General features: G+C 42.8%; 45 protein-coding genes, 1 tRNA gene and 1 riboswitch (1 of these 47 only partly in view). Of the genes, 42 read left to right on the top strand and 4 right to left on the bottom strand.

Annotated elements, in window-relative coordinates; translation table 11 throughout:
- On the bottom strand, positions 1 to 166 hold the beginning of the coding sequence (yfbR, locus tag OCV60_RS05920; protein WP_021944831.1) for a 5'-deoxynucleotidase. 431 nt of this gene lie to the left of the window's left edge; 166 of the gene's 597 nt are visible here — the first part of the coding sequence; the start codon lies at positions 164 to 166; its stop codon lies beyond the left edge, outside the window.
- A 358-nt stretch (positions 167 to 524) separates the two neighbouring features.
- Positions 525 to 2339: an excinuclease ABC subunit UvrC gene (gene uvrC, locus OCV60_RS05915; protein WP_262529708.1), complete on the bottom strand. Its 1815-nt coding sequence runs from the start codon at positions 2337 to 2339 to the stop codon at positions 525 to 527.
- A gap of 188 nt (positions 2340 to 2527) precedes the next feature.
- Here uvrC and hprK point away from each other — a divergent pair, with 188 nt between their 5' ends.
- The 29 genes from hprK to purB all read left to right on the top strand — a co-directional run bounded on the left by hprK (position 2528) and on the right by purB (position 39957).
- Positions 2528 to 3478 carry an HPr(Ser) kinase/phosphatase gene (gene hprK, locus OCV60_RS05910; protein WP_008401344.1) on the top strand — a complete coding sequence of 317 codons (951 nt, stop codon included), beginning with the start codon at positions 2528 to 2530 and terminating at the stop codon, positions 3476 to 3478.
- A gap of 4 nt (positions 3479 to 3482) precedes the next feature.
- The gene (locus tag OCV60_RS05905; RefSeq protein ID WP_021944834.1) at positions 3483 to 4424 is read left to right on the top strand and encodes an ROK family glucokinase; all 942 of its coding nucleotides are present in this window, start codon (positions 3483 to 3485) and stop codon (positions 4422 to 4424) included.
- A gap of 244 nt (positions 4425 to 4668) precedes the next feature.
- A complete protein-coding gene (murB, locus tag OCV60_RS05900) occupies positions 4669 to 5577 on the top strand; it encodes a UDP-N-acetylmuramate dehydrogenase (protein WP_021944835.1) in 909 nt (302 codons plus the stop codon).
- A gap of 1 nt (position 5578) precedes the next feature.
- Positions 5579 to 6457 (top strand): RNase adapter RapZ, encoded by an 879-nt coding sequence (gene rapZ / locus OCV60_RS05895; protein ID WP_117785122.1) that lies wholly within the window; start codon positions 5579 to 5581, stop codon positions 6455 to 6457.
- Between the two features lie 16 nt (positions 6458 to 6473).
- Positions 6474 to 7445: a DNA-binding protein WhiA gene (gene whiA / locus OCV60_RS05890; protein WP_021944837.1), complete on the top strand. Its 972-nt coding sequence runs from the start codon at positions 6474 to 6476 to the stop codon at positions 7443 to 7445.
- A 9-nt stretch (positions 7446 to 7454) separates the two neighbouring features.
- Positions 7455 to 7712 carry an HPr family phosphocarrier protein gene (locus tag OCV60_RS05885; protein ID WP_021944838.1) on the top strand — a complete coding sequence of 86 codons (258 nt, stop codon included), beginning with the start codon at positions 7455 to 7457 and terminating at the stop codon, positions 7710 to 7712.
- A 97-nt stretch (positions 7713 to 7809) separates the two neighbouring features.
- Positions 7810 to 10530, top strand: coding sequence for a tetratricopeptide repeat protein (locus tag OCV60_RS05880; RefSeq protein WP_021944839.1), 2721 nt, complete (start codon positions 7810 to 7812; stop codon positions 10528 to 10530).
- A 120-nt stretch (positions 10531 to 10650) separates the two neighbouring features.
- Positions 10651 to 11931, top strand: a complete 1281-nt coding sequence (locus tag OCV60_RS05875; protein ID WP_021944840.1) for a DUF4143 domain-containing protein — start codon at positions 10651 to 10653, stop codon at positions 11929 to 11931.
- 5 nt (positions 11932 to 11936) lie between these two features.
- Positions 11937 to 12009, top strand: a tRNA-Thr gene (locus tag OCV60_RS05870).
- 270 nt (positions 12010 to 12279) lie between these two features.
- A complete protein-coding gene (locus OCV60_RS05865) occupies positions 12280 to 12834 on the top strand; it encodes a DUF5662 family protein (protein WP_117785204.1) in 555 nt (184 codons plus the stop codon).
- Between the two features lie 82 nt (positions 12835 to 12916).
- Positions 12917 to 16468 (top strand): DNA polymerase III subunit alpha, encoded by a 3552-nt coding sequence (locus OCV60_RS05860; protein ID WP_021944842.1) that lies wholly within the window; start codon positions 12917 to 12919, stop codon positions 16466 to 16468.
- 83 nt (positions 16469 to 16551) lie between these two features.
- Positions 16552 to 17352 (top strand): 23S rRNA (guanosine(2251)-2'-O)-methyltransferase RlmB, encoded by an 801-nt coding sequence (rlmB, locus tag OCV60_RS05855; RefSeq protein ID WP_334299236.1) that lies wholly within the window; start codon positions 16552 to 16554, stop codon positions 17350 to 17352.
- A gap of 107 nt (positions 17353 to 17459) precedes the next feature.
- Positions 17460 to 18089: a single-stranded DNA-binding protein gene (locus OCV60_RS05850; RefSeq protein ID WP_021944844.1), complete on the top strand. Its 630-nt coding sequence runs from the start codon at positions 17460 to 17462 to the stop codon at positions 18087 to 18089.
- A gap of 107 nt (positions 18090 to 18196) precedes the next feature.
- A riboswitch (Lysine riboswitch) is annotated at positions 18197 to 18371 on the top strand.
- A 117-nt stretch (positions 18372 to 18488) separates the two neighbouring features.
- Complete coding sequence (gene dapA / locus OCV60_RS05845) at positions 18489 to 19373, top strand: 4-hydroxy-tetrahydrodipicolinate synthase (RefSeq protein ID WP_021944845.1); 885 nt, start codon at positions 18489 to 18491, stop codon at positions 19371 to 19373.
- Between the two features lie 226 nt (positions 19374 to 19599).
- Positions 19600 to 20355, top strand: a complete 756-nt coding sequence (dapB, locus tag OCV60_RS05840) for a 4-hydroxy-tetrahydrodipicolinate reductase (protein ID WP_021944846.1) — start codon at positions 19600 to 19602, stop codon at positions 20353 to 20355.
- Between the two features lie 8 nt (positions 20356 to 20363).
- Positions 20364 to 20690 carry a DUF6145 family protein gene (locus OCV60_RS05835; protein WP_008401359.1) on the top strand — a complete coding sequence of 109 codons (327 nt, stop codon included), beginning with the start codon at positions 20364 to 20366 and terminating at the stop codon, positions 20688 to 20690.
- A 9-nt stretch (positions 20691 to 20699) separates the two neighbouring features.
- A complete protein-coding gene (locus tag OCV60_RS05830; protein WP_021944847.1) occupies positions 20700 to 21473 on the top strand; it encodes a type III pantothenate kinase in 774 nt (257 codons plus the stop codon).
- A gap of 8 nt (positions 21474 to 21481) precedes the next feature.
- Positions 21482 to 22459 (top strand): tRNA dihydrouridine synthase DusB, encoded by a 978-nt coding sequence (gene dusB / locus OCV60_RS05825; RefSeq protein WP_173788955.1) that lies wholly within the window; start codon positions 21482 to 21484, stop codon positions 22457 to 22459.
- 438 nt (positions 22460 to 22897) lie between these two features.
- On the top strand, positions 22898 to 23866 hold the full coding sequence (locus OCV60_RS05820; protein ID WP_021944849.1) for a 3D domain-containing protein: 969 nt from the start codon (positions 22898 to 22900) through the stop codon (positions 23864 to 23866).
- 602 nt (positions 23867 to 24468) lie between these two features.
- On the top strand, positions 24469 to 29844 hold the full coding sequence (locus OCV60_RS05815) for a glycoside hydrolase family 9 protein (RefSeq protein ID WP_262529696.1): 5376 nt from the start codon (positions 24469 to 24471) through the stop codon (positions 29842 to 29844).
- Between the two features lie 233 nt (positions 29845 to 30077).
- Positions 30078 to 31565 carry a threonine synthase gene (gene thrC, locus OCV60_RS05810; protein ID WP_117785116.1) on the top strand — a complete coding sequence of 496 codons (1488 nt, stop codon included), beginning with the start codon at positions 30078 to 30080 and terminating at the stop codon, positions 31563 to 31565.
- Between the two features lie 383 nt (positions 31566 to 31948).
- Positions 31949 to 32368 carry a 6-carboxytetrahydropterin synthase QueD gene (gene queD / locus OCV60_RS05805; protein WP_021944851.1) on the top strand — a complete coding sequence of 140 codons (420 nt, stop codon included), beginning with the start codon at positions 31949 to 31951 and terminating at the stop codon, positions 32366 to 32368.
- 139 nt (positions 32369 to 32507) lie between these two features.
- Positions 32508 to 33176, top strand: coding sequence for a putative 7-carboxy-7-deazaguanine synthase QueE (gene queE / locus OCV60_RS05800; protein ID WP_262529694.1), 669 nt, complete (start codon positions 32508 to 32510; stop codon positions 33174 to 33176).
- A gap of 78 nt (positions 33177 to 33254) precedes the next feature.
- The gene (gene folE, locus OCV60_RS05795; RefSeq protein ID WP_008401371.1) at positions 33255 to 33836 is read left to right on the top strand and encodes a GTP cyclohydrolase I FolE; all 582 of its coding nucleotides are present in this window, start codon (positions 33255 to 33257) and stop codon (positions 33834 to 33836) included.
- Between the two features lie 13 nt (positions 33837 to 33849).
- Positions 33850 to 34530 (top strand): 7-cyano-7-deazaguanine synthase QueC, encoded by a 681-nt coding sequence (queC, locus tag OCV60_RS05790; protein WP_021944852.1) that lies wholly within the window; start codon positions 33850 to 33852, stop codon positions 34528 to 34530.
- A gap of 68 nt (positions 34531 to 34598) precedes the next feature.
- Positions 34599 to 35510 carry a diacylglycerol/lipid kinase family protein gene (locus tag OCV60_RS05785; RefSeq protein WP_021944853.1) on the top strand — a complete coding sequence of 304 codons (912 nt, stop codon included), beginning with the start codon at positions 34599 to 34601 and terminating at the stop codon, positions 35508 to 35510.
- A 34-nt stretch (positions 35511 to 35544) separates the two neighbouring features.
- Positions 35545 to 36897: a phosphoglucosamine mutase gene (glmM, locus tag OCV60_RS05780; RefSeq protein WP_021944854.1), complete on the top strand. Its 1353-nt coding sequence runs from the start codon at positions 35545 to 35547 to the stop codon at positions 36895 to 36897.
- 111 nt (positions 36898 to 37008) lie between these two features.
- Positions 37009 to 38484, top strand: a complete 1476-nt coding sequence (gene purF, locus OCV60_RS05775) for an amidophosphoribosyltransferase (protein ID WP_021944855.1) — start codon at positions 37009 to 37011, stop codon at positions 38482 to 38484.
- Between the two features lie 21 nt (positions 38485 to 38505).
- Positions 38506 to 39957, top strand: a complete 1452-nt coding sequence (purB, locus tag OCV60_RS05770) for an adenylosuccinate lyase (protein ID WP_021944856.1) — start codon at positions 38506 to 38508, stop codon at positions 39955 to 39957.
- Between the two features lie 296 nt (positions 39958 to 40253).
- On the opposite strand, the gene OCV60_RS05765 is transcribed toward purB, so the two are convergent.
- Entirely contained in the window at positions 40254 to 41132 is an 879-nt protein-coding gene (locus OCV60_RS05765) for a LysR family transcriptional regulator (RefSeq protein ID WP_021944857.1), read from the bottom strand.
- Positions 41133 to 41449: 317 nt separating this feature from the next.
- Here OCV60_RS05765 and OCV60_RS05760 point away from each other — a divergent pair, with 317 nt between their 5' ends.
- Positions 41450 to 42733 carry an adenylosuccinate synthase gene (locus OCV60_RS05760; RefSeq protein ID WP_021944858.1) on the top strand — a complete coding sequence of 428 codons (1284 nt, stop codon included), beginning with the start codon at positions 41450 to 41452 and terminating at the stop codon, positions 42731 to 42733.
- Positions 42734 to 42889: 156 nt separating this feature from the next.
- Here the strand turns inward: OCV60_RS05760 and OCV60_RS05755 are convergent, their stop codons facing one another.
- Entirely contained in the window at positions 42890 to 44236 is a 1347-nt protein-coding gene (locus OCV60_RS05755) for an MATE family efflux transporter (RefSeq protein WP_334307885.1), read from the bottom strand.
- A gap of 502 nt (positions 44237 to 44738) precedes the next feature.
- Here OCV60_RS05755 and OCV60_RS05750 point away from each other — a divergent pair.
- The 12 genes from OCV60_RS05750 to OCV60_RS05695 all read left to right on the top strand — a co-directional run bounded on the left by OCV60_RS05750 (position 44739) and on the right by OCV60_RS05695 (position 57415).
- Positions 44739 to 45209 carry a YdbT family protein gene (locus tag OCV60_RS05750; protein ID WP_117823388.1) on the top strand — a complete coding sequence of 157 codons (471 nt, stop codon included), beginning with the start codon at positions 44739 to 44741 and terminating at the stop codon, positions 45207 to 45209.
- Positions 45210 to 45212: 3 nt separating this feature from the next.
- On the top strand, positions 45213 to 46193 hold the full coding sequence (locus OCV60_RS05745) for a biotin--[acetyl-CoA-carboxylase] ligase (RefSeq protein ID WP_117808465.1): 981 nt from the start codon (positions 45213 to 45215) through the stop codon (positions 46191 to 46193).
- Between the two features lie 112 nt (positions 46194 to 46305).
- Complete coding sequence (locus OCV60_RS05740) at positions 46306 to 47514, top strand: NADP-dependent isocitrate dehydrogenase (protein WP_008401383.1); 1209 nt, start codon at positions 46306 to 46308, stop codon at positions 47512 to 47514.
- Between the two features lie 666 nt (positions 47515 to 48180).
- On the top strand, positions 48181 to 48468 hold the full coding sequence (gene gatC, locus OCV60_RS05735; protein WP_008401384.1) for an Asp-tRNA(Asn)/Glu-tRNA(Gln) amidotransferase subunit GatC: 288 nt from the start codon (positions 48181 to 48183) through the stop codon (positions 48466 to 48468).
- 22 nt (positions 48469 to 48490) lie between these two features.
- A complete protein-coding gene (gatA, locus tag OCV60_RS05730; protein WP_262529837.1) occupies positions 48491 to 49954 on the top strand; it encodes an Asp-tRNA(Asn)/Glu-tRNA(Gln) amidotransferase subunit GatA in 1464 nt (487 codons plus the stop codon).
- A gap of 1 nt (position 49955) precedes the next feature.
- Entirely contained in the window at positions 49956 to 51389 is a 1434-nt protein-coding gene (gatB, locus tag OCV60_RS05725; RefSeq protein WP_008401386.1) for an Asp-tRNA(Asn)/Glu-tRNA(Gln) amidotransferase subunit GatB, read from the top strand.
- An 83-nt stretch (positions 51390 to 51472) separates the two neighbouring features.
- Positions 51473 to 52933 carry an exopolysaccharide biosynthesis polyprenyl glycosylphosphotransferase gene (locus OCV60_RS05720; RefSeq protein WP_262529692.1) on the top strand — a complete coding sequence of 487 codons (1461 nt, stop codon included), beginning with the start codon at positions 51473 to 51475 and terminating at the stop codon, positions 52931 to 52933.
- Entirely contained in the window at positions 52934 to 53677 is a 744-nt protein-coding gene (locus OCV60_RS05715; RefSeq protein WP_021944865.1) for a glycosyltransferase family 2 protein, read from the top strand.
- A gap of 23 nt (positions 53678 to 53700) precedes the next feature.
- Positions 53701 to 53892, top strand: coding sequence for a ribbon-helix-helix domain-containing protein (locus tag OCV60_RS05710; RefSeq protein ID WP_008401390.1), 192 nt, complete (start codon positions 53701 to 53703; stop codon positions 53890 to 53892).
- A 26-nt stretch (positions 53893 to 53918) separates the two neighbouring features.
- Positions 53919 to 54665, top strand: coding sequence for a glycosyltransferase family 2 protein (locus tag OCV60_RS05705; protein WP_117808460.1), 747 nt, complete (start codon positions 53919 to 53921; stop codon positions 54663 to 54665).
- Positions 54666 to 54686: 21 nt separating this feature from the next.
- Positions 54687 to 55913 (top strand): UDPGP type 1 family protein, encoded by a 1227-nt coding sequence (locus OCV60_RS05700; protein ID WP_262529691.1) that lies wholly within the window; start codon positions 54687 to 54689, stop codon positions 55911 to 55913.
- Positions 55914 to 56140: 227 nt separating this feature from the next.
- Complete coding sequence (locus OCV60_RS05695) at positions 56141 to 57415, top strand: sugar transferase (protein WP_262529690.1); 1275 nt, start codon at positions 56141 to 56143, stop codon at positions 57413 to 57415.
- Positions 57416 to 57671: the final 256 nt, after the last annotated feature.

Here is a 57671-nt window from a genome sequence, read left to right as displayed (position 1 = left end):
TCAGATCCTTTTCATAATAGGTATTGCCGATCACGGCAAGTGCATGAGCGATAATGCTGACTTCCAGGCTGTGCTCACACAGATTTTCTTCCCTTGTATTCCGCATCAACGCCCAGCGGTCGATGTATTTCATCCTTGAAATCATAGCAAAAAAATTATATTCCATCTTTATCTCCTTATTAAATAATTGTGAATATATCTGCAAAAAAATAAGAAAGTAAATTATATTTGGACAGTTTGACTTACCAAAACAGGGGCATTTGAGTCCGCCGGTACTCACATTTCGTACTTAGTGAGTGCTTGCACGAGCTTAGAACGAAAGCGCACCCCTGTGGTGTGATGGTGCATTAGCAGCATCTTAGTACCGCTGCAGGAGTAACTGAGACCTTAGCGAGGCTTAGCCGAGGTTAGTTTGAAGTTACACAGAGTGGAAACGAGTGGGAACGTCCCCTGGTTGGTAAGGTCAAAAGTGTCCAAATATATTATGCTATTTCCATCTTTTGCAGATATATTCACAGGTTAGCTCACTCCTTGTGGAAAAATCCGTACACCGCTTCGGCGGCATTCCGGTTCATGGATGGCGCCTGCATCAGTTCTTCGATGGATGCCTCCCGGATCCTTGAAATATCCTTGAAGTACCCCATCAGATCCTTTCGTCTGGCAGGGCCGATGCCCGGTATATCCTCAAGGATAGAATGTACCTGAGATTTGCTCCTGAGGCTTCTGTGATATTCGATGGCAAAACGGTGGGCTTCGTCCTGCAAACGGGTAACCATGTCAAATGCCTGTGTATTCTTTGGAAATTCCACTTCTTTATTGTTATAATACAGTCCTCTGGTCCGGTGGTAGTCATCCTTTACCATACCGCAGACCGGAATATTCAGATGCAGTTCGTCAAGAACCTCCAGGGCAATGTTGACCTGTCCCTTACCACCATCCATCATAAGGATGTCAGGATAGACCTTAAAACGTTCATCGGTAAATCGTCTTGTCAGAACCTCGCGCATACTGGCGTAGTCATCCGGTCCGTCGATCGTTCTTAATTTGAATTTGCGGTATTCATTGGGTCTGGCTTTTCCATTTTCAAAGACCACCATCGAAGCAACCGAATGGTAGCCGCTGATGTGCGAGATATCGAAGGCTTCCAGCCGTTTGGCAGATGGGACACCGATCAGTTCTGCCAGTTCCTTTGCAGCACCTTCTGTTCGAGCCTGCTCCCGTTTCAGCTTTTCAGTATCCTGTGTCAGAACAAGAAAAGCATTGTCACGCGCAAGCTTTAACAGCTTGGCTTTGTCACCTTTTTGAGGTGTGAGGATGTGTACCAGATTTCCCCGTCGTTCGCTTAAGTATTGTTCGATCAGCTCCTGCTCATTTACTTCATGCTCCAGAATAATCTCCTTAGGGAGAAATGGAGTAGAAGCGTAATACTGTTTTAAAAATGCAGCCATAATATCTCCATAAGATTCCGATTGCACACCGGTCATATGAAAATGTTCTCTGCCGATCATCTTGCCGTTTCGGATGAAAAAGACCGAGATAACGCCTTCGTTCATGTTGTTGGTAGCCATCGCGATCACGTCACGGTCATCGGTTGTTGTGTTGTCAACACGCTGCTTTGATGCGATGTGCTTGATGCTTTCGATCAGATCACGAACCTCTGCCGCCTGTTCAAATTCCATATCGGCTGCCAACCGTTTCATCTTTTCTTCCAGTTCTTTTACCGTCTGCTGGTGATGCCCGGTCAGAAAATGGATTGCCTGTCCTACCTGTCTGCTGTAGTCCTCTTTTGAGATGTAACCCTGACAGGGAGCCTTGCACTGTCCGATGTGGTAATACAGACATGGACGATCCAGCCCTGTTTCCTGTGGCAGCTTTTTGTTGCAGCTTCGCAGATGATATAGTTTTTTTAACAGATCAATGGTATCCTTGACAGCACCTGCATTAGTATAAGGACCAAAATATCTGGCATGATCCCGGTGCATCTGATGCGAGAACAGAATACGAGGGAAATCCTCGTTGACTGTGATCTTGATGTATGGATAGCTTTTGTCATCCGTAAGCATTGTATTGTAGTGCGGACGGTGTTCTTTGATCAGATTACATTCCAGCACCAGTGCTTCAATTTCAGATTCGCAGATGATATATTCAAACCACGCGATGTGGCTGACCATTTTTTCGATTTTAGGTGAGCGTTTATATCCTGACTGAAAATACTGGTGTACCCGGTTATACAGATCAATGGCTTTGCCGACATAGATGATTTCATCGGTCTTGTTATGCATCAGATAGACACCCGGTGTATGAGGCAGTTTTTTTAATTCTTCTTCAAAATTAAACATACTTTGAATTCATATCCTTTCCGCTGCGTATTCTAAAAACAGCAGATTCACACATAAAAATCAGTATAACATAAGATTCAGAAAACAGGTGGCTTTTTTCCTGAAAAAATAAATTGATGAATTGACGATAAATAGGTTGTAGAATATAATGAAACAAGAACTGAAACTAGGGAAAACAGGAGGAGAAGATGGTTTATAGTATAACAGTATCCAAACTCATAGAGAAAATGAATCTGAAGAATTATACACCGGAGATCGATACCGATAAGGTGCTGATCCAGGATCCGGGTATGAACCGCCCGGCGGTACAGTTTGGAGGATTCTTTGAACATTTTGATGCAGGACGTATCCAGATATGCGGAAATGTAGAACATGCCTATATTGCAGCGATGCATACAGAGGAAGAAAATATCAAGATCATAAATGAATTTTTCTCATATAAGCCGCCGTGTCTGATATTCTGCAGAGATCTGGAACCATATGAATTTATTATAGAAGCAGGAAAGAAGCACGGAGTGCCTGTCCTCACATCAAGTGCCGTTACATCTGCATTTGTACATGAGGTAGATCGTTGGCTCCATGTAGAACTGGCACCAAGAATATCCGTACATGCTGTACTGGTCGATGTATACGGCGAAGGTGTTCTGATCATGGGTGAGAGTGGTATCGGTAAATCGGAGGCTGCTCTGGAGCTGATCAAGAGAGGCCACCGTCTGGTTGCAGATGATGTGGTTGAGATCAAGAAGGTCAGTGATGCGACGCTGGTTGGACGGGCGCCGGATATTACCAGACATTTTATCGAGCTGCGTGGTATTGGAATCATTGACGTAAAATCACTGTTTGGTGTAGAATGTGTAAAGCTGGATCAGAACATCGATCTGGTCATCAATCTGGAAGAGTGGAGCAAGGATACGGAGTATGACCGTCTGGGACTGGAAGACCAGTACACGGAATTTCTTGGAAATAAAGTCGTAAGTCATAATATTCCGATCCGTCCGGGCAGAAATATCGCGATCATTGTTGAATCTGCAGCGGTTAACCACAGACAGAAGAAGATGGGATATAATGCGGCACAGGAATTATATAACAGAGTGACGCAGAATATCATGAAGGGCAATGCAAATAAGGAGGAGCAGTAGAAAAATGGCAAACTATGTATTTGGAGTAGATATCGGAGGAACAACCGTAAAGATCGGTCTGTTTACAACACAGGGTGAGATGGTTGAGAAATGGGAGATCACAACAAGAACAGATGAAGGCGGAAAATATATCTTAAGCGATATCGCAGCATCTGTTGAAGATAAACTGGCAGAGAAAAGGATCGAGAAGTCTGATGTAGCAGGTGTTGGAATGGGTGTTCCGGGTCCTGTAAAGGCAGACGGCACGGTTATCAAATGTGTAAATCTTGGATGGGGAATCTTCAATGTAGAAGAAGAACTCAGCAAATTATTAGACCTTCCTGTAAAAGCCGGAAATGATGCAAACATGGCAGCGCTCGGTGAGATGTGGCAGGGCGGTGGAAAAGGCCATAAGGATATCGTAATGGTAACACTTGGAACCGGTGTCGGTGGCGGTATTATTTTAAATGGAAAGATGCTCGCGGGAACCAACGGTGCAGGCGGTGAGATCGGACATATTTGCGTAAATGACGACGAGACAGAAGTATGCGGATGTGGTAACAAGGGCTGTCTGGAACAGTACACATCAGCAACCGGTATCGTTCGTATGGCAAAGATCATTTTAAATACAACAGACAAGCCATCCAAGCTTCGTCAGATCCAGTACATTTCAGCAAAAGAGATCTTTGATGCAGCAAAAGAAGGTGATGAGCTTGCAGCAACGCTGGTAGAAAATCATGGAAAGGTTCTTGGAAAAGCACTTGCCCAGATCGCATGTGTAGTAGATCCTGAAATCTTCGTAATCGGTGGTGGCGTATCCAGAGCAGGAGATATCCTGATCGATACAACTGCAAAATATTTTGCACAATATGCATTTCATGCATGTAGACAGACCAAGTTTGCACTTGCTACACTTGGTAATGATGCGGGTATGTATGGTGGTGCGTGCAGTATACTGAATCAGTAAAAAGTATTAAGTAAACTATGTGTAAATTACATAAATCGGGTTGAAACGCCCTGAAAATTCTATACATTTTTAATATTGAATTCTAAAAGCCTTTAATGTATGATATTGTGTGGTAGTGTTTGAGATTTTGAGAAATCAACTGGAACAGCATGCAAAACCTTATGTTAAAGGCTTTGTTTTGTCTATCAGGTTTATAAGATTCTTGAGAATCCGGAATAAAAACAGGTCAGGAGTTTAAAATTATATGACATCGTTTTATGAGAGCGCAGCAGCGATCACAGGAGAAAACAGAATAAAAACAAAAGAACCTTTGAACCGATATACAACCTTCCGGATCGGTGGAAAAGCAGATTTTATTGCTGAACCGGAGAAACCGGAGCAGATCGCAGAGCTTGCAGACCTCTGTAAAAAGGAAAAAGTTCCGTTTTTTATTATGGGAAATGGAAGCAACTTACTGGTATCAGATGATGGCTATCGTGGAATGATCATTCATATAGCAGATGGAATGTCTAGGATCACGGTGGAAGGAACAAGGATTACTGCGCAGGCAGGTGCATCCCTGATCAAAACTGCGGTAACAGCAAAACAGCACGGACTGACCGGAATGGAATTTGCATCTGGTATACCGGGTAGCGTTGGTGGTGCTGTTTATATGAATGCAGGAGCATATGGCGGAGAGATGAAGCATATTATCACATCTGTAAAGGTGCTGGATCAGGATGGACAGATCTATGAGATCGCGGGTGCAGATATGGAATTCGGCTACCGCCACAGTAAGGCAGAACAGGATGGTCTGGTTGTGCTGGAAGCTGTAATTGAACTTCAGACCGGAGATATGGATAAGATAGATGAAGAGATGAAACGGCTGGCAGAAGCGAGAATCTCAAAGCAGCCACTGGAATATCCGTCGGCAGGATCGACTTTTAAACGACCGGAGGGATATTTTGCAGGAAAACTGATTATGGATGCGGGACTTCGCGGTTATACTGTAGGAGGAGCTCAGGTATCAGAGAAGCATTGTGGTTTTGTGGTGAACAAAGGCGGCGCAACGGCGGCTGATGTCATGCAGTTGGTAGACGATGTAAAGAAAAAAGTAAAAGACAGTTCCGGTGTGGATCTGGAGCTTGAGATAAAGACACTGGGGGCATTCTAGGATGAGATTTGTAATTGTGACAGGAATGAGCGGCGCAGGAAAGACAACAGCGATGAAAACGCTGGAGGATGCAGGATACTTCTGTGTGGATAATCTCCCAATCCAGCTTATTAAGCGTTTTGCGGAAATTGCATATGATGAACAGATTCAAGTTGATAACGTGGCAATCAGTGTCGATATCCGGAGTGGAAGAGCGTTAAGCCAGTTGAATGCCTGCTTAAATGACATGAAAGAAAATGGATACCAGTATGAGATCCTGTTTATGGAATGTTCAGATGAGAAGCTGGTAAAACGGTTCAAGGAAACAAGAAGGAATCATCCATTATCTGCAAAGAACGGAAGGATCATAGATGGTATCAAAAAAGAAAGAGAACTGATCGGCTTTATCAAGGATGAAGCTGATTATATCATAGATACAACGAATTTGTTGGTTCGGGAGTTTAAATCTGAACTGGATAAGATCTTTGTGCAGAATATGGAATATGGGAATTTTATCATTACCATTATGTCATTTGGCTTCAAATATGGAATCCCAAGAGATTCGGATATTGTGCAGGATGTAAGATTCCTGCCAAATCCTTATTATGATGAAGAATTGAGACCACTGACCGGAAATGATAAGGTGATTCAGGATTATGTCATGAACTGTAAGGAAGGACCGGAATTTCTGGATAAATTTATAGATCTGGTACAGTTCCTGATTCCGAATTATATTAAAGAAGGCAAAAACCAGCTTGTTATCTCGATCGGCTGTACCGGTGGCAAACACCGTTCTGTAACGATCGCGAATGAAGTATATAATCGTCTGCAGAAATCCACATACACTGTGAGAATATATCACCGTGATATCGGAAAAGATGCAGTCGTAAAGAAATTGTAGAACAGGAGTGAGACATATGTCCTTTTCCTCGGAAGTAAAAGCAGAACTTGCGAAGAATATCAGCAGTGCCAGACACTGCAGGATCGCAGAGCTTTCAGGAATGATGTCGATGGTGGCAGATGTATGGTACAGGAATGGTTCACTCTTTAAACTCTGTATAACGACAGAACGCAGTATTATAGCAAAGACGATGGCAGCTTTGATCAAGGTATTATTTGATATCCGTATGGAATGTTCCGTAAAAAGAACCGGGAGCAACAGCCGAATCTACCGGATGGTGTTAGATCAGCAACAGGAGATCGAACGGATGATGCAGACACTGAAGCTCTCGCCTGATTTTGGGATATCTCAGAATGGCGTAGCAAAGGTAAGCTGTCAGGATATGACAGTCAACCGGATGGTTGTGCAGCAGCAATGCTGCAAACGGGCATTTATCAAAGGTGTATTTATGACATCCGGATCGGTCAGTGATCCGAAGAAAGGATATCATCTGGAGATTGTCTGTAATAATGAGGATCGTGCCGGAATGATCGGGAAGATCATGGCGGAGCTTGATATCGAAAGCCGTGTCATTGCCAGAAAAAAGTATAGTGTCTGTTATATAAAGGATGGAACCATGATCGTTGATATGTTGAACATCATGGGCGCTCACATTTCTTTAATGAATATGGAAAATGTGAGAATATTAAAAGATATAAGTAATAATGTAAACCGCAGGGTAAATTGCGAAGCAGCGAATCTGAATAAAACAGTCAGTGCGGCTGTCCGACAGATCCAGGATATCAATTATGTGATAGAAACAAGAGGTATCACATATCTTCCGGATAATCTGCGGAGTCTTGCAGAACTCCGGCTGGAAGAACCGGATGCGTCGCTGAAAGAATTAGGCGAGATGATGAATCCTCCCATTGGAAAATCGGGAGTCAATCATAGATTAAGAAAAATAAGTGAAATAGCAGAAGACCTAAGACAAAAGTCGTATGTGTAGGAGGAAAAAATGTTAGAAAGAACAGTTAAGGTAGCCATGACCGAAGGAACCGAAGAAAGACCAGTGGCAGTACTTGTACAGATCGCAAGTCAGTATGAGAGCCAGATCCATCTTGTATCAGATGACAAAAAAATCAATGCCAAGAGCATTATGGGCATGATGAGTATGGGATTTACAGAAGGACAGGAGATTACGGTCATTGCAGATGGAAAAGATGAAGCAGCAGCAGTAAAGGAGATCTCAGAATATCTGACAGCGAATGCATAAAATCTTCTGTTAATTAATTGGTGTTTTTATTGCACGCTTTGGTTGAATGTGATAAAATCAGATTATTAATGGATATGTGTCATCGGAGGAAGCAGATATGGGATTTTTTGATGGGATTTTTAAGAAAATACCTTTCGTGTCCAGATTCTCGAAAAAGAAAGCGCCGGTTAATAATGTAGAGTTACAGTATAACAAGGCTATGAATCTTATGGATAATGGTGATTCTGAAGAATCTGTTAAGATACTGGAACAGGTTGCAGATATCGGTATTATGGATACCCAGTACAAATCATATGGAGATGATGCCCTTCTCGCACTTGCTGAGTTTTATGAAAAGGGTGTTTACCGCAACGCAAAAATAAATGTAGATATGAACAAGTCTACAAAGTACTACGAGAAGTATGTGAATCAGAACCGTGATGGTGATGTGATATACAAGCTTGCTAAGATGATGCTGGAAATCCAGAATTTTTCAAAGGCAATCAAGTACTTCGAGATGGCAGCAACGGATTATGGTATCAAGGCAGCATACATGAGCCTTGGTTCTATTTATGAAAGCGGTCTGAACCGGATTGATGAATATGGAAATAAGAGTGATTTCGTCGTTCCTGTTGATCTGGAAAAGGCAATGCAGTGGTATAAGAAGCTTGCTGATGCCGGTGATGCAAAGGCAAGGGCATCTTATGAGCGCGTGTTATATGCAAGCACACATGAAGACAGTCTGGAATTTGAGGAAAAAGATAAGCTGTATACGGAGATTTCCCAGAGAAGAAAAGAAAAGGGAAAAGAGCCACGATATAAGGTGATCGAGGCATCCAGGTTACAGTATCAGTATTCCTATGTACACAATCAGGTGGAAGGATATATCCACAAACTTCCAAAAGACTGGGTAAAGACGATTAATGAGTCAACCGGTGAAGAATATTACGCACCAAGTCTTACATATAAAGACTTTGCAATCTATGTTTATTACGACAGTATACCAAAGGATTCTAAGAAGACGTTGGAAAACTATCTGAGATATTGTAATGATGCATTTGACGAAGATTTACAGTTGAAAGCATATATTACAGAGTATGCAGATGGTATCTGCACGACATACTACCATAAGGATATGGAAAAGGGTATTGTTTCATTTGCGTTCTATCAGGGAAGACGACTGGCATGTATGCGTTTCGTATGTGCAACGATGGAGATCATTGAACAGTACGAGGAGATTATCTTCGAGGTAGCAAACTCATTTGCATTTATTGATCCGACACTGGTCAGTGAAGAAAGTGCAAACCGGAGAGATATGCAGTATTACAATGAAGCAATCTACTGTTACTATCTGGAAGATTATGAAGGTGCCATGAAGGCTGCAAAGCAGGCACTGAAGTTTGGAAGCATCAAAGCAAGTTATCTGCTTGTAGAGCTATACTATGATGAGGACAGCCCATACCGTGATCTGGAAAAGACGATCAGTTATGCAAAGCAGTTGTTTGAAGCAACGAAGGATCCGGAACTTGCGTTCCTGATTGGTAATGTATACGATCAGCAGATGAAAGATTACATGAAAGCTTTGAACTGGTACGAGAATGCAGAACGGCTGGGACATAAGCGAGTTGCATTCTATCTGGGACGTATTTATTATTATGGATTACTCCGTACCAAGAGAGATGGAAGAAAGGCTCTGGAATATTTCAAGAAGGCAAGAGAGAACGGTATACCGGAAGCAGAAGGTTATATCAAGGATCTTGAGGAACTGAAGGGTGAAGATCTCCAGACGGCCGTTGAGAAATGGGAAAGAGCGGTTCAGGCAGGAAGTGAATCTGCAGCAATTAAGATCGCAATGATGAAACAACAGCAGATTTTCTATATAGCAACGCCGTACGAGATTGAGAAAGCATATCTGGAAGCACTTGGACTTGGAAGTGCTAGAGCAGGATATGAACTTGGACGTATCTATCAGCTTCAGGAGAAACAGGAAAATTATAAGGGCGAGATCAAGAGTATCAAGTATTTTGAGAAAGCCTTTAATGCGAACTTTGATGACTGGGATAAGGAAAATCTGTTCAGAGTTATTAATTATAAGGTTGAAAAGGGACTCGATAACGAAGAGGCTATCAAGCTCTATATCGAAAATGCAAGTATGGGTTACGTTCCGGCTATCGAAAAGCTGTTTGAACTGGTTCCGTTTACAACACAGCAGATCTGGAGTTTGTATGATGCACTGATCGAGCTTGCAGAGACCGGTGATGAGACTGCTATCGTAGCGATGAACAAACTGGAAATGCATTATGTAGATCTGATTATCCGTGAACCGGGTAAGGGACAGAAGATTGTGGAGAACAAGTTTTTCCGCTTATGTGTTCCAAAAGAATGTTCAGCAACGATCAATGATGAAGGCGGTACGATCAAGCTCGCCGATTCTGTTGTTGAATTTGCGGTGGCTGAGATGCCTGTCAATGCGACAGCAGAGCAGGATTATCTGAAGATTTATAAACTGATTGTATCAGAATATCTGCCAGATGAGAATGCAGAGGTTATTATTGCGAACTCCAGAATGATCGGTTCTGCGATCAGAAGTTCGAAGGATAACATCCATACATACAGTATTCTTTTGATCAGCTCAAAGAATCAGTATATCTTTAAGCTTAGTTCGAAGGACAGACGGGAGATGATGCAGTTTAAAGATGTATTGAACACGATTGCAAAATCTCTGGTTGAGACTGGTGAGATCTACAAAGCAACAGGTGAAAACAGAAAGAACATTGGTCTTGCATTCCTTCTTAAGGCAAATGAGAATGGATTCCTTTCGATAGGAAAAGATGCTTAATAGAATTTAGAACAATATGTTTTAAAGCAGTATCTTGCCCGGAGAATAATTCTTCGGGCAAGTGTCTGTTGAAGCAGCATGTAGAAATGACAAATGTGTTTGTCGTAGAGGTGAGTACAAATGTTTAGAAATATCATGAACAATCTGGCAACATGGTATGAGATTGGAGAAAATAAAGCAGCACTCATTAGAGGAGGAAAGTTTGTAGGAAAGACATGGGCAGCCCTTGATTTTGCTACAGGTTTTTTTGATGAACACATTCTTATCGATCTGGAGCAGTATCCGGATTTTTGTCAGTATATTTCAAAGGAGAGAAAGCCGGAGAAACTACATGCGAAATTAACAACTTCATTGGATAAATATGACTTTCAGGGAAAGTTATTGATTTTTGATAATGTACAGCTTAGTACAATGGCGGTTCCAAATCTGGTAGAATATGCCAAGGTAAGCAGCGGCGTGCGAATCTGCATGCTTGCAACAGTGAATGGAATGTTGCCGGGTGAAGCAGAATGCCAGGATGATCTCTTTGTGTATGAGTTAACGCCGATGACCTTTGATGAGTTTTTAAAGGCAGGAAAAGGCAGAAAACTCTGGAAGTACATTGAGAACCAGAGACTGGAAGGATTGCCGGAGGAGGTACGGGCAAGCGTAGATACGATGCTGGATGCATTTTTAGTGACCGGGGGAATGCCGGAAGCGGTAAATGCATATTACAAAAATGAAAATTTTGAAGAAGTTGACGGTATTTTGCAAAAAACACTTGACAAGATGACCGAATATATAGTAAAAGTAACACCGAAGAAACTTTTAACAAAGGTGATGCTGATCTGGAACAGTATTCCTGTTCAGCTTACCAAAGAGAATAAAAAGTTTATGTACGGATACGTAGATCCAAAGGCGAGAGCCAGAGAGTATGAGTCGTCAGTTGACCATCTTGTACGGATCGGAGTTGTCCGTCAGGTGTACCGTGTAAAACATGGTATATTGCCACTTGCAGAGCAGGTGGATGAAAAGTCCTTTGAGATCTATCATTTGGATCATGGCCTTTTAAGGATTATGGCAGGCATTCATTATTATGATATAGATCAGACCAATATCGTTGATACGATGGATGGCATGATAGCCGAGCAGTATGCGATGGAAGAATTATATGCGAATAAGAATATTGGCAGGTTGTTCTTCTGGATATCATCTGCAACAGCGAAGGTTGATTTTGTGTATGAAGGTGATGGTGAGGTTGTACCGGTTGATGTACAGACAGAGCCACATACGAAAGCACAGAGTTCCAAGGTGTTCAAGCAGAGATATAACAATGCAACGTCTATCAGAATTTCAACAGATGACATGTATATGAATAACGGACTTTTAAATGTTCCGCTATACGGCATCTGGAACTTTTAACAAACGCCGAAATAGCTCAGTTGGTAGAGCAACGCATTCGTAATGCGTGGGTCGAGGGTTCGAGTCCCTTTTTCGGCTTTGAACCTTATACCCCGAAACCTAAGAGAAAGCAAGGGATTCGGGGTATTTTTATGCCTTAAAATGGTTTTAGGGGCAGTTTAGGGGCAGAATTATGAAATTAAATTATAATAAAGAGAAGGTATTATCCGTTTTTAATGGATGATAAAAATAATCGCAATTTTTCTCAGGTAACTGCTTCCTTGGGTGTTGGCAAAAAGGGAAAAATGAAATACAATAAAAAGATGGATAATATTTAGAATAAAATCGGAGATGAAAAGTTTCATGAACATGAACTGGTATAAACATTTGAAAACGATCAACCATCATAAGTGGCTGGTTATGAAAAACTGCTTCCGGGTAGGCTTATATAAACAGGGACTGCTGCATGATCTGTCCAAATACTCTTGGACGGAGTTCTCAGTGGGGGTGAAGTATTATCAGGGAGACCGAAGCCCGAATGATGCGGAACGAGAGGATAAAGGCTATACAAGTGCCTGGCTGCATCATAAAGGAAGAAATAAGCATCATCTGGAATATTGGGTAGATTATAGCACAGATCATTCCGGTGCGTTAGCGGGCTGTAAAATGCCGGAAAAATATGTAGTTGAGATGTTCTGTGACCGGATTGCAGCAAGTAAGAATTATAATAAAGAGAAGTATAACGATTCTTTCCCATTGGAATATTTCAGAAAAGGTAAGGCTAGAAAGAATCATCTGCTCCATCCGGAAACGGATGCATTGCTTGAGAGTTTGCTGGTGATGCTGGCAGAAAAAGGGGAGGATTATACCTTTGACTATATACGGCGGGAAGTACTGCATAATAAAAGACCGAAGAAAAAATAGAAATAAGATCGTTATTGACAGTAACGTCAGACTGGAGAAAGTAAACAAACGGAAGAGAGGCTGAAAAGCCGGAGGGATAAATATGGATTTTACACATTTACATGTGCATACAGAATATAGCTTGCTGGATGGCTCGGCGAAGATCAAGAGTCTGGTAAAGCGTGCGAAGGAACTGGGGTATGATTCACTTGCGATCACCGATCATGGCGTTATGTATGGAGTTATTGATTTTTATGAGGCAGCAAGGGCAGAGGGGATCAAGCCGATCATAGGTTGCGAGATCTATGTGAGTCCGGGGTCACGATTTGACCGTGAGAATACCAGAGGTGAGGAACGATATTATCATCTGGTGCTGCTCGCAGAAAACAATCAGGGATATAAGAATCTGTCTAAGATCGTATCCAGAGGTTTTACAGAGGGCTTTTATTATAAGCCGAGAGTAGATATGGAAGTGCTGGAACAATACCATGAGGGCATTATCGCGCTTTCGGCCTGTCTGGCGGGTGAGGTTGCCGTCAATTTAAGAAAGAACAACTATGAAGGAGCGAAAGAGGCAGCACTCCGTCATTTGAAGATATTTGGAGAAAACAATTATTTCCTTGAGATGCAGGATCATGGGCTGGCAGAGCAGGCGACGGTAAATGCAGGTGTTATGCGGTTGTCCAAAGAGCTGGGTATCCCGATGGTCGTAACGAATGATTCTCACTATATCCTTGCTGAGGACTGGGAGGCACACGATATCCTTCTGTGTATCCAGACAAACCGGAAGGTACATGAAGAAGATCGTATGCGCTATACAGGTGGACAGTATTATCTGAAATCCAAAGAAGAAATGTATGAGCTTTTCCCTTATGCGAAGGAGGCTCTTGCAAATACACAGAAGATTGCAGACCGTTGTAATGTAGAGATCGTATTTGGCGAGCAGAAGGTGCCGGAATTTGATGTGCCGGATGGACTGACGGCCGAGGAGTATCTGGAAAAGCTCTGTATGGAGGGAATCAGGAAGCGTTATAACCCGGTAACACCGGAGTTGATGGAGCGTCTGACCTATGAGATCAATACGATCAAGAAAATGGGATATGTAGATTATTTTCTGATCGTATCGGACTTTATAAGATATGCAAAGGATCATGGGATTGCTGTCGGACCCGGTCGTGGATCTGCGGCAGGCAGTATCGTAGCCTATTGCCTTGAGATCACAAATATTGACCCAATCCGTTATAACTTACTGTTTGAACGATTTCTGAACCCGGAGCGTGTATCCATGCCTGATATCGACGTGGATTTTTGTTACGAGAGAAGGCAGGAAGTTATCGATTATGTTGTCCGTAAATATGGAAAAGAAAAGGTCGTACAGATCGTAACCTTCCAGACGATGGCGGCACGAAATGTTATCCGTGATGTTGGTCGCGCGCTGGATCTCCCATATGCACTTTGTGATGCGGTAGCAAAGACGATCCCGATGGAGATCGGCATGAATATTGACACAGCTCTGAAAGTCAGCAAGGATCTGAAAGAGATGTATGAGGAAAATGCAGATGTCAAACAGTTGATCGATATGGCAAGAAAGTTAGAGGGACTTCCAAGAAATACCGGTATGCATGCGGCCGGTGTCGTGATCGGCAGAGATTCTATCGATGAATATGTACCGCTTGCAAGAGGCGGTGATGATTCGATCATCACCCAGTTTACAATGACAACGATCGAGCGATTAGGACTTCTGAAAATGGACTTTCTTGGACTTCGTACTCTGACCGTTATTCAGGATGCAGTAAAGTTTATAAAGCAGGAGACCGGAGTTGATATTGATATCGATCATATCGATTATGATGATAAAAAGGTATTTGAGTTGATTACGTCAGGTAAGACAGAGGGTATCTTCCAGCTTGAAAGTTCCGGTATGAAGAACTTCATGAAGGAGTTAAAGCCTCAGAGTCTGGAAGATGTCATAGCCGGAATCTCTCTGTACCGCCCGGGACCTATGGATTTTATTCCAAACTATATCAATGGTAAGGAACATCCGGAGAAGATTACCTATGACGTGCCGGAGCTTCAGGAGATCCTGGAACCAACCTATGGCTGTATTGTATATCAGGAGCAGGTTATGCAGATCGTTATGAAGCTTGCCGGATATACACTAGGACGAAGCGATCTGGTGCGCCGTGCCATGTCAAAGAAGAAAGCAGATGTCATGGCGAAGGAACGCCAGTATTTCGTATATGGAAATGAAGAATTAGGAGTGCCGGGCTGTATCGCCAGAGGCATCCCGGAGGCAACAGCAAATAAAATCTTCGATGATATGACGGATTTTGCAAAATATGCATTTAACAAATCTCATGCAGCAGCATATGCGGTTGTTGCCTATCAGACAGCATTTTTAAAATGCTATTATCCGGTTGAATTTATGGCGGCGCTGATGTCATCAGTAAAGGATAACAGTTCCAAGGTGGCGGGTTATATTCAGTCCTGCCGCCAGATGGGAATCCAGATCCTGCCGCCGGATATCAATGAAGGCTACAGCGGCTTTTCAGCAGCCAAGGGTGCGATACGATATGGCATGTCAGGGATCAAGAGTGTCGGAAGTGCAGTAGTAGACCGGATTGTAGAAGAACGGGAGGCAAATGGACCGTATAAAGACATGAAGGACTTTCTGGTTCGTATGACACCGAAGGAGACCAATAAGAAGACGGTTGAAGCATTGATCCTTGGAGGTGCATTTGACAGCTTTGGTGTGAAGAGGCGCCAGATGATGATGGCATATCCGATGATGATCGATGAAGTCTATAAAGAGCGGAAAAATTCATCTGCAGGACAGATGTCATTTGCAGAATTTTTTGGCGGTGAGTTTGCAGAAGCGGCAAAGACGAAATTCCCGGATGTAGAGGAATATGACGAGCAGGAGAAGCTGGCACTTGAGAAATCTGTGCTTGGTATCTATATATCCGGTCACCCGCTTCTTGATTATGAGAAACTGATGAGTGAGAAAACGGCATTTTCATCGGTGGATTTCATGATCGATGAGGAAGAAGGACGGGCAAGAGTTCCGGATCAGAGTATCTGTATTCTTGGCGGCATGGTAGCAGGTGTTACGGTGAAGCTGACAAAGAACAATCAGAACATGGCATTTGTTACGTTGGAGGACATGGTCGGACAGACGGAGATCATTGTATTTCCAAAGAAATATGAAGATTACCGGGAGAAACTGACGGCAGATAATAAGATCTTTGTAAAGGGTCGGGCGACGGTTTCAGAGGAGGACGCGAAGCTGATCGCGGAAGAGATCCTGACCTTTGATGAAGTGGCGGCAGGAAATGATTTCAGCCGTTATAATAACAGTGGCAGGATGAAGCCTCGCAGAGAAAATACAGGAAAACCGGAATTTACAGAGGGTGATCTGCAGGTCTGGGTATGCTTTGATGATAGAAAAGAATATGATGAGCTGGAGAAAGAGTTCCTGTCAATCCTGGAAGAATATAAAGGAAACTGTCCGGTATATATATTCATCAAACAGGAAAAGCAATACAAGAATATGGGAAGGGGCTTTATGGTAGACGGAGCTTCCGGTATCGTAGACCGGCTGAAGCTGGAATATGGTGTCAGCCGTGTAACCGTTCGTCCGAATAAGATGAAATAGCAGCGTTCGTGTCTGGATTGCTTACATGGCAGATCCTGAAGGATTGCTGGAAAAGAAAATGACAGGAGGATGCAGGTATGGAGATCATTACTGCAAATTCAAATCCTAAGATAAAGAATATCAACAAGTTAAATAAAAATGCGGCATTCCGCAAAGAAGAACAGGTATTTATAGTAGAAGGAAGCCGTATGTTCCGGGAACTTCCGGTTGACCGGGTAAAGCAGGTGTTTGTATCGGAAACGGCATATAGAAAATATGAAGCGGAGCTTTCTGTAAAAGGGATCACAGAACAGGACGGACGACTGGTTGTTGTATCAGACAGTGTGTTTCAGTCGATGTCACAGACGAAAACCCCGCAGGGACTTCTTGCTGTCGTGGATAGATATCATTACACGATGGATGATTTGATTTCTGTGATGGCTAAACATGAGGGTGGAAACACTTTTTTGGTGCTGGAATCCATACAGGATCCCGGTAATCTGGGTACGATCGTGCGGACAGCAGAGGCTGCTGACGTTACAGGTATTATCATTGGAGGGGATTCCTGTGATATATACAATCCTAAGGTGGTACGATCTACAATGGGAACGATCTTCCGGGTGCCATTTGTCTATGTGGATGATCTCATGGGTACGGTTGACCGGTTAAAGGAACATGGAATTGTTGTCTATGGGGCGCATTTGGACGGACAGAATCTGTACGCGGGAAAACTTGAAAAGAACAATGCATTCCTGATCGGAAATGAAGGAAACGGTCTGACCTATGAACTTTCTGCAAAGGCTGACCGCCTGATCCGTATTCCGATGGCAGGTCAGGTGGAATCCTTAAATGCTGCAATTTCAGCGACACTTCTTGCATATGAAGCATACAGGCAGCGAAAATGATCGGATAATAGACAAAACAAGACAAAAAAAGGCAGCATATCTTCTGGTATATAAGAATATATTTTATGGTATACATTCGAAGGGATATACCAGAAGGGAGAAAAAGCATGGAAAAAACATTAAACAATAACCAGGTGATCGTAGCGGGGGAGATCGCGTCAGACTTTACGTTCAGTCATGAGATCTTCGGAGAGGGATTTTATATGGTGGATCTTGTTGTTGCCAGACTGAGTGATACCTATGACGTAATACCACTTATGGTATCTGACCGGTTATTTGATGTAGAAAATTCCCATATTGGGGAAAAGGTGGTTGCAAGAGGACAGTTCCGTTCTTATAACAAACATGAGGAGACGAGAAACCGTCTGATCTTATCGGTATTTGTCAGGGAGATATCGGTACTGGATGATGAGGAGGGCGAAGCGGAAAACAAACCAAATCAGATTTATCTGGATGGTTATATCTGCAAGGAGCCGGTGTACCGTATGACACCACTTGGAAGAGAGATTGCAGATATTCTGCTTGCAGTTAACCGGGCATATGGCAAGAGTGACTATATTCCATGTATCTGCTGGGGCAGAAATGCAAGATTTGCAGGGAAGCTGAAGGTAGGGGAGCATGTTGCGGTCTGGGGCAGGATCCAGAGCCGGGAATATCAGAAACGGATCGGGAATGACCAGATCATCAGCAAGACGGCTTATGAGGTATCTGTCAGCAAAATGGAATGTCTGGAGTAGCATGGCAAAGGGACGGTAAAGCAATGAACAGGCAGGGAAAAGAAGTTGTTACATATTGACAGAAACAGACAGGAATGATATAGTAATTTTATCTAATGGAAAAAAGAAAATTCAGTAGAGGCGCGGTATTTATCAGTAAATATATGGATATATATGGAGGTAGATGATATGTGTTGAAAGGGGATACCGCCGAAGGAAGCAGTTATCCATAGGGCTGTAACCTGGTTGTGCAGCGAATAACTGTATGACTGTCATCGTCACAGATGGAGGGCTACTTTTTCAGAAAGTATATTATTTCTAAAGGTCGGCGCTCGCGTGCCGGCCTTTTATACTGTATAGAAGAAGTAAAATTGATTCCACGAGGATTTACAGGTTTTAGATTTTAAGGAGGAAAAATTTATGTCAATTTTTGAAGGTTCAGGTGTAGCGTTAGTAACACCATTTAAGGAGAATGGCGAGGTTGATTTCGATAAGATGAAGGAACTTGTTGAATTCCATATTGCAAATGGTACAGATGCCATTATCGTATGTGGAACAACAGGTGAAGCATCTACATTATCACATGAAGAACATCTCGCATGTATAAAGGCATGTGTAGAATATGTAGATCACAGAATCCCTGTTATCGCAGGTGCAGGTTCTAATTGTACAGGAACAGCTATTTACCTTTCTACAGAGGCAGAGAGCTATGGCGTAGATGGATTACTGTTAGTAACACCATATTACAACAAGGCAACCCAGAATGGTCTGATCGCACACTTTACAGCTATTGCGAATTCTGTAAAGATTCCAATTATCTTATACAATGTACCATCCCGTACAGGATGTAACATTCAGCCGGAGACAGCAGTTACACTTGCAAAGACTGTACCAAATATCGTAGGTATCAAGGAAGCGTCCGGTAATATCGCACAGGTAGTTAAGCTTGCAAAACTGGCAGATGGCTGTATCGATATTTATTCCGGTAACGATGATCAGGTAGTACCACTCCTGTCATTAGGTGGAAAGGGTGTTATCTCTGTAACAGCAAATATTGCTCCAAGAGATGTACATGATATGGTTAAGAAATTCATGGACGGCGATGTAAAGGGAAGTCTTGATATCCAGTTAAAGACGATCGATTTGTGTGAGGCACTGTTCTGTGAAGTAAATCCAATTCCTGTTAAGAAAGCAGTTGAGCTTATGGGCTTATGCGGCGGAACAATGAGAATGCCATTAACAGAGATGGAGCCTGCACATGTAGAGAAGTTAAAGGCCGCAATGACAGCGTACGGCTTACTTTAGAATAAAAAGAAAATACAGATGATCCGGTAGAGGATTAGGCTGTATGATATAAACAAAGATGGACAGAAGGGATACAGGAATCTGTCTGTAGTATATAAAATCCCGCAGGTTCTGCGGGATTTTTGTTTAGTTTGCGGGTACTCAGCCAAAGCTCATGTCTGCATGAGAGATTTGGCGGCTGCTACGGCAGAATGAGAAAAACACAGGATAAATGGAGGAAAAGAAAATGGTTCGAATTATAATGCATGGATGTAATGGTAAGATGGGACAGGTGATCACAGGACTTGTAGCGGATGATCCGAATGCACAGATCGTTGCAGGCATTGATATCGCAGATAACAGAGATAACGGATATCCGGTATTTACAGATATTAAAAAGTGTGATGTGGCGGCAGATGTAATCGTTGACTTTGCAGCAGCAGTAGCAGTGGATGCACTTCTTGATTACAGCGTGGAAAAACAGATCCCGGTAGTTCTCTGTACAACCGGTTTAAGTGATGAACAGCTTGCAAAGGTAAAAGAATGCAGTGCAAAGGTTGCAATCTTAAAGTCAGCCAATATGTCACTTGGAATTAACACTTTGATGAAGCTGTTAAAGGATGCCGCAAATGTATTTGCACCGGCAGGCTATGATATCGAGATCGTTGAGAAGCATCATAACCAGAAGGTAGATGCACCATCCGGAACAGCGATAGCACTTGCGGATTCTATTAATGAAGCAAGAGGCGGAGAATATGAATATGTCTACGACAGAAGTCAGGTCAGAAAAAAGAGAGATAAGAAAGAGCTTGGTATCTCAGCCGTTCGTGGCGGAACGATTGTTGGAGAACATGAGGTCATCTTTGCGGGAATCGATGAAGTGATCGAGTTCAAGCATACAGCATATTCCAAGTCAGTATTTGCAAAGGGCGCAGTAGAAGCCGCAAAATTCCTGGCAGGAAAACCGGCAGGCATGTATGATATGGCAGATGTGATAGGATAGGAGAAACAATGAAACCAGAAAAGGTTGTATTATGTGCTAGTTCGAAGTACGAACAGAAATTTTATCTGAATGAGGAGTTTAAAGGACTTCCGGAAGAAATAAAAAAAGAATTAAAAATCATGTGTGTATTGTTTACAGAGGATGTAGGTGGTATACTGAGGCTTGAATTTGACCAGGAGGGAAGCCTGAATCTTGTAACAGAAGCATTTGATGAGGATTTGTTATATGATGAGATCGGATGTGAGTTGAAGATCAAGCAGTTACAGAAGGACAAGCAGCAGTTGTTTTCCAGTCTGGAATTGTTTTATAAGGTATTTTATCTGGAAGACTATTAGAGGTGAGAGATGCTATTTGCAATTGATGTAGGAAATACGAATATCACGATGGGATTATTTGACGGAGAAAAGTTAGAGAAGACATTCCGTATGACGACGGGAATATCGAGAACTTCAGATGAGTTTGGTGTATTTTTGGGAGAATTGCTTCGAATGAGAAATCTTCCGTTAGATGTAATTGATGAAGTTATTATTGCATCTGTAGTACCAAATGTGATGCATTCCCTGACAAATGGAATAAGAAAATATTTTAAGTTAGATCCTCTGATCGTGGAGCCTGGGGTAAAAACAGGTATTAATATTACGATTCCAAATCCAAGACAGCTTGGTGCAGACCGTATCGTAGATGCGGTAGCAGCGTACCATATGTATGGCGGACCTGTGCTGGTGATCGATTTTGGAACTGCAACCACATATGATCTGGTAAATGGAGATGGTTCATTTATAGCAGGTGTAACTTCACCGGGTATTCGTCTGGGTGCAAATGCATTATGGAGCGGAACAGCGAAGCTGCCGGAAATTGAGATCAAGGTGCCGGATACGGTACTGTGTAAGGATACGATCTCCAGTATGCAGGCAGGTGTATGTCTTGGCTATATCGGACAGACAGAATACATTGTAAAGCGTATGCGGAAGGAATCCGGCTTTGATAATATGAAGGTTGTTGCGACCGGTGGACTTGGTAAGATGATTTATGAGAATACCGACTGCATCGATACCTATGATCCGGATCTGACACTGTATGGTCTTCGAATTATTATGGATAAACAAAAACAGGCATAGGAGTATTTATGGATTTTACGAATAAACTTGTTTTAGCACCAATGGCTGGGGTATGTGACCAGCCATTTCGTTTGCTGGCGAAGGAACAGGGCTGCGATATTTTATACACGGAAATGATCAGTGCAAAGGGTTTGTACTATAATAATAAGAATACAGTTCCGCTTCTTGCGGTTTCCCCGGAAGAAGATCCGATCGGTGTGCAGTTATTTGGCTCAGACCCGGAGCTGCTTGCAGAGATGGCGAAGAAGATCGAAGACTGTGGATTTGCATTTGTCGATGTGAATATGGGATGTCCGGTTCCAAAGATTGTAAATAACGGCGAGGGGTCTGCACTGATGAAGGATCCGTTGCTAATAGGAAAGATCGTATCAGCAATGACAAAAGCGTGTAAGCTGCCGATTACGATCAAGATTCGAAGCGGATTTGACGGCGGGCATATTAATGCACCGGAAATCGCACATATAGCAGAGGAATGCGGTGCGGCTGCTGTGGCTGTTCATGGAAGAACCAGAGAACAGTATTATCATGGTCATGCAGACTGGGGCGTGATCGCAGACGTGAAAGCGGCTGTGAAGATTCCTGTGATCGGGAATGGCGATATCCTGACACCGGAGGATGTGATCCGGATGAAGGAACAGACAAATTGTGATGCCTTTATGATCGGAAGAGGTGCGCGCGGCAACCCATGGATCTTCCATGAATTAAAGACATACTTTGAGACCGGAGAGATTCCGGCAAGACCGGATAAGCAGCAGGTGAAGGAGACGATGCTCCGCCATGCCAGACTGATGATTGATTTTAAAGGGGAATTTACAGGAATCCATGAGATGCGGAAGCATGTGGCATGGTATTCGGCAGGTATGTATGATTCTTCCAGACTTCGGAATCTGATCAATCAGGTAGAGAGCTATGACGAGATGGTGGAATTGCTTGATGCATGGACCGATGGCTCCCTGTTTGAAGCAGGTGCAAAAGAGGATATGTAATAATTTTAGATGCATTTCTGATACAGTTTTGAAAATATTTTAAAATATATCCAGCGGATATTGCGAAAAACAGAGATGATTTCGAAATATTTACAGCTATATGCGTATATATTTCTGAATTGTTTCTGTTTTTTTTAAGAAAAATTGCAGTTTTGATACTAAAAATTAAGAAATTCCCTTCGTGGAAGTGTCCAATGTGCTAAGTTGTTGCATAATTGTTAAGATGTTAAAATGTATAATATGCACAAATGATTAATATGTAAATTGGTTATAAATACCACAAAATAATGATGATAGATTTTGTAGCCACGACATAATTAATAAAAATAGCTGGTTTGCTTGACCTTTTGATTGTCAGGCATTATAATAACGATACAAACAAGAGTTAATCTTTTTGTAACAATTTCGAAACCGAAAAGAAATTAAGGAGAGAATATTATGAAGAAATTTTCAAGCTCCAGCCAGATGTTTTCTGAGAATCTTAAGAAATATCTGAAAAGAGCAGGTATTGCTGTAGTATCCACTTCCCTTGGAGTTGCATCTGTGATCGCATTTGCATCCGATGAATCAAAACTCCATTCCGATGCAAAAATGATAGCTGTATCCCAGCTTGAATCTACAGCAATTGAAGATACTAAGGTTGAATATTCTAAGATTGAATACACAGATTTACAGAAGTCAATCAAGGACGCTGAGTTATCAGCTAAGATTGAGAAAACCGGAAAAGTAACAGAAGCAGTTGCATTGGCAAAGAAAGAAGAAGTACCGACAGAGGATGCCACAATAGCTACAGAAGCAGAGCTTGCTTTTGCTGAGAAGGAAGATACAACAAGTGCAAACCTCGTAGAGGATGTTACAGAAGAGACTGCTGAAGAACCAACAGAGGAAGCATCCTCCGCAGATATCACTGCAGAAGATATTACAACTGAGCTGGTAACAACAGAGGACACAGAAGTAACAACTACAGAAGAAACAGAATTAGCAAAGTCAAACGGTAAGAAATCAAAGAAGAATACAACAGAAGCTACAGATAAAAAGCAGCAGACAGGAATCGAAGCTACAGAAGCTACAGAGGAAGCAACAGCAGGTGCAATCCTTGTAGAAGATGACAGCTATCAGCCGGGAACTTATCTTGGTACATACACAACAACAGCTTACTGCGGATGTTCATACTGTTGTGGTAAGTCCGATGGAATTACAGCCAGCGGTACATATGCTACAGAAGGAAGAACAATTGCGGCACCAAGTAATTTTGCGTTTGGTACAGAACTTATCATTGATGGTCACACATATGTCGTAGAGGACAGAGGTGGTGCAATTCGTGGTAACAGAATCGATATTTTCTTCTCAAGCCATCAGGCAGCTTTAAACTACGGAAGAAGAACTGTTGACGTATATGTCAAATAATTCAGTATAGACAGAGTGGGACAGAACCCTTTGGGTTCTGTCCTTTCTCGTTGTGTGGCAACGATAAAGCCCATGTATGGTAACAGCTTTCTATGATCGGTTATGACCCATTTCGTTTCTATTCGATACACTCGCCTATTTGTCAGCAGTCGCCCTAACTCACCCTATGGGTTCGGACAAGGGCTTGGTGCTGACAGCTAGAGTGTATCTCATTACGAAACTACATGAATGTCATTCCCGATCATAGAAGACTGTTACTACACATGGGCTTTATCTGTTATACATATCATGCAGAAATTGTACTTGCATAAATTCCTATATGACGACCGATGTTCATCGAGCCGACAGATGAGATGTCATTGTTTATTATATGAGTAGTCCGGCAGTCAGGACCTTATGTCTGTTTATAGAATAAGATCAGATTAAAATGAACAAAATACCCAGTAATATTTGTAAGGATGGATAGTGGATTTTCATTGTGGGATCCGGTAGTTATTGGTATAATTAGTTTAACTGCGAATAAGAAGGATTGTTTCAGTGAGATCATGGCATGAGGGGATGGTATTGCTGGAACGGCTTTTGAGAAAAAGGAAGGAGAAGGTATGAGCAGACAAAGGGACAAATGGGTTACAAGGGTCATAGCATGGATGCTGTCATTTGCAATGGCAGTAAGCCTTGTAGTGATTCCTTCAGACAAGACAGAGGCAGCGGGGGAGACGATTGCGCTGTCTTACAGTACGGATCAGGTGACAGCAAGTGGAAATGTGGATAATCAGGTCAGCCTTGATCTTGGAAATGGCGGATACAGCGATCTGTCGGAGCTTAAGAGTGCTGGGCTTACCAAGCTTCGTGTCAGCTTCGAGGTATCATCAGTCAATGGAACGGGAAATATTGGCGGACAGGCATTTGTAAATGCGAAAGGAACATGGAAGGGTGAATGGATCAATGTGAATGCAGGCTCCGGCACTCAGACCGTAGAACTGGACCTGACACAATTCTATAGCAAATCCGGTCAGTTATATAATTTCGGTTTTCAGTTTGAAAATGTAACAAGTATTACATACAAGATTAAAGAGGCGGTTCTGGTAAACTCAGGCAGCAGTTCAGGTGGAGATTCCGGCAGCGGTTCCGATTCTTCTGATTTTGGAACAGAGAGAGAGTATTCATCAGGTGTGACAGCAACTATGAAGAATCAAGGAACACCAAGCAATGACTGGTCAGGTTTTGAAATGGCGATCAGCAATAATACGGGAGCATCAATCTGTGACTGGATCGTAGTATTACAGGTACCATCCGGTACAGCTTCGGCATTTAAGTGTTGGAATGCAACCTTTGTGGCAGATGGTGATACGATCTATATGTATCCGATGCAGAGTGGGGGAAATGCAGTCCTTGCGGCAGGAACAATGCAGAATGATATACCAGGTGGTGGATTCGTAGCAAAATATGTAGATGTATCCAGTATTCAGGTAAAGGGAGTTTATTATAACAAAGGAACTTCATCTTCTGTAGATTATTCCAAGGGAGATACCAATGATAATACAGGCGGCTCCGGCGGTTCCGGTGGAACCTCATCAGGTGATACCACAACGAATAAAGATCTGGATGTAGAATTCAACTATGCAAAGGCATTGCAGGAAAGTCTGTATTTCTATGACGCAAATATGTGTGGTTATCTGGAAGACACCTGTGCACTTTCCTGGCGTGGAAACTGCCATACCTATGATAAAAATGTAACATATACAAAGAATGGAAAAACCTACAATGTAGATGCTTCCGGTGGTTTCCATGATGCAGGCGATCATGTGAAATTCGGACTTCCACAGGGATATGCAGCATCTATGCTTGGAATGAGCTATTATCAGTTCAAGGATGCATTTGACGAGCTTGGTCAGAAGGAACATCTGAAGAAGATCACGGATTATTTCTGCGATTACTTTAAGCGGTGTACAGTGTATGAGGGAGATCAGGTTATCGCATTCTGTTATCAGGTAGGTGACGGTAATACAGATCATGGTGTATGGACAGCACCGGAGGGACAGACGATCAGTCGTCCGGCATTCTTTGCAGATGCGAGCAATCCGGCTACAGATGAAGTGAGTGTTGCGATCGCAGCGCTGGCATTGAACTATATTAACTTTGGAAATAATGAGGATTTAAAGACAGCAAAGGATCTCTTTACATTTGTAGAGAAAAATAATAAAGCATGTGCAACAGAGGGCGCATCATCATTTTATGCGTCTACGTCATATGGTGATGACTATGCACTTGCAGCAAGTGCGCTTGCTGTTGCTACAGGCAATACCTCTTATAATTCAGTTTATAATACATACAAAGATAATTCCGGGAATGGTGTGAATCAGTACTGGGTGATCGACTGGGCAAATACCGGAGCACTGGCATGCATGCTGCAGAAGGATACTGCAAAGATTGCAAGTATTACAGATGTATGCAAAGGCAAGAGTGCCATCGATGGAGTATTTAACTGTGTTAGTGACTGGGGCTCCTGCAGATACAGTGCAGCAGAGCAGTTTACCGGTCTGGTATATGATAAGCTGACAGGAAAAACAACATATGCAGACTGGGCAACCAGTCAGATGAACTATATGTTAGGAGATAATCCGAATAAACGATGCTATATCGTAGGCTATAATGAGAACTCCAGTAAATATCCGCATCACAGAGCGGCATCCAGATCGACAGATTCGAAGATCATAAATAGTGATCATTATACGCTGCTTGGAGCATTGGTAGGCGGACCCGGGGCGGATGGAACCTATAAAGACGATCAGGGAGATTATTATTGCAATGAAGTAGCACTTGATTATAATGCCGGACTGGTTGGTGCGGCAGCAGGACTTTATCTGGTTCACAAGAATGATAAGACAGTAAAGTTATCTTATGCAAAGAAGAATGCAACGAATTATAGTACAAAGACAGCCTCTGCGGCAGAACTTGCTGCTGTAGGCGTGAAAACTTATTATGGAACAAATTCCGGTGATGATACAGAGAAAGAAGTAAAGGCAACAGCCATCAAACTGGATAGCCTGATCGTTGAATTAACAGAAGGACTTGATACTACGATCCGCGCAACGGTTACTCCAAAGACTGCAGAACAGAAGGTGGCATGGAAATCTGAAAACAAGAAGGTAGCGACTGTTTCGGAAACAGGAAAGGTAACTGCGGTCGGAGCAGGTGAGACAACTGTGACAGCTACAACGACAGATGGAACAAATCTCACAGCAAGCTGCAGGGTGACAGTAAAGGCTGCACCAAAGGCAGAATTTGTTACAGATCGGACAGCTTTAACCTGTGCTCCTGTTATTTATGGATATGAAGCAGGATCGACAGCGTCACTGGTATTAGAGAATAAGGGAAATGATACAGGATCTGTAACGATACAGTTAGAAAAAAGCACAGACAGTCCATTTGAAATATCCGGTGATACATCCATAAAGGTTGCAGCGTCAGATAAGACAACTGTGGTTGTGGCATTAAAGACAGGTAAGGATACAGGCTCTTACAGTGATAATCTGCTGGTAGAGGCAGATAACGGACAGTCCTATCAGATTCCGGTATCTGCAACGGTTGAGAAATGTCCGGTAACGGGTATTACATTCCCGACAGCAGGAATGATCGTAACGGGTCAGACGCTTTCCGAGTCGAAGTTATCTGGTGGAGATGAGACCTATGGAACATTTGCATGGGCAGATGCAGCAGCGAAACCGGAACGAGGAACGTATCAGGGACAGGTGCTATTAACCCTTCGTTCCGATGCAAAGAAGAATTATGCATTTGATCAGATCACAGGGTATGATGCAGCAGCAGGAACGATCACACAGAATGTGACGGTAACAGTCAGCAGAGCAGGACTTCCGGCTATCACATTCCCGGAGGCTTCCGAGCTGGTATATGGACAGAAGCTTTCTGATTCTACTCTTGCAGGCGGTTCAACCGAGTATGGAACATTTGCATGGAGCACCCCGGATGTAACAATGGGCGAACAGGAAGTAGCAAATGGTATCAATCAGTATGAGGTTGTATTTACATGGAGTGATACAAGCAAAAAACAGTATCAGATCGAGGACTCTGATGAAGATGCTGTTTATAAAAAGATGGTTTCTGTAAAAGTACGAAAGGCAGAACAGACAGCAGTTCCGGATACTGTGACACTTCTTGCAAGAACAAAGGATACGATCCGGATCTCCGGTCAGGCGGGTGTCCGGTATTCAGTGGATGGAACAACGTGGAAGCAGGCAGCTTCCAATGGAGAGACAATTGAATTTGCCGGATTACGAAGCTTTACAAAGTATACAGTTTCAGGCAGCTATGCAGAAACTGCAACTGCATATGCAGGAAAAACAGTGAAATTGCTTACGGTATATACACTTGTTCAGGATCCATATACGATCGATATAGCAAAGATTGCGGACAAAGAATATCAGGATGCATTACGGACAGATGATGGCAGAACAACAGTCAGCTATACGGAACCGGTTCTCACACTTACGGAAGATGGCAGGGACTATGTGATTACAGGAAAGAATAAGGAGCTTGTTATTAAGGCAGATAGAGCGATAAAGATCACATTGGATCAGGCGGAGGTTGGAGCCGTTGCGATCATCGGAAATGCAGATGGTAAGACGGAGATCATAAGAAAAGGAACGGTAACGATCGCAGGTAATGTCGAGACGGATGGCGGACTTGTGATCAGCGGAAATGGATCCCTTACAGTATCCGGTAAGATATCTGCAGCAGGAGATATAACGATCAAAGGCGGAAAGGTATCGGTTGATGAGGGTATCTCAGCAGGTGGTACAGTTCTGATCCGGGATGCAGAGCTTGCTGCAGGAACAGATGAGACAGGAACGGCGATCAAAGCAGATACTGTACGGATCGAGGATTCCAAGGTAACGGTCGGAGCATATCAGGTTACGAAGAAACCACCGATCAAATCAGACAATATTATTCTGGTTGGAGACAATACAGTAGCATCCTCTTCAGGTTCAAAGGATATCTTTTCATCGAAACCAAAGGATGAAAATGGAGATGAGATCCCGGATACGATCCTGATCGAGAAGATCACGTTAAATAAGACCAGCGTGGTATTAAATATTGGTGATACAGAACGGATCGCAGTAGCGGCCGTTATACCGGCAAATGCAACACGGAAGACATTTGACTGGAAGAGCAGCAACGAGAAAGTGGCAAGTGTATCGCAGACCGGTGAAGTGAAGGGCGTAAGTGCCGGAACTGCAGTTATTACGGTAACAGCGAAGGACGGAAGTGGCGTTACAGGCTCCTGCACCGTTACGGTAAAGAAGAAAGAAACAGTAACACCGACACCAACACCGAATCCGGAAAAGCCGACAACCGAGAAACCGACGACCGAAAAGCCGACGACCGATGAACCAACAACAGAAGCACCAAAGAAGACGGTCAAACCGGCAAAGGTCAAGATCCAGGCAGCAACTAAAAAAATCGCTCCGGGAAAGAAGCTGACTTTGAAAGCAACCGTTACACCTAAGAAAGCGACAAATAAGAAGGTAAAATGGACGATCCGTAAATCGGATAAGAAATATGCATCTATTAACAGCAAGGGTGTGCTGACAGTGAAGAAAGCTGCTAAGGGAAAGACGATCAAGGTAACAGCAACAGCGGTTGGCAACAGCAAGGTGAAAGCAACCTATACGGTTAAGGTTATGAAAAAGGCAGTTAAGAAGGTTACGATCACATCGAAGAAAAAGGCAGTAAAGAAAGTAACGATCAAGAAGAAACAGTCTATAACCTTAAAAACAAAGCTGACTCCGACAAAGGGAATCAGTAAAGAAGTGACATGGACCTCCAGCAATCCGAAGGTTGCAAAGGTAACAGCTAAGGGTAAGGTAACCGGAAAGAAGAAGGGAACGGTTAAGATCACAGCAAAAGCAAAAGATGGAAGTGGTAAGAAAGCAACCATCACCATTAAGGTAAAATAATTTATTCCATTTGTAACAGATGGAAGAAGACAATACAGATGGCGGAAGATCGATCAATTCTATAAAATATAAAAAACAGATTTGAGAGATGCTTCCGCCATCTTGTGTTTTGAAAATGGGTATGCTATAATGTGGACGCTTGCAGGTTGATTTCAGTATATCTGGATGAAAGCATCAGAAAAGGAAAGCCTGCATAAGTCAAAAGAGTAAATAAAACAGAAGGAGAGTGCCATATGGAATTGATATACAGAAGTACAAGAAATGCAAATGAAACAGCAACCGCATCAGAAGCAATCTTAAAAGGTCTTGCAAATGAAGGAGGGTTATTTGTTCCTGACAGTATTCCTGCTCTTGATGTCAGCCTTACAGATCTGGCGCAGATGAACTATCAGCAGGTTGCTTATGAAGTAATGAAGCTGATGTTTACGGATTTTACAGAAGAAGAGTTAAAGCATTGTATCAATTCAGCATATGACAAGAAATTTGATACACCGGAGATCGCACCACTCGTACATAAAGCAGGTGCATATTATCTGGAATTATTCCACGGTTCAACGATTGCATTTAAGGATATGGCATTATCCATTCTTCCTTATCTGCTTACAACATCTGCAAAGAAGAATCATGTAAAGAACGAGATCGTTATTTTGACAGCTACTTCCGGTGATACAGGAAAGGCAGCACTTGCAGGATTTGCAGATGTACCGGGAACAAAGATCATCGTATTCTATCCAAAGCATGGTGTAAGCCCGATCCAGGAGAAGCAGATGGTAACCCAGAAGGGTGAAAATACATTTGTCGTAGGAATTACAGGCAACTTCGATGACGCACAGACAGGTGTTAAGAAGATGTTCTCAGATGAGAAACTTGCTTCATACATGGACGAGAAAGGATATCAGTTCTCATCCGCCAATTCAATCAATATCGGACGTCTGGTTCCGCAGATGGTTTATTATGTATATGCATATACAAGACTGGTTAAGGACGGTACGATCCAGGCTGGCGACAAGATCAATGTTGTTGTACCAACCGGAAACTTTGGAAATATCCTTGCAGCATATTATGCAAAAGAAATGGGACTTCCGATCGCGAAGTTCGTATGTGCATCAAATGACAATAAGGTATTATATGATTTCTTTACAACAGGTACTTATGACAGAAATCGTGAATTTATCTTAACAACATCACCATCTATGGATATCCTGATCTCAAGCAACTTAGAGAGACTGATCTACAAGATCGCAGGAAATGATGCAGAGAAGAATGCAGCACTGATGAAGCAGTTAAGCACAGAAGGTGTATATACGATCACAGATGAGATGAAAGCAAAGCTTGCTGAATTTGCGGGCGGTTATGCAACAGAAGCAGAAACCTCGGCAACGATCAAGAAAGTATATGAATCGGATTCTTATATCATGGATACACATACAGCAGTAGCAGCGACCGTATATGACAAGTATGTAAATGAAACAGGAGATAAGACTCCTACGGTTATCGCTTCTACAGCAAGCCCATATAAGTTTACAAGAAGTGTTATGGAATCTATCGATGAGGCTTATGCAGCAAAGAGCGACTTTGAATTAGTCGATGAGCTCTGCAAGTTATCCGGCGTAAAGGTTCCACAGGCGATCGAGGACATCCGTACAGCTCCTGTTCTTCACGACACAGTATGTGACAAAGAAGAAATGGAGAGCGTCGTAAAGAAGTTCTTAAACATCTAAAAACAGATGCCGGTCAGATATGACAGGCAATACAGAAACAGAATAACTGACAGTTCATTAATACCATCCTGTCACTAAACAAAACTAGGAAAAAACGCGCATGAAGGGCATTTTCCTATATGCGCGTTTTTTACATAGGAATGTTATATTGCACAGCTGTCAGCTTGTATGATGTAATCGCCCGACTTGTTTCGTTTCTATTCGACCTGCACGCCTATTTGTCAGCAGTCGCCCAAACTCACCCATACGGGTTCAAGCATGGGCTTGGTGCTGGCAGCTAGTGCAGGTCTCATAACGAAACTACACAAATGTCGATGCTTATTACATCGTACAAGCTGACAACTGTGTAATATAACATTCGAAAATAAAAGAAAGAGGAAGATATGTACAGTTTAAAGACAAATTCAAGTTTTGACAGCGCGCATTTCCTTGCGGGCTATGAGGGTAAATGCAGAAATCTGCACGGACACCGCTGGACGGTTGAAGTTGAAGTCGGCGGCGAGAAGCTGATGCAGGACGGACAGACCAGAGGCATGGTTGTAGATTTTGGAGATCTGAAAAAGGATCTCAGAGAGAAAACAGAAGAGATGGATCATTGCCTGATTATGGAGAAAGGTACATTGAGGGAAAAAACGATGGAAGCACTGGCAGAAGAACAGTTCCGTATCATCGAGCTTCCGATGCGTCCGACAGCAGAGAATCTGGCAAAGTATTTTTATGAATATATGGCAGATAAGGGATATCAGGTGCTTCGTACCACAGTTTATGAGACCCCGACCAATGCAGCGACGTATATGGCATAATAGCAGAAGAAAAACTATATAGCGTAAAATAATATAAGTCAAAAAAGACTTAGAATAAATAACAGGCAAGATCAAGGATGTCATAATAGATAAATGACATCGAAGAATACCATATACAAAAAGTAAGAAGGAAATAGAAATGGCAAAATTTAAAGTAGCGGAACGATTTGTCAGCATCAACGGTGAATCCGTAAAAGCCGGAGAATTGGCAGTATTTATTCGTTTTACAGGCTGCAACCTGAATTGCAGTTACTGTGATACCAAATGGGCAAATGAAGCAGATGCCCCATACGAAGAACTGACGGATGAAGAAATCTATGACTATATCAAACGAACCGGAGTCAGAAACGTGACATTAACCGGTGGAGAACCATTGATCCAGAAGGATATCGATAAGCTGCTCCTGATGCTGGCGATGGATGAGGAGCTTCAGGTAGAAGTAGAGACAAACGGAAGTGTGGATATCGCAGAGTTTAAAGCACTGACAGACCGGGTAGCATTTACACTTGATTATAAGCTTCTGGGAAGCGGAATGGAAAGTAATATGTGCTTTTCAAATTATAACTACATTGATAAGAAGGATGCGGTAAAGTTCGTATCCGGCTCGATCAAGGATCTGGAAACAGCAAGAGACATTATTCATGAATGGGCATTGGATATCAAATCAAACGTCTATATCAGTCCGGTATACGGTAAGATCAATCCGGAGGATATCGTTGATTTTATGATCGAGAATGAAATGAATGGTGTAAAATTACAGTTACAGCTTCATAAGTATATCTGGGATCCGGAGATGCGCGGAGTGTAAAACGGATGAAACCGCAGGTATCGATATTAACGTATTATTTGGATAATAGATTAAGAGTAATAAGAGAATGGAGTAGAAATGGCAATTGATAAAGAAGCAATAAAGGAGCATATACGTGGAATCCTTGTAGCACTTGGTGATGACCCTGACCGGGAAGGCTTAAAAGAGACACCGGACCGTGTTGCGCGAATGTATGAAGAAGTATTTGAGGGAATGAATTATACCAACGATGAGATTGCTGAGATGTTTGGCAAGACATTCAAAGAGGAAGATGCAGCACATACAAGTGATATGGTATTCGTAAAGGATATCGAGGTGTTTAGCTACTGCGAACATCATATGGCACTGATGTATGATATGAAGGTGTCAGTGGCATACATCCCACATGGCAGGGTCTTAGGACTCAGCAAAATCGCACGGATCGCAGACATGGTAGCGAAGCGGTTGCAGCTTCAGGAGCGGATCGGATCCGATATCGCATATGTGGTTGGAAAGGCAGCAGGCTCACCGGATGTAGCCGTACTGATCGAGGCAAATCATAGCTGCATGACAGCAAGGGGCATTAAGAAGCCGGGAACGAAGACTTATACAACGACGTTCCGTGGTGCATTTGAGAATGATGTGAATTTACAGAATAAAGTATTGATGATGAACCGATAGGAGGATATGAAAGATGCAGAATTTGAAGAACAGAGATGAAGCAGTTGTTGTATTCAGTGGTGGACAGGACAGTACGACCTGTCTGTTATGGGCACTTAAGAAGTATAAAAAAGTATACGCAGTATCATTTGACTATGGACAAAAGCATATAAAAGAATTAGAATGTGCAAAGAAGATTGCTGAAAAATTTGGAGTAGAGCATCATATTCTGGATATGAGTCTGTTGAATCAGCTTGCACCAAATTCATTGACAAGAAGTGAGATGAAAGTAGACGAGAATGCACCGGAGGTCGGTACACCGAATACATTTGTAGATGGAAGAAATATGGTATTCCTGACATTTGTAGCGATTTATGCGAAGCAGAAGGGCGTCAGCGACATTATAACCGGTGTCAGCCAGAGTGATTTCTCCGGCTATCCTGACTGTAGAGATATTTTCATCAAATCATTGAATACAACACTGAATCTTGCGATGGACTATGAATTCGATATCATCACACCATTGATGTGGATCGATAAGATGGAGACCTGGAAGCTGGCAGATGAACTCGGCGGACTCGATGTTATTAGAGATATGACCCTTACCTGTTATAATGGTATTCCGGGTGAAGGATGCGGCCATTGTCCATCCTGTAAGCTCAGAAAAAAGGGATATGATCTTTACATGGAATATAAAAAGAATCACAATGCATAAAGCATAAGTCAGACGGGAACAGAGCAATCGGATAAATGTGTTCCTGTAAACAGTAATGAGGTATGAATATGAAGAAGATGCTGTTTATTGTAAATCCCAAAGCGGGACGAACAACTTTGAAGAATTGTCTTATAGATGTGATAGATGTCTTTTGCAAGAAAGAATATGAAGTCAGAATTTATCTGACACAGGGAGTCGGCGATGCTGCCCGTGTCGTAAAAGAAGAAGGAGAGAAGTACGATGTGATCGTATGTGCCGGAGGTGACGGAACTCTTGGTAATACGGTTACAGGATTTATGGAATGTGGACTGAATCGGCCGCTGGGATATATCCCATGTGGCTCGACAAATGATTATGCCAGAAGCCTTGAGATTCCAAAGGAAGCGATCGAGGCAGCGGAACAGCTTGTCGCGGCCGCACCTTTTTCGGTAGATGTCGGAGAACTGAATAAGAATTATTTTGTCTATGTTGCGGCGTTTGGCATTTTTTCGGATACATCTTATGCAACCCCTCAGAATATGAAGAATATTTTAGGACATGCTGCATATGTATTACAGGGTATGAAGAGTCTTGTAAATGTTCCGACATATAATCTGAAGATTGAATTTAATAACCAGACATATACCGGTGAGTTCATGTTCGGTATGATATCGAATTCAGTATCGGTTGGCGGATATAAGAGTCTGACCAGCCATGGAGTTGAATTCGACGATGGCTTGTTTGAAGGGGTTCTGATCCGTAAGATCCAGAATCTTGCAGATCTCCAGAGAATCATCAATTCGCTGCTCCTTGGAAATACAAATGAGACTAATATGGTGGCATTCCGTACGAATCGTGTTGTGATCGAGAGCGAAGAGCCGATCGCATGGACCCTGGATGGTGAATATGGTGGAGAATATACCAGATCAGAGATATCGGTTCACAGACGGGCAATCGCTCTACTGGTATCACCGGAAGAAGAAAAAGAAGAAGTTAAGTAGTTCAAACTGAGTTGAAAGAAAGAGGTTTACAGTTATGGGTAAATATTTTGGAACAGATGGATTCAGAGGTGAAGCAAATAAGGATCTTACTGTACAGCACAGCTTCAAGGTCGGACGTTATCTTGGCTATTATTATGGCAAGAAGAATCCGGAAGGCAAGGCAAAGGTGGTTATCGGTAAGGATACCAGACGTTCAAGTTATATGTTTGAATATGCGCTGGTTGCAGGCTTAACGGCAAGTGGTGCAGATGTATATCTGATGCATGTAACACCGACACCGAGTGTTTCCTATATTGTCAGAACCGATGGTTTTGACTGTGGAATCATGATCTCGGCAAGCCATAATCCATACTATGACAATGGTATCAAGGTCATCAATGGCATGGGTTACAAATTAGAGGCTGCGGTTGAAGAAGAAATCGAGCGTTATATCGATGGAGAGATTCCGGAGATTCCACTGGCTACAAAAGAAAATATCGGATGCACAGTTGATTACTCTATGGGAAGAAACCGTTACATGGGATACCTGATGACGATCCCTACCCGATCCTTTAAGAATATGCGGGTTGGACTGGACTGTGCAAACGGTGCAGCCTATCAGGTTGCAAAGGCAGTATTTGATGCACTCGGAGCAAAGACCTATGTAATCAATAATGATCCGGACGGAACCAATATCAATACAAATTGTGGATCTACCCATATTGAGGGACTGCAGAAGTTTGTAGTAGAAAAAGGACTGGATGTAGGATTTGCTTATGACGGTGATGCAGATCGTTGTCTGTGCGTTGATGATAAGGGCGAGTTAGTAGACGGAGATAAGATCCTGTATGTCTGCGGACGTTATATGAAGGAACGCGGAGAACTGAATAAGAATACGATCGTAACAACGATCATGTCAAACCTTGGCTTATATAAAGCACTGGATAAGAAGGGAATCTCCTATGATAAGACAGCAGTCGGTGACAAATATGTATTTGAATCCATGATGGAGCATGGATATTCTATCGGCGGCGAACAGTCAGGACATATCATTTTCTCCAAATATGCAACGACCGGAGATGGTGTATTGACGTCTTTGAAGATCATGGAAGTTATTCTGGAACGCAAATGTAAATTATCAGAGTGCTTCAAGAGCCTGACGATCTTCCCGCAGCTTCTGGTAAATGTAAAGGTATCCAGTAAGGATGCGGTTATGAATGATCCGGATGTGCAGGCATTAAATCAGAAGATCGCAGAGGAGCTTGGTTCTGACGGAAGACTTCTTCTTCGCCAGAGCGGAACAGAACCGCTTATCCGTGTTATGGTAGAAGCAGAGAGTGATGAACTCTGCAACAAATATGTATATCAGATGGTAGATCTGATCAAAGAGAAAGGTTATGCAATATAGAGAAAATGGCTGTTAATTTCCGGAATAATTTTTCACATTCCAACATTGACAGAAAAACAGAAAACGTATAAAGTCTTAGTGTGTTAAAAAATAAAATACGAGAGGCAAAACATGAACGAGAATATAAGATCCCATTATTTTGAGAATGATGACAAGATGCATGAAGAATGTGGTGTTTTCGGAATGTATGATTTTGACAACAATGATGTTGCAACCTCCATTTATTATGGATTGTTTGCATTGCAGCATCGAGGACAGGAGAGCTGTGGTATCGCAGTATCAGACACGGAAGGTCCAAAGGGGAAGGTAAGCTCCATGAAGGGCATGGGTCTGGTAAACGAGGTGTACACACCGGAATCCTTTGAGAAATTAAAAGGAAATATCGGTGTCGGACATGTCAGATATTCAACTGCCGGCGCGAGTACGATAGAAAATGCTCAGCCATTAGTCTTAAACTATGTAAAAGGTACACTTGGTCTTGCACACAACGGTAATCTGATCAATGCGCCGGAGCTTCGTAAGGAACTGGCACTTACAGGTGCGATCTTCCAGACGACGATCGACTCCGAGGTTATTGCTTATCATATCGCAAGAGAACGTGTGAACAGTGCAAGTGCCGAGGAAGCAGTTATGAAAGCACTCAGAAAAGTGAAGGGATCTTATTCACTTGTAGTAATGAGTCCAAGAAAGCTGATCGGAGCCAGAGATCCATTTGGATTCCGTCCGCTCTGTATCGGAAAACGTGATAATGCCTATATTCTTGCATCGGAAAGCTGCGCCCTTGATACGATCGGTGCAGAATTTATCCGTGATGTAGAGCCCGGAGAAGTCGTAACGATTTCGCCTGAGTATGGTATTCAGTCCTATAAGGATATGTGTCAGGAGAAGCATGCAAGATGTATCTTTGAATATATCTATTTTGCCCGTCCGGATTCCGTATTTGACGGAATGGGAATCTATGAATCCCGACTGATCGCGGGAAGATGTCTTGCAAAGGACAGTCCGGTAGATGCAGATATGGTTGTAGGTGTTCCGGAATCGGGAAATGCAGCAGCTCAGGGATATTCACTGGAATCCGGCATTCCATACGGAACGGCATTTGTCAAGAATGGCTATGTCGGCAGAACATTCATCAAGCCACAGCAGAGCCAGAGAGAGTCCAGTGTCCGCGTGAAGTTAAATGTATTAAAAGAAGCGGTAAAGGGTAAGCGTATCATTATGATCGATGATTCCATTGTCAGAGGTACAACCTCAGACCGTATCGTAGGAATGCTTCGCGAGGCTGGCGCAAAGGAAGTTCATGTAAGGATCAGTTCGCCTCCGTTCTTATATCCTTGTTATTTTGGAACGGATATCCCGGACAGAGAGCAGTTGATCGCATATAACCGTTCGGTTGATGAGATCTGCAAGATCATCGGCGCCGATTCCCTTGCTTATCTTCGCAAGGAGCGGCTGGTAGAGATCTCCGGTGGAAGACAGTACTGCCACGGCTGCTTTACAGGGGAATATCCGATGGAGCCACCAAAGGAAGATATCCGTGGAGAACATGAGGATTTCAAACGCGGTGAAGATTCAAAAGTAAAATAAAGAAATACAGGAGAGGTAAAAATGAGTACAGACAGATACACAAGCCCATTCTGCGAGAGATATGCAAGTAAAGAAATGCAGTATATTTTCTCTCCGGATAAGAAGTTTAAGACATGGAGAAAATTATGGATCGCCCTTGCAGAAACGGAGTATGAACTCGGCCTTTCTGAAAACGGCAAGCCGGTTATCTCACAGGAGCAGATCGATGAGTTAAAGGCACATGCAGAGGACATCAATTATGATGTAGCAAAAGAGCGTGAGAAGATGGTTCGTCATGATGTTATGAGCCATGTATATGCATACGGCGTTCAGTGTCCAAAGGCTGCCGGCATCATCCATCTGGGAGCAACAAGCTGCTATGTTGGTGATAACACAGATGTTATCGTTATGACAGAGGCTATGAAGCTTGTCAGAAAGAAATTATTAAATGTGATCAACGAACTGTCCAAGTTCGCTATGGAATATAAAGATCTGCCGACACTGGCATTTACCCATTTCCAGCCTGCACAGCCAACAACTGTTGGTAAGCGTGCAACTTTATGGCTTCAGGAACTGATGTTGGATCTGTCTGATCTGGATTACATGATCGGTCAGCAGAAGCTCCTGGGATGTAAGGGAACAACAGGAACACAGGCAAGCTTCTTAGAGCTCTTTAACGGAGATCATGAGAAGGTTCGTCAGATCGATAAGAAGATCGCAGAGAAGATGGGATTTGAAGCATGCTATCCTGTATCCGGACAGACTTATTCCCGTAAGGTAGATTCCAGAGTGTTAAATGTACTTTCCGGTATCGCACAGAGTGCACATAAGTTCTCAAATGATATCCGTCTGTTACAGCATTTAAAAGAAATCGAGGAGCCATTTGAAAAGAACCAGATCGGTTCATCAGCAATGGCATATAAGAGAAATCCGATGAGAAGTGAGAGAATTGCATCTTTATCAAACTACGTTATGGCTGATGCATTAAATCCTGCATTTACAGCAGCAACACAGTGGTTTGAGAGAACACTGGATGATTCCGCAAACAAGCGTGTATCTGTTCCGGAAGCATTTCTTGCGATCGACGGTATCTTAGACCTGTATCTGAATGTTGTAGATGGTCTGGTTGTATATGATAAGGTTATCTATCAGAGATTCATGAAGGAGATTCCGTTTATGGCAACTGAGAATATCATGATGGATGCTGTAAAACGTGGCGGCAATCGTCAGGAGCTGCATGAGCTTATCCGTGAATACTCCATGCAGGCAGGCGCAACTGTAAAGAAAGAGGGCAAGGAAAATAACCTTGTTGATCTGATCGCAGCAGATCCTGCATTTGGCATGACCAAGGAAGAGATCGAAGCCATCCTTGAGCCAAAGAACTTTGTCGGACGCGCACCGGAGCAGACCGAGGAATTCATCACAGAGGTTGTAAAGCCGGTACTTGATGCAAATAAAGACATACTTGGCATGACCGCTGAGATCAACGTATAAAAGTTAAATATCACATGAATCAATTAGGGATGCATATCCCCCTGTAATGACGTGTTGTGGTTTCTATTCAGTGCACATACCTGATTCGTAAATGCTCTTGTGCTAACTCGCCTTCGGCTCAAACAAGCACTCGCATTTACTGGTAATGTGCACTTCATAACGAAATCCTCACAATGTCATTACAAGGGGATATGCATCCCTGATTAATTCATGTGATATTTTGTTATAGCGTTATAATCAATATAGCTCAGAAGTTCATTAACAGTTAAAGGACCAATTATCGGATGACAGGAAAGCTACAGCAATTCCATCAACTTCATAGCGGCGATGCTCATGCCACGTCTGCGGTCGCTGATGATGCACATGTTCCGCTTGGGAATGTGCTTCTTGAAATTTAACCGGAAGATCTCACCACGGTCAATATAGTCACCGGCAAAGTCGGCCACGATCGATCCGATTCCAAGGTTCCTCTTTGCAAACTGTGCGATCATATCACTGGTTGCAAGTTCGAATTCAGGGGTCAGCGTGACGCCTTCATGTGCAAGAAACTGATCCACATAGGCTCTTGTGCTGGTGTCATTTTCCAGACAGATGATCGGAAGCTTTTGCAGATCCGGATAGTCGAGAACTTTACCTTTCAGGTCGTTAAATCTTGGACCGGCTATAAAGATATCTTCGATCTCACGCGCGTTTCGAATCTCCATATTCGGATTCTGTGGGAGAGGAGTTGTAACGATACCGAAGTCAATGTTATTTGCAAATAAATGGTCGATCGTACTTGGGGTCGGAGCATTTGTTACATGTACCTTGATGCCGGGATAGAGCTGGTGGAAGCGTTCGAGATGCGGAAGCAGATAGAACTGGAGTGTCATATCACTGGCTCCGATCCGGATCTCGCCGGTTTCTAAGTGCATCAGTCGGGCAAGCTGCTGTTCGCCCATGGAGATTGCCTCGTATCCTTCGGCTACATGTTTGTAGAGAAGTTCGCCTGCACCTGTCAGGGATACACCTTTTTTCGTCCGGATAAACAGGTTGATACCGATTGCCTGTTCTAAAGATTTGACCGCCTGACTGACAGCGGGCTGGGATACGCACAGCTCTTTGGCGGCAGCAGAGATACTCGCTGTCTTTGCCACATAGTAGAAGATCTTATAATATTCATAATTAATATTCATAGTCGAAACTCCCGGTTAATTTTATTACAGATAATTGTAAAAACGTTATTAAGGTCATGCATATGCATATATCGGGTATATGTATATCAAATGATGTATACACGATATCAAATATAGAAATGCAGTTATACTAATCGCTATATTTAAAGTGTAAACCGAACCGGTGTATTTGTAAAGAATAAATATAAGCACTACTTATGCTATATATAATTAATATCGATTTTACTTATAATACATACATGCTATAATGTAAAAGTAATTGAGTTCAATTTCGGAAGATATTTCCGGAAAAATGCCATGAAAGCGAGGATAAAAATATGGTAAGAGCGGTTGTCGGAGCCAACTGGGGCGACGAAGGAAAAGGTAAAATAACAGATATGCTGGCGGAAACATCTGATATTATTGTCAGATTTCAGGGTGGTGCAAATGCAGGTCACACAATTGTAAATGACTATGGTAAATTTGCATTGCATACACTTCCGTCCGGTTGTTTCTATGATCATACAACAAGTGTTATCGGAAATGGTGTAGCATTAAATATCCCGGTTCTGTTCAAAGAGCTGAACAGCATCGTAGAAAAGGGAGTTCCAATGCCAAAGATCCTGATCTCAGACAGAGCACAGATGGTTATGCCATATCATATTCTGTTTGATGAGTACGAGGAGGAGAGACTGGCCGGTAAGTCATTCGGATCTACAAAGTCAGGTATCGCACCATTCTATTCAGACAAATATGCAAAGATCGGTTTCCAGGTAAGCGAACTGTTTGACACAGAGGAAGAATTGAAGGATAAGATCAGCAGAGTTATCGCATCCAAGAATGTTCTGCTTGAGTATCTGTATAAGAAGCCACTTCTTACAGTAGATGAAGTATATGAAACATTGATGGAGTACAAGGCTATCGTAGAGCCATATGTATGTGATGTATCCGCATATCTCCATGAAGCGATCAAAGCAGGCAAGACAATTCTGTTAGAAGGTCAGCTCGGAACATTAAAGGATCCGGATCATGGTATTTACCCTATGGTTACATCATCATCCACACTGGCTGCTTATGGTGCGATCGGTGCCGGTATTCCTCCATATGAGATCAAGCAGATCGTAACAGTAGTAAAGGCATATTCAAGTGCTGTAGGTGCCGGTGAGTTCGTCAGCGAGATCTTCGGAGATGAAGCAGATGAGTTAAGACGTCGTGGTGGTGATGGCGGTGAGTACGGTGCAACAACCGGACGTCCAAGACGTATGGGATGGTTCGACTGTGTAGCTTCCAAGTATGGCTGCCGTATGCAGGGAACAACAGATGTAGCATTTACCGTACTTGATGTACTGGGTTATCTGGATGAGATTCCTGTATGTGTCGGATACGATATCGATGGTGAAGTAACAACAGACTTCCCTACAACAGCTAAGTTAAAGAAAGCAAAGCCTGTATATGAGGTTCTGCCGGGATGGAAGACAGATATCCGTGGTATCAAGAACTACGAAGATCTTCCGGAGAACTGCAGAAACTACATTGAGTTCATTGAGAAACATATCGGATATCCGATCACTATGGTTTCAAACGGACCAAAGAGAACCGACATTATCTACAGAAATAAATAAAGAATAAGAATTAAAAAAGAAAATCCATACTGGCAGCAAATGTATTTGAGTGAATATATATGTTGCCGGTATGGATTTTTTAATTGTGTGAAAAAACTGTATCAAAAAAATAGCGACGACAGCATTTGTTTGTACAAATCCATCATCGCTATTTTTTTATGCAAGGCTCTTTTGACAACGCTTCAGCATCGCCGGGGTCTCCTGACCGAACTTGCGGCGAAGACGTTTTACAACATAGATATAGGCAGGAATCAGGAAGATATCTGCAAATATCCATGCGAGCGGACTGCCGAGTGCTACAAAGACATAACCGAATTTTGGTACCAGGATAAAGCCTGCGATCGTACGGGCAACCATTTCACAGATACCTGCGATAACGGCAAAGGCGGAATAGCCGAGCCCCTGAATCATAAACCGGACGATATTTACAAGGGCAAGCAGGATGTAAGCTCCTGAGTTGCCAAGCAGGAAATAATATACAAGCTTGATGATCTCTGTCTCTTCTGCATCCAGGAAGAGCAGTGCCAGATTCTTGCCAAATAACAGGATAAATACAAATGCAAGAATCGCATAGGCGATACCGAGTTTGATACATGCCTTTAAGCCGGCATCCACACGATCCATTTTCTTAGCACCGACATTTTGTCCGCCGTAGGTTGCCATTGTCGATCCCATGGCATCAAACGGACAGCAGAGGAACATGGAGATCTTTGTTCCGGCGGATACGGCAGCGATAACGGATTCGCCCATCGAATTAACTGCAGCCTGAAGAATAACACTGCCGATCGCTGTGATCGAGTACTGAAGCCCCATCGGAACACCCATACCGCATAAGGTCAGACAGTGGCGCATACTAAATGCCCAGTCCTGTTTTGTAAAATGAAGATATCCAAGCTTCTTACACATATAGATCAGACAGCCGACACCGGAGATTGCCTGTGCAACAACGGTTGCAACAGCAGCACCGGCGACACCCATCGGACGAACTAACAGGATATCCAGTACGATATTTAACAGGGAGGATGCGATCAGACAGACAACAGGGGTTACACTGTCGCCGAGAGAACGCAGGATACCGGAAACCATATTATAAAGGAAGGTTGCAGGTATTCCCATAAATATAATAAATATGTAGATAAATGCCTGATCCAGGATGCTGTCCGGTGTCTTCATCCAGATCAGAATATTTCTGGTAAGAATTCCGACTGCAACTGTCATAACGGCAGCGAAGAAGATCGAAGCCCAGACACAGTTTGTAATGTATTTCTTCATATTATCAGTGTCCTTTGCTCCAAAGACCTGAGCAACCGGGATGGCAAAACCATTGCAGATACCGATGCAGAAACCGAGTATCATAAAGTTGATCGATCCGGTTGAGCCGACGGCTGCAAGTGCATCGACACCCAGAAATTTACCAACGATGATTGTATCGACCATGTTATAAAATTGCTGGAATAAAAGCCCAAATAATAATGGCAGTCCAAAGTTCAAGATCAGTTTCATAGGATTGCCTTCAGTCAGATCCTTGGAACCGTTAATTTTTTTCAGTAAGTTTTTCAATGATTTTACCTCCTTGTGTTAGTTTAGTCGTTGCGAACAGTTTATTTACGAATCATACTGACATTGCCAACAGGGAACGCTTCCGCTCGTTGAGTCCTGCAGCGGTACTAAGATGCCGCTTATGCGCCATCGCACCACAAGGGTGCGCTTTTGCTCTAAGTTCGTGCGAGCACTCACTAAGTGCAAAATGTGAGTACCGGCGGACTCAAATGTCCCTGTATTGGCAAGTCGTATGATTCTATTAAATAAACTGCCCGCAACGACTTCCATATTCTAAATGCATACTGGATATTACTTCTTTTTATAAGAAAAATCAATCTGGTAAAAATCATGTTTTTTGTCGGGGGTTTTAGTGCAAAATGTCATGTTTACTCCGGCTTGCTTTTTATGACTGTAGAAAATATAATAGAGAACAGAAAATATATAGAAAGAACGAGGAAAACACATGCAGCATACCGTAAAGAAAAACAGAGCAACCAGAATTGCATACCGGATGGTTGGTGTATTTTTTGTTGTTATCGGAGCAGCATTTATCCTGTTGATGATCAAATCCCATGGCAGTACCGGTGGTCGTATTTTTAAGCTGGCATTTGGTCTTGCACTTGGAGTATACGGACTGGTGCTGGTGAAATCATCATTTCGAAAATCGGCATTTGATCTGACCTATCATTTTGAAGACGATGAACTGATCATAGAAAAGGGAAAGAAATCTTATCATACACCATATGAGAAGATTACAAATGTGAATCTGGTCATCCCGGATCCGCATTTGCCATATTACATATTGAAGATCGATATAGGAAAAGAGCAATTCGTACTGCCGTTCAGCGGAAAACGTGAGAAGTGCGATGCAATCTATTATCATTTATTAAAGAAGATGGGAATTTATCAGGAAAGTGAGACAGAAAGAAGGTAAATCATGAAAGAAAAAATCCTTGCGTTGCTTCGGACAAGCAGTGATTATATATCCGGTCAGGCAATCTGTGAGAAATTAGGTGTCTCAAGAACCGCTGTCTGGAAAAACATCAATGCCTTAAAGGCAGAAGGCTACATTATAGATGCTGTAAATAATAAAGGCTATCGTCTGGTCGGAGAGCCGGATATCGTTACGAAAGAGAAGATAGAGGCAGCGCTCACGACATCGGTGATCGGAAGAGAACTGTATTATTATGATGAGACGGATTCCACAAATATACGGGCAAAGCTTGCAGGAGAGACAGATGGAACACACGGAGCGTTGTTTGTTGCAAACGAACAGAATGCAGGACGAGGAAGAAGGGGAAGGGCATGGAGCACTCCGAAGGGAACCAGCATAGCCATGACATTTCTGCTCCGTCCGGATGTGCCGATCGAGAATGTATCCAGACTTACGATCCTGTCGGCGCTTGCAACGGCACGTGCTCTTGCCGATACAGCGGGCTTACAGGCACAGATCAAATGGCCGAATGATGTTGTAGTCGGCGGCAAGAAGATCTGTGGCATTCTTACAGAGATGAGTTCGGAAGGTATGGATATCAAATATGCAGTTGTAGGTATCGGCATCAATGTATCCATGATGGAATTTCCGGAAGAACTGGCAGATAAGGCGACATCGATCAAGCTGGAAAACGGAACCGGCTGTGACAGAAGCAAACTGGTCGCCAGTGTGGCAAATCATTTTGAAGAGCTGTATGACGCATTTGTCAAATGTCAGGATCTTCAGTTTATGCTGGATGAATATAATTCCATCCTTGTGAACAAGGATGAACAGGTCTATGTGATCGAAGGATATAACCGGACAGAATACACAGCCCTCGGACTTGCACCAAATGGAGGACTTCGTGTAAAGGATAAAGATGGACAGGAGTCGATCATTATATCCGGGGAAGTGTCCGTGCGTGGAATTTACGGATATGTGTAAAAAACTTTCAAAAAACTGGAAATAGCAACATTTTTCATGTATAATTCTAGGCGTGTATAAAAACAGATAAGTAATTAGAACTATAATAAAAGAACATGGAGGAACGAGCAAGATGGAAAAAATTCAAATGACTACCCCTTTAGTAGAGATGGATGGAGATGAGATGACCAGGATTCTCTGGAAGATGATCAAGGATGAACTGATCTATCCATTTATCGATCTGAAATCCGAGTATTACGATCTGGGACTTGAATATAGAAATGAGACAAATGATCAGGTAACATTTGATTCTGCATATGCAACACAGAAGTATGGCGTAGCTGTTAAATGTGCAACGATCACACCAAATGCTGCACGTATGACAGAGTATGATCTGAAGGAAATGTGGAAGAGCCCAAATGGAACGATCCGTGCAATCCTCGACGGAACTGTATTCCGTACACCAATCATCGTAAAGGGCATTGAGCCATGTGTAAAGAACTGGAAGGCTCCTATTACAATCGCAAGACATGCATATGGTGATGTATATAAGAACGTAGAGATCAAGGTTCCGGGTGCCGGTAAGGCTGAGTTGGTATTTACAGGTGCAGATGGTACAGTGATCAAAGAGACGATCCATGAATTCGACGGACCGGGTGTGATCCAGGGACAGCACAACATCAATAAGTCAATCGAAAGCTTTGCAAGATGCTGCTTCAACTATGCGCTGGATATCAAGCAGACAATCTGGTTTGCAACCAAGGATACGATTTCAAAGAAATACGACCATACATTCAAAGATATCTTCCAGGAGATCTTTGATAAAGAATACAAAGAGAAATTCGATGCAGCAGGTATTGAATATTTCTATACACTGATTGATGATGCTGTAGCAAGAGTTATGAAATCCGAGGGTGGATTCATCTGGGCATGCAAGAACTACGATGGTGACGTAATGAGTGATATGATATCATCTGCATTTGGTTCACTGGCCATGATGACATCTGTACTGGTTTCCCCAGATGGAAAGTATGAGTACGAAGCTGCACACGGAACAGTTCAGAGACACTACTACAAGCACTTAAAGGGTGAAGAAACATCCACAAACTCTGTTGCAACAATCTTTGCATGGACAGGCGCACTTAGAAAACGTGGTGAACTGGATGGCATCGACGCTCTGGTTGATTTCGCAAACAAGCTTGAGAAAGCGACGATCGCAACGATCGAATCCGGAAAGATGACAAAGGATCTTGCACTTATCACAACCCTTGAGAACCCAACTGTATTAAACAGCGAGAACTTTATCAAGGCAATCCGTGAGACCTTAGAGGGCATGTTATAAAATAACTATAAAAATGTTGTTTTTATAATATGATTTGAGTATAATAAATATAAGAATAGAGATATTCTCGATGAAAGAGCATCGTAAAAAGTTGGGCTGCAAATGGAGCAGGGTAAAAAATCCATTTCATTAGATATCTTAATTGATATCGAGCCGTGCAATCAGGATATGGTTGTAGTCCACGTGGGGGACTTAATGATTTCCACGCCGATTTAGATATCTTAACTGGATATCGAGGCTGACAACCAGCATAAAACTCTTTATGAAGAATACAAAGAGGAGTGTGGTTTTCATCACACTCCTCTTTGCATATGATGAGGTGTGAATGGCTACAAAGACAGAAAAAAGGAAGGTGGAATGCCTTCCTTTTTATGTAGACTTGCAAACAACGGAGTTATGTGGTACACTCTAACTAATTTTGTGGTACTATAAATAATAGTAGGCAATTGCGAAAACAATAGTCTGAATGTTGTTTGGATACTTTGACTTACTAATACAGGGGCATTTGAGGTCGCCGGTCCTTAGATGGCGCATAAGCGGCATCTTAGTACCGCTGCAGACCGAAACGAGCGAAAGCGTCCCCTGATTGGTAAGGTCAAAAGTATCCAAACATAGTAAAGAGTAGTATTGCAATTGCCTAATAAAACCCAGACAAGGAGACATACCATGGTTATTACAGACGAAACAATCGATTATGTAGGTATTCTGGCGAAGCTTGAGCTTTCCGATGAGGAGAAGGAGCAGGCAAAGAAAGATATGTCAGATATGCTTGACTATGTAAGTAAGTTAAACGAACTGGACACTGAGAATGTGGAAGCAATGAGCCATACATTTTCTTATAATAATGTATTCCGTGAAGATGAAGTAACAAATGGTGACGACAGAGAGAATATGCTGTCAAATGCACCGGAGCAGAAAGATGGCTGCTATAAGGTGCCAAGAACATTTGATTAGGAGGTAACGGACATTGGATATGATGAGTATGACAGCAGTAGAGCTTGGAAAGAAGATCAAGGCCGGAGAAATCTCCGTTATGGAAGCAACCAAAGCCTGCATCGAGAATATAAAGACATACGACAAAGAATATAACTGTTTTATCACCGTAGATGAAGAAGGTGCATTCAAACAGGCAGAAGAAATACAGAAGAAGATCGACAGCGGCGAGCTGACAGGCCCGCTGGCAGGTGTGCCGATCGCGATCAAGGATAATATGTGTCAGAACGGTGTACTTACCACCTGCGCATCCAAAATCTTATCAAACTTCGTACCGACCTATACATCAGATGCTGTTGTGAAATTAATGGAAGCAGGAGCCGTGATCGTAGGCAAGACAAATATGGATGAGTTCGCGATGGGAAGTACAACCGAGACTTCTTATTATGGCGAGACAAAGAATCCATGGGATACAAATAAAGTTCCGGGTGGTTCTTCCGGTGGATCAGCAGCCGCTGTTGCAGCAGAAGAAGTACCGTGTGCACTCGGTTCCGATACCGGTGGATCGATCCGCCAGCCGGCAGCATTTTGTGGTGTAACAGGAATCAAGCCAACTTACGGCAGAGTATCCAGATACGGTCTGGTTGCATATGGTTCATCTCTTGACCAGATCGGACCACTTGCAAAGGATGTAACAGACTGTGCAACGATATTAGAGATCATTTCCCAGTATGATAAGAAAGATTCTACATCTGTAGAACGTATGGATAATGATTTTACAAGCGCATTAAAGGACGATGTAAAAGGTATGCGCATCGGACTTCCAAAGGACTATTTCACAGAAGGACTGGATCCTGAGATCAAGGATGCTGTGTACCATGTAGCTGAAGTGTTAAAAGAAAAAGGTGCGATCGTGGAAGAATTTGACCTTGGTATGGTAGAATATGCAATTCCTGCATATTATATCATTGCATCCGCAGAGGCAAGCTCGAATCTGGAACGTTTCGACGGCGTAAAATACGGCTATCGTACAGCAGAGTACACAGACCTTCACAACATGTATAAGAAGACACGTTCCGAAGGCTTCGGCGCAGAAGTAAAGAGACGTATCATGTTAGGCTCCTTTACCCTGTCATCCGGTTACTATGATGCATATTATGTAAAAGCACTTAAGGTAAAAGCCCTGATCAAACAGGCTTATGATAAAGCATTTGCAAAATACGATATCATCCTCGGTCCGGTTGCACCTACAACTGCACTGACCATGGGTGAATCCTTATCCGATCCGATCAAGATGTATCTGGGCGATGTATACACCGTTCCGGTCAACCTTGCAGGACTTCCGGGTATTTCCCTTCCATGCGGGTACGACAAAGACGGCATGCCGATCGGTGTCCAGATGGTAGGAGATGCATTTAACGAGAAAGCAATCATTCAGGCGGCATATGCATTTGAGCAGACAAGAGAGTACAAGCAGCCTGCCGCTGTAGCAGAAAGGGGTCTGTAAGATGAGTAAAGTATACGAAACCGTGATCGGTCTGGAGGTTCATGTAGAGCTTGCGACAAAGACGAAGATATTCTGCGGCTGCAGTACCGCATTTGGTGGTGCACCGAATACACATACATGTCCGGTCTGTACCGGTATGCCGGGTTCCCTTCCGGTACTGAATAAAGGGGTAGTAGAAAAAGCAGTTGCTGTCGGTCTTGCAACCAACTGTACGATCACACAGAATTGTAAATTTGACCGTAAGAATTATTTCTATCCGGATAACCCACAGAATTACCAGATCTCCCAGCTGTATTACCCAATCTGCAGAAACGGAAAGGTAGAGATCGAAGTAGAGGGCAAGAAGAAATTCGTAAGGATCCATGAGATCCATATGGAAGAGGATGCAGGTAAACTGGTACATGATCCATATACAGACAGTTCACTGGTCGATTTCAACCGTTCCGGTGTACCTCTGATCGAGATCGTATCTGAGCCGGATATGCGTTCTGCGGAAGAAGTAATTGCTTATCTTGAGAAATTACGTCTGATCATCCAGTATCTCGGAGCATCAGACTGTAAGTTAAATGAAGGTTCGATGCGTGCCGATGTCAACCTGTCTGTTCGTGAAGTCGGAGCAGAAGAATTCGGAACAAGAACAGAGACAAAGAACCTGAACTCATTCAAGGCTATCGCCCACGCGATCGAGAATGAGAGAGAACGTCAGATCGATCTGATCGAAGCAGGAGAAAAGGTTGTACAGGAGACCAGAAGATGGGATGATACCAAGGAATATTCATATCCTATGCGTTCCAAAGAGGATGCACAGGATTACCGTTATTTCCCTGATCCTGACCTTGTACCGGTACAGATCAGTGACGAGTGGATGGAGGAGATCCGAAGCCGTCAGCCGGAATTCCGGGATGAGAAGAAGATCCGGTATAAAGAAGAGTATGATATCCCAGACTATGATATAGATATCATTACAAATACAAAGAAGATGGCAGACCTTTTCGAGGAGACGATCGCTCTCGGAGCAAATCCGAAGAAGGTATCCAACTGGCTGATGGGAGAGACCATGCGTCTGATGAAAGAACATTCCATCGATGCCGATGAGTTGTCATTTAGTGCAGAGCACCTTGCAAAGCTGATACAGATGGTAGATGCGAAAGCCATCAACAGCAATGTCGCAAAGGAAGTATTTGAGAAGATATTTACAGATGATATTGAACCGGAAAGCTATGTAAAAGAACATGGACTCGCCACCGTAAATGATGAAGGTGCACTCCGCAAGGTCGTAGAAGAAGTTATTGCCAATAATCCAAAAGCAATCGAAGACTTCCGTGGCGGAAAAGAAAAAGCACTTGGCGCATTGGTTGGACAGACCATGAAAGCAATGAAGGGCAAGGCAGATCCGGCATCCGTAAACCAGATGCTCCGTGAACTGTTAAAATAATCGATACCAATAGAAAAAAATGAAGAGAAAGCAGGTGGCATATCCACCTGGTGACCACCTCTCATGGTGGGATGGAGATTGATATGGAAGAAACCAGACATGTGAGAAAGAGAGACATTTACAAACGTATTATCACATTTTCGGAAGGCGTGCTTCTGTTAGCTGCGGAAGTACTGCTGTTTGCGAGAATGTGGTATACCGAATATGCAGATAATACTCAGGCTATCCAGATTCCGTTCTGGAACAAAGGTAACTGGGCGGTAATCGGTATGTATGCGATTATCATTTATCTATTTACGAAGCTGTATGGTGGTTATAAAGTAGGCTTCCTCCGGGTGATGGATGTTCTCTTTTCACAGATATTATCATTGGTCTGTGCAAATATCGTAGGTTATGTCGAGCTGTGTATCATTGCCCGTAATTATCTGCCGGCACTGAACATGATCGAGCTTACATTCTTAGAGGTCATAGTTATATTTATATGGGTATTTGTCTGTAGGATGATGTACCGTAAGTTTTATCCTCCAAGACATTTACTGCTTGTCTACGGATATAAGACACCGACCGAATTCATTGATAAGATCAATGCCAGAAAAGACAAATACATCATTGCTGACCGTATTCATGTCAGTGAAGGTGAGAAAGCATTAAAAGAAAAAATCTTACAGTACGATGGTGTTATCCTTTGTGAGACAAAGGCATATATCAGAAACGAATTGGTAAAATACTGCTTCGAGCATTCGATCCGTTCGTATGTGGTACCGAAGTTATCGGATATCATTATCTTAGGAGCAGAACCGATCCATTTGTTTGATACACCGTTATTATTATCCAGAAACCAGGGACTGACAGGAGAAGATATGATCTTCAAGCGTCTGATGGATATCATCGTATCCCTGATCATGATCATTATCTTTTCACCGTTTATGATCCTGATCGCACTTGCGATCAAGCTCTATGACAGAGGCCCTGTATTCTATAAACAGGATCGTCTGACCTTAAATGGCAGGGTATTCAAGATCATGAAATTCAGAAGTATGCGGATGGACTCCGAGGAACATGGCGCACAGCTTGCAAGAAAGCATGATGACAGAATCACACCGGTTGGCCGTGTGATCCGTGCCACACACTTAGACGAGCTGCCACAGCTCTTTAATATCTTAAAGGGCGATATGTCAGTCGTAGGTCCTAGACCGGAACGTCCGGAGATCGCAGCACAGTACAGGGAGACCTTCCCGGAATTCGACTATCGTCTGAAGATGAAAGCCGGACTTACCGGATATGCGCAGGTCTACGGTAAATATAACACCACACCGAGAGATAAGGTGAAGCTTGACCTGACATATTATGAGCAGTATTCCTTATGGCTGGATCTGAAGCTGATCCTGCTGACCTTCAAGATCTTATTCCAGAAGGAGAATACAGAGGGAATTGATGCAAATCAGACGACAGCGATCCGCGAAGACAAGACAAAGAAAACAGGCATCAAGCATCCGCATGATGAAGCCGAGGATGCCTTCTATAGTGTAGAGGAAAAGAAATAAATGAAACCAGAAGTATCCGTGATCATTCCGGCATATAATTGCAGCAGAACAATTAAACAGACAATCGATTCCGCACTTTGTCAGGATGTGATATCAGAGATCATCGTGATCAACGACTGTTCACCGGAGGATCTGACGGAGTGTCTGGCAGAATATAAAAGCAATCCACAGGTCAGACTATATAAGAATGAAACCAATCTTGGTGTAGCAGCAACCAGAAATAAGGGCGTACAGCTTGCAGAGGGTGAATATGTAGCATTCTTAGATTCCGATGATATCTGGCGGCCGGGAAAGCTCTCAAAGCAGCTTGCTGTTATGAAGAAGACCGGAGTGGTATTATCCTCAACTGCCAGAGAACTGATGGAAGAGGACGGAACCCATACCGGACGGATCTTACCGGTACCGGAGAACATCACTTACAAGATGCTACTGTATGGGAATGTGATCAACTGCTCATCCGTAGTGATGAAGCGAGAGGTGGCAGCAGAGTTCCCGATGGGGGATGATGATGCTCACGAGGATTATATCTGCTGGCTGCAAATCCTTAAGAAATACGGGGAGGCAGCAGGCATCAATGAACCGTTATTGCTTTACCGGATGGTGAAGAACAGTAAATCAGGTTCCAAATTACATTCTGCAAAGATGACGTATCAGGTATACCGGAAGATGGGATTTGGAACAGTGAAGTCACTTGGATATTTTGCAGGATATGCGATACATGGAGTAAAGAAATATTTTCTTTAAATAAAAAGAAACGGAGCAGGGAGATGGCAGAGGAAATCAAGAGAGGTCCGGGAAGACCGACCGATAAACGGAAAGACACAATTCTAAGACTTAGGATCGACACAGATACACATGAACTGCTTTCAAAGTATGCAAAGCAAAAAGGTGTATCCATGTCGGAAATCGTCAGAGAGGCAGTCTATGGTATTGTAAAACAGGCGAACATAGAAGAATAAGACTGTCAGACAGGAGAATGTTGACCATGGAAACAAATAAGGAAGGGGATGTGACACTATCTGTCGTCATGCCCGCCTATAATGAAGGAGCACATATAACAGATAATCTGCTTGAAACCAGCAGAGTGTTGTCCGGTTTCGTCAAACGGTATGAGATCATAGCAGTTGACGACGGAAGTGCAGATAACACCGCAGAGTGCATCCGCCGGGCAGAAATGCAGGATACTCATATCAGAGGAATCTCATATCAGCCAAATGGTGGAAAAGGACATGCCATCCGGACAGGGATCGCAGCAGCAGAGGGACGATACATCGCATTTCTGGATTCCGATCTGGAACTGCCACCGATCCTGCTGAAACGATTCTTAAAGGATATGAAGGAGCAGGATGCCGATATCGTGATCGGTTCCAAGCTGCATCCGGAGTCGAAGCTCCATTATCCGATGCTGCGTAAGATCATGAGCTATGGATATTATCTGATGTTAAAGATGATGTTCCATCTGAACACCCACGATACACAGACCGGTATTAAGTTATTCAAAAAAGAAGTGATCAAACCGATCGTCAGCCGGATGCAGGCAGAAGGATATGCATTTGATATTGAGATCCTTGCCATGGCAGCAAAAGATGGCAGAAAGATCTGCGAAGCTCCGATCGAGCTGAACTACAGCCGGGATGACAGCAAGGGCGGAAGAAGGATCGGGTTAAAGGATGTATTCAAAGTGTTTGGTGAGACGGTTGCGGTGAAGAAACGAGTTAAAAATTATAGATAGTGTGAAATGAGGGAAAATTATATGACATATGAAAACGCTTTAGAAGTTTTGAAAAAGTACGGGCAGGAGCATGTGCTTGCCTATTATGATGAATTAAACGATGAGGAGAAGCAGAGCCTGCTTTCCCAGATTGAAGAAATCGACTTCTCTATATTTGATGTATTAAAAGAGAAAGAATCAGACGGTAAGGAAGGAATGATCACACCAACAGAGGTTTTGACACTTGACACGATCAAAGACTATGAATTTGCCTATAAGGTGCTTGGTGAAACGGCAATCCAGAAGGGTCAGCTTGCCCTTGTAATGCTTGCCGGAGGTCAGGGAACCAGACTTGGATTTGATGGGCCGAAGGGCACATACAATATCGGATTGACGAGAGATCTCTATATATTCGAATGTCAGGTGAAAACGATCCTGACTGTTGTGAGGACACTTGGACGATGGATCCATCTCTATATCATGACCAGTGATAAGAACTACGAAGCAACGACATCCTTCTTTGCAGAGCATAAGAACTTTGGATATAAGGAGGAGTATCTGCATTTCTTTAAACAGGAGCTGGTACCATCCGTTGATTTTAATGGAAAGATATTGATGGAAGCACCATCAAAGATCTGCCTGTCACCAAATGGAAATGGCGGCTGGTTCTCATCCATGAAACGGGCAGGACTGGTAGATCAGCTTGATAAAGAAGGCATCCGGTATATCAATGTATTCGCTGTAGACAATGTCTTACAGAAGATCGCAGACCCGGTATTCCTTGGCTCAATGATGATGGAAGATTATCAGTCGGCGGCAAAAGTCGTAAAGAAAGCAGATCCATATGAACGGGTAGGGGTGTTGTGCAAGAAAGACAACAAGCCTTACATAGTAGAATATTATGAATTGTCGGATGAGATGCGGTGTGAGAAAACGGTTATGGGCGAGTATGCTTATAATTATGGGGTGATCTTAAATTATATCTTCCCAGTTAATCAGTTAAAACAGCTTTTGAATCAGAAAATGCCGCTTCATATGGCAAAAAAGGCGATACCTTATATGAATGAGAATCAGGAACTGGTGAAACCAACGGAGCCGAATGGTTATAAGTTTGAAACCCTTGCACTTGATATGCTTCAGTTTATGAATGACTGCTTACCATTTGAAGTTATCAGAGAGTATGAATTTGCACCGATCAAGAATGCAGAGGGCGTGGATTCACCGGAGACGGCGAGAGAGCTGTTAAAGAAGAATGGATATAAGTTGTAGAACTGCGTCGAATACTTTGGAAAAATTGCCTAAAATAACAGTATTATTTTCAGAAATTTCTACATTCAACTTAAGCTTAGAAAATTGACTTTTAATAGGAATTGAATTATAGTTGTTAGTGGTTAAGAAGCGTTAAGAATTTCTAAACCATTAACAACTATATTTATATAATTTGACCTGATAAAGATACATGATGAACACATTTATGAGGGAAATGAGGGAATAGAATGTATAGAAAAGGGCCGCAGGGCTGGTTAAAACATCTGGATTTTACAGTGCTGAATCTGGTAGCACTGCATGCATCTTATTGTATGGCGTATTTTATACGGATGGGAACAGAGAATCCGTATCATAGTAAGTTATATCGGACAATAGCCGTACTTCTGACATTATTTCAATTATTGGTTACCATAGTATGTCATATATATAAAGGCGTATTGAAACGTGGACATTTCCGTGAAGCAATCGCATCCGTGAAGCAGTCTGTACTGGTTGTACTTCTGGCAGTATTCGTTCTGTTCATGATGAAAATGGGTGCGGCCTATTCCAGAAAGGTTATGGCTTTGTTTGGCATGATTTATCTGGTCATAGGTTATGTGGTCACACTTCTCTGGAAGGAATATATACGAAGACATCGTGTGGCAAAGAAATCTATTGTGATCGTGACAGTCAAAGAATATCTGGATGCGTTGCTTGCAGAAATGGATACAGAATACTATAATCTGTATCGGGTTGCAGGTATAGTATTATTAGATGCAACTGAGGATGAGGCAGAAAGCTATAATACAGAATATACGGATCTGGAGCTTGGTATATATGCATATACAGATGAAGTTCTGGAGCAGATCATGCATGGCTGGGTAGATGAGGTCTATGTGAATATACCATTTGAGAGGCATATCCCTGAAAATCTTCTGGGACAACTCGCAGATATGGGGATTACGGTTCATGTACGTGTCCGTGTTCCGGCAGAGCTCTCCGATTATCAGTATGTATTCGATAAACAGCTTGGTCATCATGTATTGACCGTTAGTACTACATATATAACAACCTACCAGGCATTTGTGAAGCGTGCAATAGACATCTTAGGCGGAATCGTAGGATGTATCTTTACAGGTATCCTTACGATCATTCTTGCACCATGTATCTATATCGCATCACCGGGACCGATCTTCTTCTCCCAGTACCGTATCGGTAAGAATGGCAAGAAGTTCAAGATTTATAAATTCCGAAGTATGTATATGGATGCTGAAGCACGAAAAGCAGAGCTGATGGAGCAGAATCAGGTTAAGGATGGCATGATGTTCAAGATGGAATATGATCCGCGAATCATTGGCTGCAAGAAGCTGCCGGATGGTACGATCAAGAAGGGCATCGGAAACCGGATCCGTGACTGGTCACTCGATGAATTCCCGCAGTTCTTCAATGTGTTAAAGGGAGTCGGCGGTATAATAGAGCCAACCAAGAAAAAGCTTGATTTTACAGGGTTTTCGCTGGCTTAGCTAGGTTCCGTAGTATGATTTGTCATTAAAGGAAACCAATCGTATTTCCAGCGGGGATATATATAATAAAGTGGTTTCCTGGATGCTTATTTTGACCCAATCATAAATAAGTAAATGAGAATCATAAATAATAGGAGGTAATGGCTGAGCCTGCGAATGTTCCTCGAAAGACGTTCACAGGTTATCTGTCGTTGGAGAAAAATATAAGAAATAAATGAGAAAAAGAGATAAGAAAGTAGCCCTCGATTTTGTCGGG

Source organism: Coprococcus ammoniilyticus, assembly GCF_025567345.1.
In the GTDB taxonomy this organism is placed as follows: domain Bacteria; phylum Bacillota; class Clostridia; order Lachnospirales; family Lachnospiraceae; genus Coprococcus; species Coprococcus ammoniilyticus.
The sequence above is the reverse complement of the archived record's forward strand: the minus strand, read 5'-3'. Positions and strand labels throughout refer to the sequence as shown.

What these genes read in the sequence shown, in the direction of transcription:
- OCV60_RS05715 (WP_021944865.1), top strand. Translation starts at nt 52,934, where the DNA reads ATGAAACCAGAAGTATCCGTGATCATTCCGGCATATAATTGCAGCAGA.
- OCV60_RS05745 (WP_117808465.1), top strand. Translation starts at nt 45,213, where the DNA reads ATGAAAGAAAAAATCCTTGCGTTGCTTCGGACAAGCAGTGATTATATA.
- OCV60_RS05905 (WP_021944834.1), top strand. Translation starts at nt 3,483, where the DNA reads ATGGCAAACTATGTATTTGGAGTAGATATCGGAGGAACAACCGTAAAG.
- queD (WP_021944851.1), top strand. Translation starts at nt 31,949, where the DNA reads ATGTACAGTTTAAAGACAAATTCAAGTTTTGACAGCGCGCATTTCCTT.
- dapA (WP_021944845.1), top strand. Translation starts at nt 18,489, where the DNA reads ATGTCAATTTTTGAAGGTTCAGGTGTAGCGTTAGTAACACCATTTAAG.
- gatC (WP_008401384.1), top strand. Translation starts at nt 48,181, where the DNA reads ATGGTTATTACAGACGAAACAATCGATTATGTAGGTATTCTGGCGAAG.
- hprK (WP_008401344.1), top strand. Translation starts at nt 2,528, where the DNA reads ATGGTTTATAGTATAACAGTATCCAAACTCATAGAGAAAATGAATCTG.
- OCV60_RS05820 (WP_021944849.1), top strand. Translation starts at nt 22,898, where the DNA reads ATGAAGAAATTTTCAAGCTCCAGCCAGATGTTTTCTGAGAATCTTAAG.
- folE (WP_008401371.1), top strand. Translation starts at nt 33,255, where the DNA reads ATGGCAATTGATAAAGAAGCAATAAAGGAGCATATACGTGGAATCCTT.
- gatA (WP_262529837.1), top strand. Translation starts at nt 48,491, where the DNA reads ATGAGTATGACAGCAGTAGAGCTTGGAAAGAAGATCAAGGCCGGAGAA.
- OCV60_RS05760 (WP_021944858.1), top strand. Translation starts at nt 41,450, where the DNA reads ATGGTAAGAGCGGTTGTCGGAGCCAACTGGGGCGACGAAGGAAAAGGT.
- OCV60_RS05785 (WP_021944853.1), top strand. Translation starts at nt 34,599, where the DNA reads ATGAAGAAGATGCTGTTTATTGTAAATCCCAAAGCGGGACGAACAACT.
- dapB (WP_021944846.1), top strand. Translation starts at nt 19,600, where the DNA reads ATGGTTCGAATTATAATGCATGGATGTAATGGTAAGATGGGACAGGTG.
- OCV60_RS05755 (WP_334307885.1), bottom strand. Translation starts at nt 44,236, where the DNA reads ATGAAACTGATCTTGAACTTTGGACTGCCATTATTATTTGGGCTTTTA.
- OCV60_RS05885 (WP_021944838.1), top strand. Translation starts at nt 7,455, where the DNA reads ATGTTAGAAAGAACAGTTAAGGTAGCCATGACCGAAGGAACCGAAGAA.
- queE (WP_262529694.1), top strand. Translation starts at nt 32,508, where the DNA reads ATGGCAAAATTTAAAGTAGCGGAACGATTTGTCAGCATCAACGGTGAA.
- OCV60_RS05860 (WP_021944842.1), top strand. Translation starts at nt 12,917, where the DNA reads ATGGATTTTACACATTTACATGTGCATACAGAATATAGCTTGCTGGAT.
- OCV60_RS05710 (WP_008401390.1), top strand. Translation starts at nt 53,701, where the DNA reads ATGGCAGAGGAAATCAAGAGAGGTCCGGGAAGACCGACCGATAAACGG.
- OCV60_RS05880 (WP_021944839.1), top strand. Translation starts at nt 7,810, where the DNA reads ATGGGATTTTTTGATGGGATTTTTAAGAAAATACCTTTCGTGTCCAGA.
- OCV60_RS05750 (WP_117823388.1), top strand. Translation starts at nt 44,739, where the DNA reads ATGCAGCATACCGTAAAGAAAAACAGAGCAACCAGAATTGCATACCGG.
- dusB (WP_173788955.1), top strand. Translation starts at nt 21,482, where the DNA reads ATGGATTTTACGAATAAACTTGTTTTAGCACCAATGGCTGGGGTATGT.
- murB (WP_021944835.1), top strand. Translation starts at nt 4,669, where the DNA reads ATGACATCGTTTTATGAGAGCGCAGCAGCGATCACAGGAGAAAACAGA.
- thrC (WP_117785116.1), top strand. Translation starts at nt 30,078, where the DNA reads ATGGAATTGATATACAGAAGTACAAGAAATGCAAATGAAACAGCAACC.
- OCV60_RS05835 (WP_008401359.1), top strand. Translation starts at nt 20,364, where the DNA reads ATGAAACCAGAAAAGGTTGTATTATGTGCTAGTTCGAAGTACGAACAG.
- glmM (WP_021944854.1), top strand. Translation starts at nt 35,545, where the DNA reads ATGGGTAAATATTTTGGAACAGATGGATTCAGAGGTGAAGCAAATAAG.
- OCV60_RS05875 (WP_021944840.1), top strand. Translation starts at nt 10,651, where the DNA reads ATGTTTAGAAATATCATGAACAATCTGGCAACATGGTATGAGATTGGA.
- OCV60_RS05700 (WP_262529691.1), top strand. Translation starts at nt 54,687, where the DNA reads ATGACATATGAAAACGCTTTAGAAGTTTTGAAAAAGTACGGGCAGGAG.
- queC (WP_021944852.1), top strand. Translation starts at nt 33,850, where the DNA reads ATGCAGAATTTGAAGAACAGAGATGAAGCAGTTGTTGTATTCAGTGGT.
- rapZ (WP_117785122.1), top strand. Translation starts at nt 5,579, where the DNA reads ATGAGATTTGTAATTGTGACAGGAATGAGCGGCGCAGGAAAGACAACA.
- purB (WP_021944856.1), top strand. Translation starts at nt 38,506, where the DNA reads ATGAGTACAGACAGATACACAAGCCCATTCTGCGAGAGATATGCAAGT.
- uvrC (WP_262529708.1), bottom strand. Translation starts at nt 2,339, where the DNA reads ATGTTTAATTTTGAAGAAGAATTAAAAAAACTGCCTCATACACCGGGT.
- whiA (WP_021944837.1), top strand. Translation starts at nt 6,474, where the DNA reads ATGTCCTTTTCCTCGGAAGTAAAAGCAGAACTTGCGAAGAATATCAGC.
- OCV60_RS05865 (WP_117785204.1), top strand. Translation starts at nt 12,280, where the DNA reads ATGAACTGGTATAAACATTTGAAAACGATCAACCATCATAAGTGGCTG.
- gatB (WP_008401386.1), top strand. Translation starts at nt 49,956, where the DNA reads ATGAGTAAAGTATACGAAACCGTGATCGGTCTGGAGGTTCATGTAGAG.
- OCV60_RS05695 (WP_262529690.1), top strand. Translation starts at nt 56,141, where the DNA reads ATGTATAGAAAAGGGCCGCAGGGCTGGTTAAAACATCTGGATTTTACA.
- OCV60_RS05720 (WP_262529692.1), top strand. Translation starts at nt 51,473, where the DNA reads ATGGAAGAAACCAGACATGTGAGAAAGAGAGACATTTACAAACGTATT.
- OCV60_RS05830 (WP_021944847.1), top strand. Translation starts at nt 20,700, where the DNA reads ATGCTATTTGCAATTGATGTAGGAAATACGAATATCACGATGGGATTA.
- OCV60_RS05705 (WP_117808460.1), top strand. Translation starts at nt 53,919, where the DNA reads ATGGAAACAAATAAGGAAGGGGATGTGACACTATCTGTCGTCATGCCC.
- OCV60_RS05850 (WP_021944844.1), top strand. Translation starts at nt 17,460, where the DNA reads ATGGAAAAAACATTAAACAATAACCAGGTGATCGTAGCGGGGGAGATC.
- purF (WP_021944855.1), top strand. Translation starts at nt 37,009, where the DNA reads ATGAACGAGAATATAAGATCCCATTATTTTGAGAATGATGACAAGATG.
- OCV60_RS05815 (WP_262529696.1), top strand. Translation starts at nt 24,469, where the DNA reads ATGAGCAGACAAAGGGACAAATGGGTTACAAGGGTCATAGCATGGATG.
- OCV60_RS05765 (WP_021944857.1), bottom strand. Translation starts at nt 41,132, where the DNA reads ATGAATATTAATTATGAATATTATAAGATCTTCTACTATGTGGCAAAG.
- OCV60_RS05740 (WP_008401383.1), top strand. Translation starts at nt 46,306, where the DNA reads ATGGAAAAAATTCAAATGACTACCCCTTTAGTAGAGATGGATGGAGAT.